The sequence below is a fragment of the Streptomyces griseorubiginosus genome (assembly GCF_001514195.1).
Classification (GTDB): Bacteria; Actinomycetota; Actinomycetes; order Streptomycetales; family Streptomycetaceae; genus Streptomyces; species Streptomyces griseorubiginosus.
Genome location: NZ_KQ948734.1, coordinates 210878 through 267832, shown reverse-complemented (window position 1 = coordinate 267832; position 56955 = coordinate 210878). Strand labels below are relative to the sequence as shown.

Genomic DNA, 56955 nt, shown 5'->3' with positions numbered 1-56955 from the left:
AAGGCGAGCACCACGCCCGAGGCTTTCTCGCTCGGCGACTGGGGACCCGTCGACGTCCCCTCCTCGAAGGGCCCGGGCGCGCGTCCCGGGACGCCCGTGTTCACCGTCGAGGTCGACGACAACCAGCAGAGCTGGGCCTTCCTCGACGGGGTGCAGGTGATGTCCGAGAGCGGGAAGCCCCTGCCCCTGCCCCAGACGCCGGAGGAACGGGCGGCCAAGGGCGCCGCGCGGAACTTCCTCCCGAGTCCGGGGTTCATCAAGAAGTTCAGCCAGAAACGGTCCGAGCAGCTCCAGGCATACGCCCAGGGAATCATCGACACGATCCTGGAGGTGCCCTGACCACACAAGAGGTCACGGAGGCGGCGGGCGGCGGAGCCGGTCGCGCAGGGGGTCCGCCTCCGGCAGGCCCAGCTCGTCGAAGACGGCCAGCGCCCGCGCCCAGGCGCCGCGCGCCGCCTCCGGCTCCCCCGCGGCATCGAGGGTGTCGCCCAGGTAGGCCAGACCGATCGCCTCGCTGCGCCGGTCCCCGGTCTTCCTGAACAGCCGTAGCGCCTGCTCGTAGCAGTCCACCGCCTCCGCGAACCGCCCGAGGAGGCGGTGGACGTAGCCGAGGCTGTCCCAGGTGTGTGCCTCGCCGTTGAGGTCACCGATCTCCTGCACGGCGGCGAGGGCCTGCCGGCAGGAGGCGAGCGCCTCGCGGTGGTCGCCGAGTTTGGCGAGGTACCAGCCGATCTCGTTCAGGGCGATGGCCTGTCCGCCGCGGTCGTGCGCGGCGCGGAAGTGGTCGAGGCTCAGCCGGGCGTGCTCCAGCGCCTCCGCGTGGTCACCCCGCGCCGAGTCCGCGATGGCCAGGTTCTGGCGGATCCGGGCCTGTCCGGCGTCGTTGCCCAGCTCCTCGAACAGGGCGAGACCCAGCAGATAGTGCTCACGGCCGCGGTCGACGTCGCCCAGCCGGTGCCAGGCGAGCCCGAGACCGCGGTGGGCGTTGGCCTGGCCGGCCTTGTCGTGGCCGCGCCGGGCGCTGTCCAGGGCGGTGGTGTGCGCGTCGGCCAGCGCCTGCCAGTGCCCTTGCCGTTCCAGGAAGGTGCCGAGCGTGGTGGCCAGCTGCCAGGTGTGGGCCTCGAAGCCGGGCTGCCCCTGCTGCACCGCGGACAGCAGGACGGAGTACTCGGCGGCGAACCAGTCCAGCGCCTCGTCGGGCCGGGTGGGCCGTCCCGGCAGGGCGCCGGGCAGCGCCGGGGCGAGCGTCATCGGGTCCCGCCGCCGGGTCAGCAGCGCGTCGGCGGCGTAGGCGGTGTGCAGGTAGTGGTCGAGCAGCCGGTGGACGGCGGTGCGCCGGGTGTCGTCGCTGTCGTGTACGGCGGTCAGCTCGGCGGCGTACGCGCGCAGCAGGTCGTGGAAGGTGTACCGGCCGGGCCGGTGCTCGGTGAGCAGCTGCGCCTCGGTGAGTTCGGCGAGCAGGGTCCGCGCCTCGGGGGCGGTGACCCCGGCCAGGGCCGCCGCGGCCGGTACGGCGGTGTCGGGTCCGGGGTGCAGGCCCAGCAGCCGGAAGAGCCGGGCGGCCGCCGGGCTCAGCAGCCGGTACGACCACTGGAACACAGACCGCACTCCGGTGAGCGAGTCGCCGCCGTCCAGCGGGTCCAGTCGGCGGTCGGCCGTCCGCAGCTCCTCGGCGAGCCCGGCGAGCGGCAGTCCGGGCCGGCCGGAGGCACGGGCGGCCACGACGGCCAGGGCCAACGGCAGCCCGGCGCACCGCACGACGATCTCGTCCACCGCCCCGGGCTCGGCGGCCATCCGCACGGCCCCGAGCCGCCCCGCCAGCAGTTCGCGGGCCTCGGCCGGGGCGAGCAGGTCGACGGGGAGCAGATGGGCGCCTTCGGTGACCGCCAGTCCGGTGAGCCGGTTGCGGCTGGTGACGAGCGCCAGACAGCCGGGCGCCCCGGGCAGCAGTGGGCGCACCTGGTCCGCGTCCCGCGCGTTGTCGAGCACGATCAGTACCCGCCGGCCGGCCAGCAGACTGCGGTAGAGCGCCGCCTGGGCGTCGAGGCCACGCGGCACCCGGTTCGCGGGCACCCCGAAGGCGTCGAGGAACCCGCGGATCGCCTCGGCGGCACCCACCGCGGCGCCGCCCGGGTCGAAGCCCCGCAGGTTCACGTACACCTGTCCGTCCGGAAACTCCGTCCGCACCTGTCGCGCCCAGTGCACGGCGAGCGCGGTCTTGCCCACGCCGGCGGTGCCGGAGAGGGCCGAGACGACAACGGCCGTCGGCTGCCGCTCGACCTCGGCCAGGAGATCGTGGAGCCGGGCGAGCTCTTCGACACGACCGGTGAAGCCCCCCGCGCTCATGGGAAGTTGAGCCGGGATGTCGAGCGAGGGCCGCGGCGGCGCCCCGGTGCCGGAACGCCTGTCGCCGGACGCCGCGGGGGCGGCCGGGGCCGGGGGCCGGACGGCGGCAACCTCGTCCGGTGGGGCGGCAGCGGGCGCAACCGGCGGCGCGGAGGGAGCGACGCGTGTCGTCCGAACGGGGGCGGCCGAGGACGGCAGGGCGGGTTCCGTCGCAGGCGGCGCACCGACCGGGCTCCGCGCCCCACCGGTGACATACGTCCCGGACGGGCCGACGTCCGCTCCGAGACGCCGCCCGTCCGAGACCGGCCGCCCTGCCCCCACGTGATCCCCGGTGGATGTCGTGCGCCCGCCCCCGCCGAATCTCCGACCCCGCAGGATCGCCGCGTGCGTCCCGCCGAGCCGTTCTCCCGGGTCCGCCCCCAGCTCCTCCGCCAGCCGGTGCCTGATCTCCGCGAAGCAGCGCAGCGCCCCCGCGCTGTCCCCCACGGCGTGCAGTGCCCTCATCAGCACCTCGGCCAGGGGCTCCGCCAGGGGGTACTCCCCCAGCAGTTCGGTCAGCGGCTGCACGACGGCGGCGGGGTCGCCCTCGCGGAGTTCTCCCTCGGCGAGCAGAACGGCCGCGTCGACACGTCGGCGGTGCCATGCCTGCCGTACCCGCCCGGCCCACGGACCGTCCAGCCCGGTCAGCGGCTCGCCGCGCCACAGGGCGAGCGCCTCCCGCAGCAGCGACACCTGTGTACCGGCGGGCTGTCCGGGCCGACGGGCCAGCTCGTCCAGCCGGCGGAACCGGTGCAGGTCAACCTGGTCCTGGCCCGCCTCCAGCTGATACCCACCGGAACGCCGCAGCAGCCGTAACGGCTCCTCGCCGGCGTCGCCCGTCCGCTCGCAGACCCGCCGGATCCTGGCGATGTGGGCGTACAGAGCCCGCCGCGCACCGGACGGCGGATCGGCACCCCAGATCCTCTCGGTCAGTACGTCGACCGGGACCGGGCGACCGGCGTCCACCGCGAGAGCGGCCACCACGGTACGGCGCTGCGGCGGCCCGAGTTCCTCGACCCGTCCCCGGAGCTCCAGCTCGACCGGTCCCAACAGCCGTAACTGAACCAAGAGTTCCACCCCCCAGGCACATTTTGTTCACAGAATGCCCGCGGGAGAACGCGGCGCGACAACCTTTCGGCAACCTCCCGCCCCAGACCCGCCCCCCACCCTGGTCGAGCGCCTCCCGCCACGGGGGAGCGGGAGGCGCTCGACCACGGAGAAAACGGGGGATCCGCCGATGAACCAGGCGACATCGGTGTCCACACCCGCGCCCATGACCGGGGCCGGCGGGCGTGGCGTGCTGGAGGGCGCGTTCGCGCTGCTGAGAGCGGTGGAGCGGGCCGAGGGGGCGAGGCTGACCAGGCTGGCGGCGGAGTGCGGGCTGCCCAAGACGACCGCGTACCGGCTGCTGGAGCAGCTGATCGAGCTCGGTGCGGTGCAGCGCAGCGGCGTCGGCTACGGGATCGGCCCGCGCGTGTACCAGCTGGGGCGGCGCTGGCAGCCGCTGCCCGGCCTGCGGACGGCCGCGCGCGAACCGGCGAGACGGCTGGCCGCCGCCACCGGCATGGCGGTCGGCCTCAGTGTTCTCTGGCAGGGCCAGACCCTGGTCCTGGACTGGACGCCCGGCCCGTCCTCGTCCATCGGCGCGCCGGACACCGAGGCGACCTGGCCCTGGTACACGGCGGCCGGAAAGGTCCTGCTCGCCGGAGCCCGTCCCGGACTTCCGCTGGGCCCGCTGCCCGCCGTCTGGCAGCGCGAGGCGGAGGCGATACGGGACCTGGGCGTCGCCTTCGACCGCGAGCGGGTACTGGAGGGAGTGTGCTGTGCGGCCGTGCCGCTGTACGGCACGGACCGTGCGCCGATAGCGGCGCTGAGCGTGCTGACCGACCCGTCGCACCACCTGGAACGGCTCGCCGACGCGGCACGGCGCGCGGGGGCGGCGATCAGCGGGGCACTGGGCCACCGCTGAACACCGCCCCTCCTAGTGGACTCCTCCTACTGGGTGTGCCAGCGGTCGTACTGGTCGGAAGGATCACAGGGGGTCGTCTGAAGGAGCGTGCCGTTGGCCACGCTCGGCGTCGACAGACAGAACCCGCTCGACACGTTCTGCCAGACGTCGTACCAGCCCGAGGGCGGACCCTCCGGGTTGTCGGCGAAGTACACCCGCCACTGCTGGTTGGCCGCGGCGGCGTTGCAGAACTGCACGGTGACCGTCCCGGTGCCCGAGGCGGGCGCGGTGATGCACCGTCCCGTGTTCTGGTTGGTGAAGGTGAAGTAGCCGGTCGTGGTGTTGAACCCCTCCAGCCATTTCTGCTCGGGACCGCCGGTGCACTTCCACATGTGGAGCTTCGACGAGTTCTCGGTCGCGTTGTCGAGGCAGTGGCTCGACTTCCAGACGTTGATCGGGGTGAACCCCGCCGCCTGCGCGGGGGTGCTGACCGAGGCGATGGTCAGCATCGCGAACCCGGCGGTGAGAAGCGCCAACAGGCCACGTCGTTTGGACATCCGTCTTCTCCGGCTCTCTCGCTGGACGTTGCGGTACGCAGCCTGCTGCGCTCCGAGCCGGGTGTCGTGTCCTGTTCCACTCAGCGGACCGGCGACCACCGGGAGCTGCACTGCGGCGGTGGAGGCGGCCCAGGCGGAGGGCGGCGTGTGGAAGGCGCGGCCGGTGGCCGGGAGCTTGGGGACGTAGAGGGCAGCCGGGGATGCTGGCGACCGGGCCGATGCGACGACCCCGGCCACCGAAACGGGGTCCGTCACGTGCCGGTGACCCACCGACCGTCCCCACGCGTGATTAAGGCCTTCCAGGAACCCCGGGGCAAACACCGATCCACCTCGCCCCAGCGACCCGCCATGGCGTGACTAGGGCCAGTCCACCAACACCGCGAACACGACGTACACCACCGCCACCAGCACCGGCGCCGCCAGCGCGAACCCCACCCGGCGGGCCGTGCTTCGGCGCTCCCACGGCAGGGCCCAGCTCGCCGCGAGCAGGAACAGCGCGAGGCCCAGTCCCCCGAGCAGCACCGGGAAGGCGACACCGAAGGTCGAGTCGAAGCGGTCGGCTTCGGGGGCCGTGCAGGAGTCGCAGGCCATCGCCGAGAAGCCGCCGATGAAGTAGACGAGCACACACGCGGGCAGGGTCAGAAGCGTCGAGACCAGCGGGGCGACCCAGGCTCCGGTCGCGCGGTCGTCGTGGAGTGTGAGGTCCGGCATGGGTCCATCACAGCGCTCGGACCCATCGGGCCGCATGAGCGTTCGTACTCAGAACAGAGGGCCGTCCTACGGATGTCAGCCACTCGCATTCCGCAACCGCGCGAACGACGTATCCAGCCCCCGCTTCAGCAACCCCGCCACCGGCCGCTCCACGAACCGGTGCACCAGCCAGCTCAGCAGCATGAACCCGGCGATGACGGAGACGACCAGCAGACGGGCGTCCATCGTGTCGCGGAGGCGGTTGATCAGTGTCGTACCGGCCGCGTAGTGCATGAGGTACAGCGGATACGTCAGCGCGCCCGCCGTCACCAGCCACCTGCCGCGGACGCGGTCCGTGGCGCCGAGGGCGATGGCGACCATGGCCAGCAGGAATACCGTGAAGATCAGGACACTCCCCCGCCACCCCGACACGTGCTCGACCTCGTCGATCCTGATGCCCAGTTCGCGCTGGCCCATCAGCCAGGCCATCGCGAGGATGCCCCACAGCAGCAGGTCCTGGCCGAAGCGGTGCATCAGGTACAGGGCGAGGCCGGCGATGAAGTACCAGGCGCCCTCCGGGTTGGCGACCAGTTCGAGCAGGGGGAGCTTCGAGATCGGGGCGAGCATCGCCGCCGCGCCCCAGACACAGCAGAAGACGACGACCTTGCGGTACGTCAGACCCGTCCACACCACGACCAGGAAGAGCAGATAGAAGCGGAGCTCCGACCACAGGGTCCAGTAGACGCCGTCGACGTTCATGACGCCCGAACCGGACTGGAGCATCGTGACGTTGAGGAGGACGTCCCGGGTGCGCAGGCGGTCCCAGACGCCGGGCAGCAGCGTCAGCACGACGGTGGTGAAGGCGACGGCGAACCAGTACGCGGGGTAGAGGCGGATCACCCGGGACACGAAGAACTGGCGCGGACTGCGGCCCCAGCACGACATGCAGATCACGAAGCCGCTGATCACGAAGAAGATCTCGACGCCGATCCAGCCGTAGGAGGCGAACCGGAAGACCGTCGGCATGATGTCGGACACCGGCCGGTCCCAGACGCGGTTGCCGGGCTGGTCCACCCGGTTGGTGCCGGCGTAATGGTGCACGGCGACCATGAGGGCGGCCAGGAGCCGGATGCCGTCGATGGCGTAGAGCCGACGGCTGGCGCGGTCGCGTACGACGGCGGCACGCGGGGTGGCACGGGTGGTGGACCGCACCGACGCGGTGCCCGGCGGAAGCGGCTGGTGCAGGCCGCTCAGGACCCGTCGGGGTATCGACGTTCTGCGCTGCGCATCCTGCATCGACACCTGCGGGTCCGTCCGTCCTCTCGGCCGAGTCCGGGCCGGAGCGGCGACCGGACGCCTCAGGCTACGACCGCCACAACCACCCCACAGTGAGCAGACAGGAACATTCGGGGCACCCTCGGCGGGGAGTTGGCCGAAGCATCCCAGGAACGTCCCGCAGAGTTGGCCGACTCTTCACCCGCTCCGCATGCAACCCCCGGACATGCCGCCGGACAAGCGAAGGGGCCCGTACGACCGAAGTCGTACGGGCCCCTTCAGAGACCGAGGTCTCGGAGACCTGTCAGGTCAAGATCAGGCGGTGATCTTGGTGACCTGGCCGGCGCCGACCGTCCGGCCACCCTCACGGATGGCGAACTTCAGGCCCTCTTCCATGGCGACGGGCTGGATGAGCTCCACCTTCATCTCGGTGTTGTCACCCGGCATGACCATCTCGGTGCCCTCGGGGAGGGTCACCACGCCGGTCACGTCCGTCGTACGGAAGTAGAACTGCGGACGGTAGTTGTTGAAGAACGGCGTGTGGCGGCCACCCTCGTCCTTGGAGAGGATGTAGGCCTGGGCCTCGAACTGGGTGTGCGGCGTGACCGAACCCGGCTTGATGATGACCTGGCCGCGCTCGACGTCCTCGCGCTTGATGCCACGGAGCAGCAGACCGACGTTCTCACCGGCCTGGCCCTCGTCGAGCAGCTTGCGGAACATCTCGATGCCGGTGACCGTGGTGGTGGTCTTCTCGGTCTTGATGCCGATGATGTCGACGGTCTCGTTGACCTTGAGGACACCACGCTCGATACGACCGGTGACGACGGTGCCACGACCGGTGATCGTGAAGACGTCCTCGATCGGCATCAGGAACGGCTTGTCGACGTCACGCTCGGGCTGCGGGATCGCCTCGTCGACGGCGGCCATCAGGTCCAGGACCGACTGGCCCCACTCCTTGTCGCCCTCGAGAGCCTTGAGCGCCGAGACCTTGACGACGGGAACGTCGTCGCCCGGGAACTCGTACTCGGAGAGGAGCTCACGCACCTCGAGCTCGACGAGCTCCAGGATCTCCTCGTCGTCCACCATGTCGGCCTTGTTCAGGGCGACGACGATGTACGGAACGCCGACCTGGCGGGCCAGGAGCACGTGCTCCTTGGTCTGCGGCATCGGGCCGTCGGTGGCGGCGACCACGAGGATGGCGCCGTCCATCTGGGCAGCACCGGTGATCATGTTCTTGATGTAGTCCGCGTGACCGGGGCAGTCGACGTGGGCGTAGTGACGCGTCTCGGTCTGGTACTCGACGTGCGCGATGGAGATGGTGATACCGCGCTGGCGCTCCTCGGGAGCCTTGTCGATCTGGTCGAAGGCCGAGGCCTCGTTCAGGTCCGGGTACGCGTCGTGCAGCACCTTGGTAATGGCGGCCGTGAGGGTCGTCTTACCGTGGTCGATGTGACCGATGGTGCCGATGTTGACGTGGGGCTTAGTCCGCTCGAACTTCGCCTTCGCCACGGGGTCCTCCTGTGGAGTGGTTCTGAACGCCTTGCTTCATCGGCGCCAGGTGATCTTTGCTGGAAAGCCTCGGCCCGGGGGCACTCCCCCACAAATGCGGGTGAATGCCCCTCCGGGCTCCGGAGTCAAGCCTAAAGCGTGCGAACGCGGTGCGTTACTCGCCCTTGGCCTTCGCGATGATCTCCTCGGCGACGTTCCGCGGAACCTCGGCGTAGGAGTCGAACTGCATCGAGTAGCTTGCGCGACCCGACGTCTTGCTGCGGAGGTCTCCGACGTAGCCGAACATCTCCGAGAGGGGCACGAGGCCCTTCACGACGCGGGCACCGGCCCGCTCCTCCATGGCCTGGATCTGACCACGGCGGGAGTTGATGTCGCCGATGACCTCACCCATGTAGTCCTCGGGCGTGGTGACCTCGACGGCCATCATCGGCTCGAGCAGCACGGGGGACGCCTTGCGCGCGGCCTCCTTGAAGGCCTGCGAGCCGGCGATCTTGAACGCGAGCTCGGAGGAGTCGACCTCGTGGTAGGCACCGTCGATGAGCGTGACGCGGACGCCCGTCATCTCGTAGCCCGCCAGGATGCCGAACTGCATGGCCTCCTGCGCACCGGCGTCCACCGAAGGGATGTACTCCTTCGGGATACGGCCACCGGTGACCTTGTTCACGAACTCGTACGAGGCGTCGCCGCCCTCGATGGGCTCGATCGCGATCTGCACCTTGGCGAACTGACCGGTACCACCGGTCTGCTTCTTGTGGGTGTAGTCCACGCGCTCGACGGCCTTGCGGATCGTCTCGCGGTACGCGACCTGCGGCTTGCCTACGTTGGCCTCGACCTTGAACTCACGGCGCATACGGTCGACCAGCACCTCGAGGTGCAGCTCGCCCATACCACCGATGATGGTCTGGCCGGTCTCCTCGTCCGAGTGGACCTGGAAGGAGGGGTCCTCCTCCGCGAGACGCTGGATGGCGACACCCAGCTTCTCCTGGTCACCCTTGGACTTGGGCTCGATGGCGACCTGGATGACCGGCGCCGGGAAGTCCATGGACTCCAGGATCACCGGGTTCTTGTCGTCGGACAGCGTCTCACCGGTGGTGGTCTGCTTCAGGCCCATGACGGCGACGATGTCGCCGGCGCCCACCGACTCGATCTCCTCACGCTTGTTCGCGTGCATGCGGTAGATCTTGCCGATGCGCTCCTTCTTGCCCTTGACGGAGTTCAGCACGGCGGAGCCGGACTCCAGGCGACCGGAGTAGATCCGGACGAAGGTGAGCTTGCCGAGGTGCGGGTCGCTCATGATCTTGAACGCCAGCGCGGACAGCGGCTCGTCGTCGGACGGCTTGCGCTTGACGACGACCTCGGGGTCCTTGACGTCGTGGCCCTCGATGGCCTCGACGTCGAGCGGGGTCGGCAGGTAGCGCACGACCGCGTCGAGCAGGGGCTGGACGCCCTTGTTCTTGAACGCGGTGCCACAGAACACCGGGGTGACGGTGACGCCGTCGGACTTGCCGGACGCGATGGTGATGCGACGGATCGCGGCGTACAGCTGCTCCTCGGTGGGCTCCTGGCCCTCCAGGAACAGCTCCATGATCTCGTCGTCGTTCTCGGCGACGGCCTCGACCAGCTTGCCGCGGTACTCCTCGGCGGCCTCGGTGTGCGTGGCCGGGATGTCGACGACGTCGTACATCTCGCCCTTCGCCGCCTCGGCGGACCACACGAGCGCCTTCATGCGGACCAGGTCCACAACGCCCTTGAAGTCCATCTCGGCGCCGATCGGCAGCTGCATGACGAGCGGGACGGCACCCAGACGGTCCGAGATCATGTCCACGCAGCGGTGGAACTCGGCGCCGGTACGGTCCAGCTTGTTCACGAAGCAGATGCGCGGCACACCGTAACGGTCGGCCTGACGCCACACCGTCTCGGACTGCGGCTCCACACCCGCGACACCGTCGAACACCGTGACGGCACCGTCGAGGACGCGGAGCGAACGCTCCACCTCGACCGTGAAGTCGACGTGCCCGGGGGTGTCGATGATGTTGATCGTGTAGTCGTTGTCCTCGAGCGGCCAGTGACAGGTGGTGGCAGCAGAGGTGATCGTGATGCCACGCTCCTGCTCCTGCTCCATCCAGTCCATGGTGGCGGCGCCGTCGTGGACCTCACCGATCTTGTAGCTGACGCCGGTGTAGAAGAGGATCCGCTCGGTGGTGGTCGTCTTGCCCGCGTCGATGTGGGCCATGATCCCGATGTTGCGGACCTTGGCCAGGTCAAGTGAAGTGGTAGCCATAAGGCTTCGGTCTTCTCTCGGTCTCGATGGGGTCTGCGACTACCAGCGGTAGTGCGCGAAGGCCTTGTTGGACTCGGCCATCTTGTGGGTGTCCTCGCGCTTCTTGACGGCCGCACCGAGGCCGTTCGAAGCGTCGAGAAGCTCGTTGAGCAGACGCTCGGTCATGGTCTTCTCGCGACGGGCGCGGGAGTAACCGACCAGCCAGCGCAGCGCCAGGGTGTTGGCGCGGCCGGGCTTGACCTCGACCGGCACCTGGTAGGTGGCGCCACCGACACGGCGGGACTTGACCTCAAGCGTGGGCTTGATGTTCTCCAGCGCGCGCTTCAGCGTGATGACCGGGTCGTTGCTGGTCTTCTCGCGCAGGCCCTCCATGGCGCCGTACACGATGCGCTCGGCGGTGGAGCGCTTGCCGTTCAGCAGCACCTTGTTGATGAGCGACGTGACAAGAGGAGAACCGTAGACCGGGTCGATGATGACCGGGCGCTTCGGGGCGGGGCCCTTACGAGGCATTCTTACTTCTCCTTCTTGGCGCCGTAGCGGCTGCGGGCCTGCTTGCGGTTCTTGACACCCTGGGTGTCAAGGGAGCCGCGGATGATCTTGTAGCGAACACCGGGCAGGTCCTTCACACGGCCGCCGCGCACGAGCACGATGGAGTGCTCCTGCAGGTTGTGTCCCTCACCCGGAATGTAAGCGGTGACCTCGATCCCGCTGGTCAGACGCACACGCGCGACCTTACGCAGGGCCGAGTTCGGCTTCTTCGGGGTGGTCGTGAACACACGCGTGCAGACGCCGCGACGCTGAGGGGAACCCTCGAGTGCGGGCGTCTTGTTCTTCTCGACCTTGTCCTGCCGGCCCTTGCGGACCAGCTGCTGGATCGTAGGCACTACTTCTCCGGTTTCTGTGTGCCGAATGGTGAAGCTAACCTGGAACGTCGCCGACCCACGCGGTCGGGTGTGTCGAATCCGGCGGACTCCCGCCGCAAGGCGAAAAGAGCACAGATTACGGTGGCCGCTCACAGCTCGCGATGCGGTTGAAGGCACGCACGAGAGCCAGGGCACACCCCAGGCACAAGGTCTGAGCGTACCTAGCTCATTCGCTGCGGTCAAAACAAATGGGGTCGGGCCGCATCGTTATGCACTCCATGTCAAGCCCCTACGCCGCGGACGATCTTCGATTTCACAATCCGCACATGTGAAGGCACAGCCCGGCATGCCTCACCCGGGGGCGAGACCAGCCCCCGCCAAGCCCACCCGGAGGCGAGACCGGTCCCCCGCCAGACCCCCACCCACAGCCGAGCCGACCGCTCCCGCGGGGGCCGCCGGGGCCGCCGGGGCCGCCGGGGCCGCCGGGGCCGCCGGGGCCGCCGGGACGGAGCTACCGCCACCGCCAGGACCGCACGAGCAAGCCTCGGCGGGGGCGGTGGTGTCGACTGCGGGTGAGCTACCCCCATGGCCAGGACCCGGGAGGCAAGGCCACGGTCCCCCTGAGGACCACTCGCAAGCAAACCGCCGCCCGGCCCCACCCGCAGGCGCCATCACCACCAGGTCCCCGGCACCGCCCCCACCCAAACCACCCGCAGGCGAGCCCCACCGCCCACGCCAAGGTCGCTCACCCGGAGGCAAGCCCCACCGCCACCATCAGCGTCACCAGCACCGACCACGCGGCGACCGAGAGCCAGCCCAGCACCAGCCCGATCAGCGCGAGCCCGTCGCCGCTCTCCCCCGTCCGCTCCATCTCGGCGCGCGCCGCATGCCCGAGGATCACCGCGGGGATACCGGTGAACCCGATCGTCGGCACGCACAGCAGCCCGCACACCGCGGCTCCGACCGCCTTCCCGTTCGCCCGCGGCCGCGGAGTCGGCATGAACGTCCGGGGTACGGCGGTGAAAGGCGCCGGCTGCGGCACGGGCCCGAGCGGCAGATCGGACACGAGCAGCGCCAGCTCCCCCACGGTCCGCGCCGCGTACGCCCGCTCCACCCGCTTGTCGAACTCGCCCTTCTCCAGCCGCCCCTCGCCGTACCCGGCCCGCAATACGTCCACGGCCCGCTCACGGTCGGCATGGGAGGCGAGCATGGCGGAGGCACCGGGATACGCCGAGGTGCCGGGGTGCGGGGCCGCGTACCCGGGCCAGGGCCTCGCCACAGGGCCGCGCGCACCGGTCCAGGGCCGGGCGGCCGGAACGTCCGCCGGAGCGTCTCTGCCCGGCCCTGACGGCCACTCGTCCTTGTCCTGCCACGACTGCCACGACGGTTGCGACACGGAGCACCCCCTGAGAGGTCGAATGCCTCCATGATGCTCCAACGCTGCGATACCGGGACAGGTTCCGCAGAGACGGCCCCCGTCCACGCCGAAGGGCGGCCACCCCAAAGGGTGACCGCCCTTCAACAAGGGACTCGCTTACTGGTTGTACGGCCCGTAGTCGTAGTCCTCCAGCGGAACAGCCTGGCCGGACCCCGTGCCGAACGGCGAGTAGTCGATGTCGTCGTAGCCGACGGCCGAGTACATCGCGGCCTTGGCCTCCTCGGTCGGCTCCACCCGGATGTTGCGGTAGCGGGACAGACCCGTACCGGCCGGGATGAGCTTACCGATGATGACGTTCTCCTTGAGGCCGATGAGGCTGTCGGACTTGGCGTTGATCGCCGCGTCCGTCAGGACTCGGGTCGTCTCCTGGAAGGAGGCGGCCGACAGCCAGGATTCCGTCGCCAGCGAGGCCTTGGTGATACCCATCAGCTGCGGACGACCGGAGGCCGGGTGACCGCCCTCCTGGACCACACGACGGTTCTCGGTCTCGAACTTCGAGCGCTCGACCAGCTCGCCGGGCAGCAGCTCGGCGTCGCCGGACTCGATGATCGTCACGCGGCGCAGCATCTGCCGGATGATGATCTCGATGTGCTTGTCGTGGATCGACACACCCTGCGAGTTGTAGACCTTCTGGACCTCGCCGACCAGGTGGACCTGGACGGCACGCTGGCCCAGGATGCGCAGCACGTCGTGCGGGTTGGTGGCACCCACGGTGAGCTTCTGGCCCACCTCGACGTGCTCGCCCTCGCTGACCAGAAGACGCGCGCGCTTCGAGATCGGGAACGCCGTCTCGTCGCTGCCGTCGTCCGGCGTGATGACGATCTTCTTGGTCTTCTCGGTCTCCTCGATCCGCACGCGGCCCTGGGCCTCGGAGATCGGGGCGACACCCTTCGGGGTACGGGCCTCGAAGAGCTCGACGACACGCGGCAGACCCTGGGTGATGTCGTCACCGGCCACACCACCGGTGTGGAAGGTACGCATCGTCAGCTGGGTACCGGGCTCACCGATGGACTGGGCGGCGATGATGCCGACCGCCTCACCGATGTCGACCAGCTTGCCGGTGGCCAGCGAGCGGCCGTAGCACATGGCGCAGGTGCCGACGGCGGACTCGCAGGTCAGGACCGAGCGGGTCTTGACCGTGGAGACACCGTGGCGGACCAGCTCGTCGATGAGCACGTCGCCCAGGTCGGTACCGGCCGGGGCCAGCACCTTGCCGTCGACGACGATCTCCTCGGCGAGGCAGCGCGCGTACACGGACGTCTCGACGTCGTCCGCCTTGCGCAGCACGCCGTCCGCGCCGACCTCCGCGATGTTGAGCTTGAGGCCGCGGTCGGTGCCGCAGTCCTCCTCGCGGATGATGACGTCCTGCGAGACGTCCACCAGACGACGGGTCAGGTAACCCGAGTCGGCGGTACGCAGGGCGGTGTCGGCCAGACCCTTACGGGCACCGTGCGTGGAGATGAAGTACTCCAGCACGGACAGGCCCTCACGGAAGGACGCCTTGATGGGACGCGGGATCGTCTCGTTCTTGGCGTTCGACACCAGACCACGCATACCGGCGATCTGCCGCATCTGCATCATGTTTCCTCGGGCACCCGAGTCAACCATCATGAAGATGGGGTTCGTCTTGGGGAAGTTCTCGTTCATCGCCTCGGCGACCTCGTTGGTCGCCTTGGTCCAGATCGCGATGAGCTCCTGAGTGCGCTCTTCCTTGGTGATCAGACCGCGCTCGTACTGCTTCTGGACCTTCTCGTCCTGCGCCTCGTAGCCCTTGACGATCTCCTTCTTCGCCTCGGGAACGACGACGTCGGAGATGGCCACGGTGACACCGGAACGGGTCGCCCAGTAGAAGCCGGCCGCCTTCAGGTTGTCGAGCGTCGCCGCCACGATGACCTTGGGGTAGCGCTCGGCCAGGTCGTTGACGATCTCGGAGAGCTGCTTCTTGCCCACCGAGTAGTCGACGAACGGGTAGTCCTCGGGCAGCAGCTCGTTGAAGAGCGCGCGGCCCAGGGTCGTGCGCAGCCGGAAGCTGTCGCCCGTCTGGTACTCCGGCTCGCCCTCCTCAGCCACCGGCGGCGTCCAGCCACGCGGCGGGATGGTGCCCACCGGGAAGCGGATGTCGACCGGCGACTGGAGCGCCAGCTCACCGGCGTCGAACGCCATGATCGCCTCGGCCGTGGAGCCGAACGCGCGGCCCTCGCCCTTGGTGTCACGCAGCTCGCCGTCGGTGGTGAGGAAGAACAGACCGAGGACCATGTCCTGGGTCGGCATCGTCACCGGACGGCCGTCGGCGGGCTTGAGGATGTTGTTCGAGGACAGCATCAGGATGCGGGCCTCGGCCTGCGCCTCCGCGGACAGCGGCAGGTGCACGGCCATCTGGTCACCGTCGAAGTCCGCGTTGAACGCGGTGCAGACGAGCGGGTGGATCTGGATGGCCTTGCCCTCGACCAGCTGCGGCTCGAAGGCCTGGATGCCGAGGCGGTGCAGGGTGGGAGCACGGTTCAGCAGAACCGGGTGCTCGGCGATGACCTCTTCGAGGACGTCGTACACGACCGTGCGGCCGCGCTCCACCATGCGCTTGGCGCTCTTGATGTTCTGCGCGTGGTTCAGGTCGACCAGGCGCTTCATCACGAACGGCTTGAAGAGCTCCAGCGCCATGGCCTTCGGCAGACCGCACTGGTGCAGCTTCAGCTGCGGACCGACGACGATCACGGAACGCGCGGAGTAGTCCACACGCTTGCCGAGCAGGTTCTGACGGAAGCGGCCCTGCTTGCCCTTGAGCATGTCGGACAGCGACTTCAGCGGACGGTTGCCGGGGCCCGTGACCGGGCGACCACGACGGCCGTTGTCGAAGAGCGCGTCGACGGCCTCCTGGAGCATGCGCTTCTCGTTGTTCACGATGATCTCGGGCGCGCCGAGGTCGAGAAGCCGCTTCAGGCGGTTGTTGCGGTTGATCACACGGCGGTACAGGTCGTTCAGGTCGGAGGTCGCGAAGCGGCCACCGTCCAGCTGCACCATCGGGCGAAGGTCCGGCGGGATGACCGGCACGCAGTCCAGCACCATGCCCTTGGGGCTGTTGCTGGTCTGGAGGAACGCGGAGACGACCTTGAGGCGCTTGAGCGCACGGGTCTTCTTCTGGCCCTTGCCGGTACGGATGATCTCGCGGAGACGCTCGGCCTCCTCGTCGAGGTCGAAGGACTCCAGGCGCTTCTGCAGCGCCGCGGCACCCATCGAACCGTCGAAGTAGGTGCCGAAGCGGTCCCGCAGCTCGCGGTAGAGCAGCTCGTCACCTTCGAGGTCCTGGACCTTGAGGTTCTTGAAGCGGGTCCACACCTCGTCGAGACGGTCGATCTCGCGCTGCGCACGGTCGCGCAGCTGCTTCATCTCACGCTCGGCACCCTCGCGCACCTTGCGGCGCACGTCGGCCTTGGCACCCTCGGCCTCCAGCTCGGCCAGGTCGCTTTCCAGCTTCTTGGCGCGGGCCTCGAGGTCGGCGTCGCGGCGGTTCTCGACCTGCTGGCGCTCCACGGAGACGTGCGCCTCCAGGGAGGGCAGGTCGCGGGTGCGGCGCTCCTCGTCGACGTACGTGATCATGTACGCCGCGAAGTAGATGACCTTCTCCAGGTCCTTCGGAGCGAGGTCGAGCAGGTAGCCCAGGCGCGAGGGAACGCCCTTGAAGTACCAGATGTGGGTGACGGGAGCGGCCAGCTCGATGTGGCCCATCCGCTCACGACGCACCTTGGCGCGAGTGACCTCGACGCCGCAGCGCTCACAGATGATGCCCTTGAAGCGGACGCGCTTGTACTTGCCGCAGTAGCACTCCCAGTCCCGGGTCGGACCGAAGATCTTCTCGCAGAAGAGTCCGTCCTTTTCGGGCTTGAGGGTGCGGTAGTTGATGGTCTCGGGCTTCTTGACCTCGCCGTGGCTCCACTGACGGATGTCGTCAGCGGTGGCCAGGCCGATCCGGAGCTCGTCGAAGAAGTTGACGTCGAGCACTATGCGTCAATCCCTCTCAGGGTTGTAAGTCACGGGGTCTGATACGGGGGTCCTGGGGCCGGCCGGAGGATCCTCACCAGGTCCTCCGGCCGGACTCCCGTCAGACCTCTTCGACGCTGCTCGGCTCGCGCCGGGACAGGTCGATGCCGAGCTCTTCCGCAGCGCGGAAGACGTCCTCGTCGGTGTCGCGCATCTCGATGGACATGCCGTCCGAGGACAGCACCTCCACGTTGAGGCACAGGGACTGCATCTCCTTGATGAGCACCTTGAAGGACTCGGGGATGCCGGGCTCGGGAATGTTCTCGCCCTTGACGATGGCCTCGTAGACCTTCACGCGGCCGGTCACGTCGTCGGACTTGATGGTCAGCAGCTCCTGGAGGGCGTACGCGGCGCCGTAAGCCTCCAGCGCCCACACCTCCATCTCACCGAAGCGCTGGCCACCGAACTGGGCCTTACCACCCAGCGGCTGCTGGGTGATCATCGAGTACGGACCGGTCGAGCGGGCGTGCAGCTTGTCGTCGACCAGGTGGTGCAGCTTGAGGATGTACATGTACCCGATCGAGATCGGGTCCGGGAACGGCTCACCGGAGCGGCCGTCGAACAGCCTCGCCTTGCCGGTGGGCTGCACCATGCGCTCGCCGTCCCGGTTCGGGATGGTGTGCTGGAGCAGACCGGCCAGCTCGTCCTCGCGGGCACCGTCGAAGACCGGGGTCGCGACGTTGGTGCCGGGGGCGACGGAGTCGGCGCCGATCGCCTGGAGGCGCTGCGCCCAGTCCTCGGCGAGGCCGGAGACGTCCCAGCCGCGGCTGGCGAGCCAGCCGAGGTGGATCTCCAGGACCTGTCCCGGGTTCATTCGGGACGGGACACCCAGCGGGTTGAGGATGATGTCGACCGGGGTGCCGTCCTCCAGGAACGGCATGTCCTCGATCGGCAGGATCTTCGAGATGACACCCTTGTTGCCGTGCCGGCCGGCGAGCTTGTCACCGTCGGTGATCTTGCGCTTCTGCGCCACGTACACGCGCACCAGCTGGTTCACACCGGGGGGAAGCTCGTCGCCCTCCTCGCGGTCGAAGACGCGGACGCCGATGACCTTGCCGGTCTCGCCGTGCGGCACCTTCAGCGAGGTGTCACGGACCTCACGGGCCTTCTCACCGAAGATCGCGCGCAGCAGGCGCTCCTCCGGCGTCAGCTCGGTCTCACCCTTGGGCGTGACCTTGCCGACGAGGATGTCACCGGCGATGACCTCGGCACCGATGCGGATGATGCCGCGCTCGTCGAGGTCGGCGAGGACCTCCTCGGAGACGTTCGGGATGTCCCGGGTGATCTCCTCGGGGCCGAGCTTGGTGTCACGGGCGTCGACCTCGTGCTCCTCGATGTGGATCGAGGAGAGGACGTCGTCCTGCACGAGGCGCTGCGACAGGATGATCGCGTCCTCGTAGTTGTGACCCTCCCACGGCATGAACGCCACGAGCAGGTTCTTGCCCAGCGCCATCTCACCGTTCTCGGTGGCCGCGCCGTCGGCGAGGACCTGGCCCTCGATGACGCGGTCGCCCTCGTCGATGATGACCTTCTGGTTGACCGAGGTGCCCTGGTTGGAGCGGGCGAACTTGGCCAGGCGGTACGTGATGTACGTGCCGTCGTCGTTGGCGGTGGTGATGTAGTCCGCGGAGACCTCCTGGACCACACCCGCCTTCTCGGCCTTGACCACGTCGCCGGCGTCGACGGCGGAGCGGTACTCCATGCCGGTGCCGACGAGCGGGGCCTCGCTCTTGATGAGCGGGACGGCCTGACGCATCATGTTCGCGCCCATGAGGGCACGGTTGGCGTCGTCGTGCTCGAGGAACGGGATCATGGCGGTCGCGACCGACACCATCTGGCGCGGCGAGACGTCCATGTAGTCGACGTCGTCACCGGGGACGTAGTCGACCTCTCCGCCACGACGGCGGACCAGGACCCGGGCCTCCTCGAACCGCATGTCGTCGTTGAGCGTGGCGTTGGCCTGCGCGATGACGAAGCGGTCCTCCTCGTCGGCCGTCAGGTAGTCCACCTCGTCGGTGACCTGGCCGTCGACGACCTTGCGGTACGGCGTCTCCACGAAACCGAACGCGTTGACGCGGCCGTAGGAGGCGAGCGAGCCGATCAGACCGATGTTCGGGCCTTCGGGCGTCTCGATCGGGCACATGCGGCCGTAGTGCGAGGGGTGCACGTCACGGACCTCGAAGCCGGCCCGCTCACGGGAGAGACCACCCGGGCCAAGAGCCGACAGACGGCGCTTGTGGGTGAGACCCGACAGCGGGTTGTTCTGGTCCATGAACTGCGACAGCTGGCTGGTGCCGAAGAACTCCTTGATGGAGGCGACGACCGGCCGGATGTTGATCAGGGTCTGCGGCGTGATCGCCTCGACGTCCTGGGTCGTCATGCGCTCACGGACGACGCGCTCCATACGGGCCAGACCCGTGCGGACCTGGTTCTGGATGAGCTCGCCGACGCTGCGCAGACGACGGTTGCCGAAGTGGTCGATGTCGTCGGTCTCGACGACGATGTTCGTGCCGCTGTCGCCGACCGTCTCGGTCTCGCCCGCGTGCAGCTTCACCAGGTACTTGATCGTCGAGATGATGTCCTCGACGGTCAGGATGCCCGCGTCGAGCGGAGCCTCCGCACCCAGCTTCTTGTTGACCTTGTAACGGCCGACCTTGGCGAGGTCGTAGCGCTTCGGGTTGAAGTACAGGTTCTCCAGAAGCGTCTGCGCGGCCTCGCGCGTGGGCGGCTCGCCCGGGCGCAGCTTGCGGTAGATGTCGAGCAGCGCGTCGTCCTGGCCCTGGGTGTGGTCCTTCTCCAGGGTGGCGCGCATCGACTCGTACTCGCCGAACTCCTCGAGGATCTGCTCGGTGGTCCAGCCGAGAGCCTTCAGGAGCACGGTGACGGACTGCTTGCGCTTGCGGTCGATGCGGACACCGACCATGTCGCGCTTGTCGATCTCCATCTCCAGCCAGGCACCCCGGGACGGGATGATCTTGGCCGAGAAGATGTCCTTGTCGGACGTCTTGTCGATGGAGGAGTCGAAGTAGACACCCGGCGAGCGGACCAGCTGCGACACCACGACACGCTCGGTGCCGTTGATGACGAAGGTGCCCTTGTGGGTCATGAGCGGGAAGTCGCCCATGAAGACCGTCTGGGACTTGATCTCGCCGGTCTCGTTGTTGGTGAACTCGGCCGTCACGAAGAGCGGGGCCGCGTACGTGAAGTCGCGGTCCTTGCACTCGTCGATGCTGTTCTTCGGCGGCTCGAAACGGTGGTCGCGGAACGTCAGCGACATCGACCCGGAGAAGTCCTCGATCGGGGAGATCTCCTCGAAGATCTCCTCCAGACCGGACTTGGTGGGGACGTCCTGACCTGACTCCAGAGCCTCCTCGACCCGACTCTGCCAGGCGGTGTTCCCGAGCAGCCAGTCAAAGCTCTCGGTCTGCAGCGCGAGCAGGTTGGGAACCTCGAGAGGCTCCTTGATCTTTGCAAAAGAGATGCGCAGCGGGGCTGTGCTGGCGGCGTTGTTCGTATTCGCGGTCGAGGCAGTGCGCGAGGCGGCCAAGAGGGGGTCCTTCCGAGGGCTCGGACTCACTACGCGCTCCCCGGACCCTCTCCCACGGCACAGAGACAGCTATCGCCGATTTGGCCAGAAGGCCAGGTCAGAGATGGTCTGATCATCGATGCTGGGGCGAGGGCAGACCCCTGGTGACGGGCAGGGGACAGCTAACAGGCAGCGCAAAGGGTCAGTGTAGCCACTTGGCGCACTGATGTCCAGCCCCGCTTTTCTGCCCGGTCTTCAAAAACCCTCGTAGTCCTCAACGCCCTCGGCATGTCGCCCTCAACGCACGTTGATACTGCCCTCTTCGTCGCCGATCCATGCCTCGGATTCGGACCGTTCTGGCGACGCGTCCTGAGAATTGCGCGCTGCGTGCGGTTCGTCAAGGCCTCCCCGCCCGAACCCCGGGTTCGGGAGACACGACGAAGATCACCATACCCCTCGCCCAAGAGGTCGCAAGGCAACCGTGACCGCGCCTCCAGGAACGCCGAAGAGCGACCACCCGGATGGATGATCGCTCCTCGGCGCTTACGCGTTACAGGCCCAGCGGGACCTGTGGGGTGTTACTTGACCTCGACCGAGGCGCCGGCGCCCTTGAGGGACTCGGCAGCCTTCTCGGCGGCCTCCTTGGCGACCTTCTCGAGAACGGGCTTCGGGGCGCCGTCCACGAGGTCCTTGGCCTCCTTCAGACCCAGGGAGGTCAGCTCACGCACGACCTTGATGACCTGGATCTTCTTGTCGCCGGCACCCGTGAGGATGACGTCGAACTCGTCCTGCTCCTCAGCGGCCTCGGCACCACCGGCGGCACCGCCGGCGGCGGGGGCGGCAACGGCGACGGCCGCGGCGGCGGTGACGTCGAACTTCTCCTCGAAGGCCTTCACGAACTCGGAGAGCTCGATGAGGGTCATCTCCTCGAACTGCGCGAGCAGGTCTTCCTGGCTGAGCTTCGCCATGAGGGGCGATCCTTCCACTAATTTCGGCTGGTGCCGGATGTATCGATACGGCGGGCGTACTTACGGCCCGCTACGACCCGCGCCTCGGACGGCGCGGATCAATGCGCGAGCCGAGTTACTCGGCACCGCCCTGCTCGGCCTGCTTGGCACGAAGCGCCTCCGCGGTGCGGACGAACTTCGACGGGAGCGCCTGGAAGACCTGAGCAGCCTGGGTCTGCTTGCCCTTGAAGGCACCCGCCAGCTTGGCGAGCAGAACCTCGCGGGACTCGAGGTCCGCAAGCTTCTTGATCTCGTCGGCGGACAGCGCCTTGCCGTCAAGGACACCGCCCTTGATGACGAGGTTCGGGTTGTCCTTGGCGAAGTCACGAAGACCCTTCGCCGACGTCACCGGGTCACCGGTGATGAAGGCAACCGCCGTCGGACCGTTGAACAGGTCGTCGAGCGTCGAGATCCCGGCCTCGTTGGCCGCGATCTTGGTCAGCGTGTTCTTCACCACGGCGTACTGGGCGTCTTCACCGAGCGAACGACGCAGCGTCTTGAGCTGCGCCACGGTGAGACCCCGGTACTCGGTCAGCACAGCGGCGTTCGAGCTGCGGAACTGGTCCGCGAGCTCGGCTACCGCGGCAGCCTTGTCGGGCCTTGCCATAAGCGTGGCCTCCTTCCGGGTGATGAGGACCGCTCGGAAGGGGCTGAACAAAACGAAACGCCCCGGCGCAGGCGCACGGGGCGTAGCTCGACCGGAACACGCAACCCTGAGGCAGCGAGATCCAGGAGCAACTTCCACAGTCACCTGCGCGGGTCGTCCGCGATTCTCAGCGGATCCTTCGGCCACCGCACCCTCTCGCGAGGACACGACAACGACCAGCGGTCTTTGGCTTCTGGAGGAGCGTACGTGACCGGATCCCTGTCAAGCAAATCCGGTCCTACGACGATCAGCTGCTCTGGAGTTCCTTCATCATCTGGGCCAGGTCCGCCGTCTCGTTGGCGGGCGGGGCCTCGACGGTGACGGGCTTGTTGTAGTCGAGGAAGGTGAAGGTCATGTCGAACTTGCCCTTGGTGGCGTCGCCCTGCATGCGGAACTGCTTGGCGTGCTGCTGGGCGTCGACCCACATGTCCATCGTGAACTTGTCCAGGCCCAGCTTCTCGAGCTGCTCCATGCTCTTCTCGCGCTGCTCACGCACCGACTTGTCGGCGTCCTTGAAGGAGGCCTTGAGCTCGGCCAGCGTGACGTCGCCCGCGTAGTGGGTCGTCTTGACCCCCTCGACCGTCTCGGTGCCGACCTTCTTCACGTCCTTGGCGCCGTTGAGGAAGGAGGACATGGAGGCCGGGTTCTGGTCGGCCTGGCCGGCGCCGGGAGCGGCAGCGCCGAGGCCGCCGTCCTTGCCGAGCGCGGACAGGTCGAACTTCATCCACTTCTTGCCGTCCATCTCCTTGGCCAGCTCGGGGTTGCCCCCGATGTACATGGCCTTGTCGACGAGACGGATCTCCGCGGAGCCCTGACCGGCCGCGTTCATCTTCATGCTCATCGCGAGGTCGGGCTTGGTGCGCATGGCGGCCTCGGCCTGGACCTGCCCGGACTCGGGCATCTCGCCCTTCATGCGGTAGCGGAAGGAGGTGATCTCCTCCGTGTTCTTCGCCGCCTTGGCGACGGCGGCCGCGGGAGACATCTCCGGCGACTCCTCGCTCCCCTTGGAACAGCTCACCGCACCCGAGGCGAGGGCCACGGCGGCAAGGCCGACACCGATGGTCCGACAGCGCGCGGAACGTCGTACAGAGGTACCCATTGATTCCCCCCAAGGAACACATGGTCGATTCACAGCAAGACCGCGAGCCTATCCGAGAGGGACGGGAGGGGTCGGTGAATTCTCCGGCGCTCAGGAGGGGTTGGTGCCTGACTGTGACAGGAGCGCCTTGAAGTCCTGGGTGTCCGCGGCCGGCGGCCTGCGTACGGCGACCTTGACGCCGTAGTCGCTGTAGTGGGCGGACTGGGTGACCTTGCCGCCCGCTGTGCTGCTCTTCTCGACCTTCTTGACCAGGAGGTTCTTCTCGTCGATCCAGATGTCGAGACTCTCGCCGGTGACACCCGCGCTCCGCAGGCGCTGCCGGAGCCCGGCGTCGGTGATGTCACCGACCGCGACGGTGCCGGAGTAGTGGGTGGTGGACCGGCCGTCCACGGTCTCCTCGCCGACCGCGCGGACGTCCTCGGAGTCCAGCAGCAGCCGCACCGACTGATCGGGGGTGGTGGAGCGCATCTGCTCGGCGAGGTCGGCGCCGCCGCCGAGACTCCTCAGGTCCTCGTAGCCGTATCTGAGCCAGTGTCTGCCGCCCGTCTTGGCGGCGAAGGCCTCGCCCATGCGCGCGTAGTAGGCGTCGTGGAGGTAGCGGGCCTGCATGGAGGTGACGCCGAGGCCGCGCATGGTCGTGGCGGCGGTGCCGCCGGTGTAGCGGAGGGTGAGGCTGCCGGAGAGCCCGTCGCGCCAGGCGAGGAGGCCGTCGGCGGTCAGGGAGAGCTGACTGCCCATCACGGTGGTGGACCGCACCCGGGCCGTCCCGGCCTGCTGGGTGGAGCGCTCGGCCGTGCGCAGGGCGGGGAGGGCGGCGGGGGCCGAGGCGGAGTGCCCGGCTTCCGGCCCCTCGGGGGCACCGGAGGACGTGCAGGCGGCCAGTCCCGTCAGCGCGGCGACCGCCGCGACCCGGACCGCAGCCGTCGTCCTGTTCATACGTCCCCCCGGTACAAGTGCCCTGCTCGCACGCTAACTCAGAGCACCGGCCCCGCACACGGGAACGGGCCCCGCACCTCGAAAGGTGCGGGGCCCGTGAGCCGGCCGGTGTCTCAGACCGCGGCCGGGTCCTCCTCGACGAGGAGGTTGCGGGTGCGGTTCGGGTCGACCGGGATGCCGGGGCCCATGGTGGTGGAGACCGCGGCCTTCTTGATGTAGCGGCCCTTGGCGGCGGACGGCTTCAGACGGAGGATCTCCTCCAGCGCCGCGCCGTAGTTCTCCACCAGCTTGTCGTCCTCGAAGGACGTCTTGCCGATGATGAAGTGCAGGTTAGAGTGCTTGTCGACGCGGAACTCGATCTTGCCGCCCTTGATGTCCGTGACAGCCTTCGTCACGTCCGGGGTCACGGTGCCGGTCTTGGGGTTCGGCATGAGACCACGGGGACCGAGCACGCGGCCGAGGCGGCCGACCTTGCCCATGAGGTCCGGGGTGGCGACGACGGCGTCGAAGTCCAGACGGCCCTTCGACACCTCGTCGATGAGCTCGTCGGCGCCGACGATGTCGGCGCCCGCGGCACGAGCGGCCTCGGCACGGTCACCGGTCGCGAAGACCAGGACCCGGGCGGTCTTACCGGTGCCGTGCGGGAGGTTCACGGTGCCACGGACCATCTGGTCGGCCTTGCGCGGGTCGACACCCAGACGGAAGGCGACCTCGACGGTGCCGTCGAACTTGGTCGTGGAGGTCTCCTTGGCGAGACGGACGGCCTCGAGCGGGGCGTACAGCTTCTCCCGGTCGATCTTCTCGTCCGCAGCGCGAAGGGCCTTGCTGCGCTTGCTCACAACTGCTCCTGTGTGTTCTTAGGAGTCGTGGTACGGGCCGAGCCGGCCCTGCCACTTCTGCTTCTGTACGGGGGGTTGGGGCTCAGCCCTCGACGGTGACGCCCATGGAACGCGCGGTACCGGCGATGATCTTCGCGGCGGCGTCCAGGTCGTTGGCGTTGAGGTCGGGGAGCTTGGTGGTGGCGATCTCGCGGACCTGCGCCTCGGTGATCTTGGCGACCTTGGTCTTGTGCGGCTCGCCGGAGCCCTTCTCGATGCCCGCGGCCTTGAGGATCATCTTCGCGGCCGGCGGCGTCTTGGTGATGAAGGTGAAGGAGCGGTCCTCGTAGACCGTGATCTCCACCGGGATCACCCAGCCACGCTGCGACTCGGTCGCGGCGTTGTACGCCTTGCAGAACTCCATGATGTTGACGCCGTGCTGACCCAGCGCGGGGCCGACCGGCGGAGCCGGGTTGGCGGCACCGGCCTGGATCTGGAGCTTGATAAGCCCCGTGACCTTCTTCTTCTTGGGAGGCATGCTCTCTCCGGGTCCTTAGTGAGAGGTTGAGTGCCACCTGCGTGATTCGGATGCGTCAATTGGATGATTCATCCAGCAAATGGCATACCGCACTACGATAGCCGCTCGGCCCTCCGGACATGAAATCCGCTGGTCAACGCGACTGCGAACAGCACAAACGCTCCTCGCGAACCACCGTCGGATCCACCCGCTTCCCGTCGGCGAGGAAGTCGACCCAGCAGCGGTGCCGCCGGCAGCAGAAGGATCGCGGGCAGCCGGAAGCGACGAAGACGCCCCCTGCCGGTCTGCACCGGGGGGACGTCCTCGTCGGTTCTGGCCGGGTCGGCCAGGCGGCTCAGTTCTTCTGGATCTGGTCGAAGGACAGCTCGACCGGAGTCTCGCGACCGAAGATCTCCACCAGGCCCTTGACCTTCTTGGAGTCGGCGTTGATCTCGTTGATCGTGGCCTGGAGGGTGGCGAAGGGGCCGTCGGTGACGGTGACCGAGTCGCCGACCTCGAAGTCCAGGACCTGGACCTCGACCTTGCGGGCCGGAGCCGGCTTGCCCTCGGCCTCGGCGGCCTCGCGGGCGGCCTTCTCCTCGGCCTCCGGGGCGAGCATCTTGACGATCTCGTCCAGGGTCAGCGGGTACGGGTCGTAGGCGTTGCCCACGAAGCCGGTCACGCCGGGGGTGTTGCGGACGACGCCCCAGGACTCGTTCGTCAGGTCCATGCGCACCAGCACATAGCCGGGGAGCTTGTTCTGACGGATCGTCTTGCGGTCGCCGTTCTTGATCTGGACGACCTCTTCCTGCGGCACCTCGGCCTGGAAGATGTAGTCCTCGACGTTCAGCGAGACGGCACGCTGCTCGAGGTTGGTCTTCACGCGGTTCTCGTAACCGGCGTAGGTGTGGATGACGTACCACTCGCCGGGAAGGGTCCGCAGCTCCTCGCGCAGGGCGGCGACGGGGTCGACCGGCTCGGCCGGCTCTTCCTCGATCTCGTCCTCGACGGCCTCGACGTCACCGCCGGACTCCTCCTCGGAGTCGTCCTCGGTGTCGTCCTCGGCGTGGAGAGCGGCTTCCTCTGCGGGCTCGCCCGCCTCGGCGTCGGCAGCCTCGACCTCGTCCAGGTCCTCGTCCGCGCCCTCGACGATGTCGAGCTCGTCGTCGACAGACTCGTCGGGCTCGATGGCGTCGTTCAGGTTCTGGTCAGACACGGTGGCTGCTTCTTCCTGGATACAAGGGGTGGAACATGCGAAAAGGGGCGCCGGTAACCTCGGCGCCCTTCGCTCTGTGCTCAGCCGAATACGTACTTGGCGGCGTGGTTGAGTCCATAGTCAATCACGGTCACCAGACCGATCATGACGAGAACGAAGACGATCACCACGGTCGTGTACGTCGTCAGCTGGTTCCGCGTCGGCCAGACGACCTTGCGGAGTTCTGCGACGATCTGCCGGTAGAAGGTCCCCAGACGCTTCAGCGGGCCCTTCTTGGCACGCTTGCCGCCCTTGCGGGCCTTCTTCTGGGTCTCCGGCGCTTCGTCCTGGGCGCCAGGCGTGTCGATGGAGCCCACGGCGTCCGCCATTCGTCCTCACCTGTTCCCGGGTCGTGGCCGTGCCGCGCCCGGTTGGAGCCGCACGGCGGTGCATTGCTGTACGTACATGCGCACACATCCTGGCGAAGGTGTGTGTGTTGCAGGGCCGGAGGGACTTGAACCCCCAACCGCCGGTTTTGGAGACCGGTGCTCTACCAATTGAGCTACGACCCTTTGTGTGCCCCCCAACGTACCGCATCCAACCAGGTGCTCGGTGTGCACCTGCCGGGGCGGCTGCTGAAGGCCAACGAGGTGAGAGTGTACGTGGTCCGCGGCGCCTCGTCGAACAGAAAGCGCCCGTACGGGCCTTGGGGACGGAAGATCGCCCAGCGTGCGGTCCGAATCCGGACGGTTGTTCAACCGATGTTCAGTCTGTGAAACCCGTGTGCCGGGGGAGTTTCCGGTCTGGAACGATGGGTCCCATGAGCGCTGCAACCCCTCCCACCGAGCGCCGGGTCTCCGCCCGAGTCGGCGCGATCTCCGAGTCCGCCACCCTCGCCGTGGACGCCAAGGCCAAGGCCCTCAAGGCCGCCGGGCGTCCGGTGATCGGCTTCGGCGCCGGTGAGCCGGACTTCCCGACCCCGGACTACATCGTCCAGGCCGCGATCGAGGCCTGCTCGAACCCGAAGTACCACCGCTACACGCCGGCCGGCGGCCTCCCCGAGCTGAAGGCCGCGATCGCCGCGAAGACGCTGCGCGACTCCGGCTACGAGGTCGACCCGTCCCAGATCCTGGTGACCAACGGCGGCAAGCAGGCGATCTACGAGGCCTTCGCCGCGATCCTCGACCCGGGCGACGAGGTCATCGTCCCGGCGCCCTACTGGACGACCTACCCGGAGTCGATCCGGCTGGCCGGCGGTGTCCCGGTGGAGGTGGTCGCCGACGAGACGACCGGCTACCGGGTCTCCGTCGAGCAGCTGGAGGCGGCCCGCACCGAGAAGACCAAGGTCGTCCTCTTCGTCTCCCCCTCCAACCCGACCGGCGCGGTCTACAGCCAGGCCGACGCGGAGGCGATCGGCCGCTGGGCCGTCGAGCACGGCCTGTGGGTGCTGACCGACGAGATCTACGAGCACCTCGTCTACGGCGACGCGAAGTTCACCTCGCTGCCCGCGCTCCTGCCCGAACTGCGCGACAAGTGCATCGTCGTCAACGGTGTCGCGAAGACGTACGCCATGACCGGCTGGCGGGTGGGCTGGATCATCGGCCCGAAGGACGTCGTCAAGGCCGCGACCAACCTCCAGTCGCACGCCACCTCCAACGTGTCGAACGTCGCCCAGGTCGCCGCCCTCGCCGCGGTCTCCGGCAACCTCGACGCGGTGGCCGAGATGCGCACGGCCTTCGACCGCCGGCGCAAGACGATCGTCCGGATGCTCAACGAGATCGACGGCGTCCTGTGCCCCGAGCCCGAGGGCGCCTTCTACGCCTACCCGTCGGTCAAGGAGCTGCTCGGCAAGGAGATCCGGGGCAAGCGCCCGCAGGACTCGGTCGAGCTGGCCGCGCTGATCCTGGAGGAGGCCGAGGTCGCGGTCGTCCCGGGCGAGGCCTTCGGCACGCCGGGCTATCTGCGGCTGTCGTACGCGCTGGGTGACGAGGATCTCGTCGAGGGCGTCAGCCGGATCCAGAAGCTGCTGGCGGAGGCGCAGGACTGAGCTCGCCGCACCAGGGACCAGCTCCTCATGTGAGGAGCTGGTCCCTTTTTTTGTGCGAGCAAGACCACTAAAGGGGAAAGCGGTACCGGGACGCCCGTGACGTACGGCAGGATCGGCGAATGGAGCGTGTACGTGATGTCTCTGAGCTGCCGAAAGCCCATCTGCATCTGCATTTCACCGGCTCGATGCGCCCGGGGACGGTTCTGGAACTGGCCGACAAGTACGGGGTACGACTGCCCGAGGCGCTGGTCGAGGCGCTGACCAGCGGGGAGCCGCCGAGGCTGCGGGCCACCGACGAGCGGGGCTGGTTCCGGTTCCAGCGGCTGTACGACGCCGCCCGCTCGTGCGTCAGGGAGCCCGAGGACATCCGGCGGCTGGTGCGGGAGGCCGCCGAGGAGGACGTGCGCGACGGTTCGGGGTGGCTGGAGATCCAGGTCGACCCCACGTCGTACGCGCCCCGGCTCGGCGGGCTGATCCCGGCGCTGGAGATCATCCTGGACGCGGTGGAGACGACCTCGCGCGAGACCGGGCTCGGAATGCGGGTGCTGGTGGCCGCGAACCGCATGAAGCACCCGCTGGACGCGCGCACACTGGCCCGGCTCGCGGTGCGGTACGCGGACCGGGGCGTGGTCGGCTTCGGCCTGTCGAACGACGAACGCCGGGGCATGGCAAGGGACTTCGACCGCGCCTTCCACATCGCCCGGGAGGGCGGTCTCCTCTCGGCGCCGCACGGCGGTGAGCTGACCGGCCCCTCGTCGGTACGGGACTGCCTGGACGACCTGGAGGCCAACCGGATCGGGCACGGGGTGCGTGCGGCGGAGGACCCGCGGCTGCTGAAGCGGCTGGCGGACCGGCAGGTGACGTGCGAGGTGTGCCCGGCGTCGAACGTGGCGCTCGGCGTCTACGAGAAGCCGGAGGACGTGCCGCTGCGGACGCTGTTCGAGGCCGGGGTGCCGATGGCGCTGGGCGCCGACGACCCCCTGCTGTTCGGCTCACGGCTGGCCGCGCAGTACGAGATCGCCCGGCGGTACCACGGCTTCACGGACCCGGAACTCGCGGAACTGGCCCGCCAGTCGATCCGGGCCTCGGCGGCACCGGAGGACGTGAAGGCGAAGCTGTTGTCGGGCGTGGACGACTGGCTCAGTCACCCGGGCGCTTGAAGTGGGCATAGGGCGGATAGGGCTTGAACGAGACGAGCACCTCGTAGGGGTGACCGCCACCGGGGCCGTCCTTCAGCCGGATTCCGGTCATCAGGGCCGAGCGCCCTTCCGCCACGTGCTTCTGTCGCGGCCCCCAGCCCGCCGCGTACGCACACCCCATGGCCGTCTCGGCGAAGCTGCTCCGGTCGCCGAACAGGAAGAGGGTCCGCGCATGTGTGGCATGCCACAGCTCGTCCCGGTGATCGGCGCGTGCTCGTCGCCGTAGGAAGGCGTCCGCGTCTCTGCGCGTGCGCGCCTCGTCCGTGCGTACGGCCAGGGGGGTACCGGCCTTGAGCGCCCGCCGCAACGCTGGCCACCGGCTGGGTCGCAGCCCGTACGAGTGGTGCGCGAGAACGAGGTCGACGCGCTCGCCCCACCCCTCGTCCGGCGGGACCCCCTCCCGCAGCGGGACGTGGACGACGGTGTGGCGCGAGTACGCGGCGAAGGAGAACAGGCCGGCCAGCTGCTTCAGGCCGTCGTGGTCGCCGAGCAGCAGACCGATCGGTTCGGGTGCGGTCAGTGAGGTGTGGCGCAGGGTGTGCCGGGGCCGGACGACACGGTGTTCGCGGGGGCCGGTGCGGGGTCTGAACTCGGTGAGGTTCAGCCGCATGAGGGGGTCCTGGCCCTGGTCGTCATGGGCCCAGGGTTGCCGTCAGGTGCGGGTACCCGCAACCCGTTTCCGTCCCGCCTTCTACAGGTTGACGCCCACCGTCACGGGCTCGTTGACGAGGGTGATGCCGAAGGTCTCGTGAACGCCCGTCACGACCTCTCGGGCGAGGGCCAGGAGGTCCTCCGTGGTCGCGTCGCCGCGGTTGGTGAGGGCCAGGGTGTGCTTCGTGGAGATACGGGCGGGGCCGTCGCCGTAGCCCTTGGTGAACCCGGCCTTGTCGATCAGCCAGGCCGCGGAGGTCTTGGTGTGGCCGTCGCCCGCGGGGTAGGCGGGGGGTTCGGCGTCCGCGCCCAGGTGCTGCTTCACGCGCGCGTGGAACTCGGCGAACTGGGTGTCCGTGAGGATCGGGTTGGTGAAGAAGGAGCCGGCCGACCAGGTGTCGTGGTCGTCGGGGTCCAGGACCATGCCCTTGCCCGCGCGCAGCTTGAGGACGGTCTCGCGGGCGTCGGCGAGGGGGACGCGGTCGCCGGGTTCCACGCCGAGGGTGCGGGCGGTCTCGGCGTACTTGACGGGCGCGGAGAGACCGTGGGCGTCCTCCAGCTCGAAGCGGACGCGCAGGACGACGTACCGGGTCGGGTCTTCCTTGAAACGGCTGTGGCGGTAGGAGAAGGCGCACTCGTCGTTGGTGAGGGTGACGGTCTCTCCGGTGCGGCGGTCGTAGGCGATGACCTCGGAGATGGTGGAGGAGACCTCCTGGCCGTAGGCGCCGACGTTCTGGATGGGGGTCGCGCCTGCGGAGCCGGGGATGCCGGCGAGGCACTCGATACCGGCGAGTCCGGCGTCGACGGTGCGGGCGACCGCGTCGGTCCACACCTCACCGGCGGCGAGTTCCAGGTGGGTGCCGGAGAGTTCGAAGCCCTGGGTGCCGATGACGAGGGCGGTGCCCTCGAATCCCTTGTCCCCGATGACGAGGTTGGAGCCGCCGCCGATGACGAGGAGGGGGGTGCGGGTGCGGTCGGCCTCACGGACGACTTCGATCACCTCGGCGTCGGTCGTCGCGGTGACGAGGCGGGTGGCGGGGCCGCCCAGGCGGAAGGTGGTGAGGGGGGCGAGGGGGGCGTCGTGTCGTTCCTGCACGCGGTACAGGGTACGGGGGTGGGGGGCGGGGCTTCGTGTGCGGGTTCGGTGGGGGCGGGTCTTTGTCTGCGGGTTCGGTGGGGGCGAGTCTTTGTCTGCGGGTTCGGTGGGGGCGGGCGTTTTGCGCAGTTCCCCGCGCCCCTGGAGGCCTGCGGCGGCCTCTTGCGGTCCGGTGGGGGCGTGCGTAGCGCGTGCGGTTGCGTTGTGGGTCGGTGCCGGGGTGGGGGGTATCCGTCCTCGGTCCGGCGGCTCGGTCTCTCGATCAGTTCTCGGCTCCGGACGCCGGCCGCTGCGGGCGGACACCCCCCACCCCGTCCCCTGCCCGCCGTACGCGGCCAACGGTCCGGGGAGAGCGGGCGCGCGCGGCCAACGGCCCGGGGAGAGCGGGCGCGCACGGCCAACGGTCCGGGGAGAGCGGCGCGCGCGGCTGACGGTCGGGTGGGGCGGCGGAGGCTGACGGTCCCGTCACGGCGCAGGTGGACTGCAACTCCCCAGGGGCGCGGGGAACTGCGCGACCAGCCACGACGGACCCGCACCCGCCGAACACCCGACCCCGGCACCCCTCTAGGCGCCCGGCCCAAGCCCAGCGCAGCGGGGGCGCGGGGAACTGCGCGACCAGCCACAACGCACCCGCAGCCCGCCAAACCACCGAACCCGGCACCCCCATAGGCGCACCGCCCAAGCCCAACACAAGCGAAACGGCCCGCCCTCCCCGGACGGGACCGTCGCGCCACAAAACTCAGCTCACCCTCTCCAACTCCCGCGCCCCCTCAGAAGCCCCCCGCACCACATCCGCCGCAACCGCCCCCCGCGAGGGAATCAGCAGCGCCGCCACCCCCGCGGCGGCCACCACCCCCGCCCCCGTGACCAGCGCCGGCTGGAGGCCGTCCACAAAGGACTGGCCGGTCTCGTAGCCGCCCTGGGCGGAGAAGATCGACGCCATGACGGCGATACCCAGCGCCCCGCCCACCTCACGAAGCGCGTTGTTGGCACCGGACGCGATCCCCTGCTCAGAGGCACGCACGCTCGACATGACCAGGTTGGACGCGGGGGCGAAGAACAGGCCCATGCCGATGCCGCTGAGGATGAGACCGGGCAGCTGCGAGCCGTAGGACGCGTCGACGGTGACCACGGAGGCCAGGTACGCGAGGCCAGCCGCCTGGAAGAAGAGGCCCGTGGCGACGACGGGGCGCCCGCCGATGCGGTCGGAGAGGATCCCGGCGATCGGCGCGACGAGCATCGGCATACCGGTCCAGGGCAGCATCCGCAGCCCCGCCTCGGTGGGCGAGTAGCCGAGGACGCCCTGCATGTACTGGCTGAGCAGGAAGATCGAGCCGAACATGCCGAGGAACATCAGGAGGCTGGCCGCGTTGATGCCGGAGAAGGCCCGGGAGCGGAACAGCCGCATGGGGAGCATGGGGTTCTTGGCCCGCGTGCTGTAGAGGACGAAGGCCACGAGCAGGGCGGCGCCGGCGAACAGGGCGAGCAGGACCAGCCCGTCGGTCCAGCCGTCGGACGGGCCGCGGACCAGGCCGTAGACGACACCGAAGAGACCGCCGCTGGCGAGCAGCGTGCCGGGGATGTCGAGGCGGGCGCCGGTGCCGTGGGACTCGGCGAGGCGGAGGCGGGCCAGGGGCAGCAGGGCGAGGCCGAGCGGGACGTTCAGCCAGAAGATCCACTGCCAGGAGACGTGCTCGGTGAGGCTGCCGCCGATCAGCGGGCCGGAGGCGACGGCGAGTCCGTTGACGGCGCCCCAGATGCCGTACGCCATGCCGCGCCGGGCGGCGGGCACGGCCGCGGTGAGGAGGGTGAGCGTGAGGGGCATCATGATCGCCGCGCCGACGCCCTGGACCGCGCGGGCGGCGATGAGGGAGTCGATGCCGGGGGCCAGGGCCGCGGCGGTCGAGGCCCCGGTGAAGATCGCGAGGCCGATGAGGAAGAGGCGACGGCGGCCGAAGCGGTCGCCGAGTGCCGCGCCGGTCATCAGCAGGACCGCGAAGGTGAGCGTGTAGGCGCTGACGGTCCATTCGAGGTCGTGCAGCGCTCCGCCGAGGTCCTCGCGGATGGAGGGCAGGGCGGTGGTGACGACGAGGTTGTCGAGGGCCGCCATGAATCCGGCGACGCTGGTGATGACGAGGGCCCAGACGGCTCCCCCGCGGCGTGCGGTCGGCAGGGCCTGTTCTCGCTCTTGCTGTGACATCGCTCCTCCAGCGAGCTCCGTTTGATTAGTTATTGATTACTAAGTTTCGCGATCATGAAAAGGCGCCCGTGACGCCTGCTCCACTGAGCTCATTTCTCCAGCCGGCCGGTGATCCGCGCCGACGGGTAGAGCCCTTCCCAGACCCGGTGCTGGGGCGGGAACCCCATCGCCACCAGGCAGTTGATCAGCATCCCGTACGCCAGGAACGTCGTCGTCTCGTCGATGTCCGCGCCGAGCGGCAGGTGGACGGTGTCCCACAGCCGCATCCAGCCGGTCCGCACCGCCTCGCCGAACTCGTGGTCGCCCTCCTGTTCGGCGGAGCTCACCGCGACGTACATCTGCATCTGCATCTGGAGCCGCTCGGGCTGCTCCGTGATGATCCGGGTGTACGCGTCCGCCATGGCGTGCAGGGCCTCTTCGCCCTGAAGACCCTTGGACGCCTCCTCGAAGGTGCGGATGGTGTCCTCCACACAGCGCTCCGCCGCCGCCAGGAAGATCGCCTTCTTGCCCGGGAAGAGCCGGAAGAGATACGGCTGCGAGACCTCGACCCGCTTGGCGATCGCCTCGGTCGAGGTGCCGTGGTAGCCGCCGCGGGCGAACTCGATCATCGCCGCGCGGATGACGCTCTCGCGCCTCTCTTCTGCACTCATCCTGGCCATGCAGCTAAGTTAGTACTCAATCACTAACTTGGCAAGCGCCAGGTCGAGCAGGGGATGTAAGGAGCGCCCCACCATGGAGGGCGCTCCTTACATCAGCACTCTGGAGAGGGCTCGGCCCTCAGGCCAGTCGTACGACCGCTCGCGACATGCCCAGGACCTTCTGCCCGGCGCTGGTCGCGGTGAGGTCCACGCGGACCGTGTTGTCGTCGAGCTTGGCGGCGACCTTGGCGCTGACCTCGATCGTGGCGCCCTGGTCGTCGTTGGGGACGACGACGGGCTTGGTGAAGCGGACGCCGTACTCGACGACCGCGCCCGGGTCGCCGGTCCAGTCGGTCACCACGCGGATCGCCTCGGCCATGGTGAACATGCCGTGCGCGATGACGTCCGGCAGCCCGACCTCCTTGGCGAACTTCTCGTTCCAGTGGATGGGGTTGAAGTCCCCGGAGGCCCCCGCGTACTGGACGAGCGTGGCACGGGTCACGGGAAAGGACTGGGCGGGCAGCTCGGTGCCGACCTCGACGTCGCCGTATGCGATCTTCGCCGTCATGTTCCTCGTCACGCCCCCTCGGCCGCGCGGGCGACCAGCTTGGTCCAGGCGGTCACGACGTGCTCGCCCGCCTCGTCGTGGACCTCGCCGCGGATGTCGATGATGTCGTTGCCCGCCATGGACTTGATCGCCTCGATGGTGGAGGTGACGGTGAGGCGGTCGCCGGCCCTGACCGGGCGGACGTAGGCGAACTTCTGGTCGCCGTGCACCACACGGCTGTAGTCCAGGCCGAGCTGCGGGTCCTGGACGACCTGTCCGGCCGCCCTGAAGGTGATGGAGAAGACGAAGGTCGGCGGGGCGATCACATCGGCGTGGCCGAGCGCCTTGGCGGCTTCCGGGTCCGTGTACGCGGGGTTGGTGTCCCCCACCGCCTCGGCGAACTCGCGGATCTTCTCCCGGCCCACCTCATAGGGGTCGGTGGGCGGGTAGGTCCGCCCCACGAAGGACTGGTCGAGCGCCATGGGCTCGGCACCTCCTGCTTGCTCTACTGGTCGGTACGGGGTCCCTCAACGACGCGAGGCCGCCCCCGATCTCTCGGGGACGGCCTCGCGTACGAGCCTGATTTATCGCGTCTCGCGGTGCGCGGTGTGCGCGTTGCAACGCGGGCAGTGCTTCTTCATCTCCATACGATCCGGGTTGTTACGCCGGTTCTTCTTGGTGATGTAGTTCCGCTCCTTGCACTCCACGCAGGCCAGCGTGATCTTCGGGCGGACGTCGGTGGCAGCCACGTGAGTGCTCCTTGACGAACGGATGGGACGGGTTTAACGCATAGAAGAGTAGCCGATCGAAGGACCGACCCCACAATCGGCTACTGTCTGTAGCGGTGACCGGACTTGAACCGGTGACACAGCGATTATGAGCCGCTTGCTCTACCGACTGAGCTACACCGCTGTGATGCGATCCGTTCCCGCCTCGCGACGGGAACCTCACACACCAGAGCCCCAATACGGAATCGAACCGTAGACCTTCTCCTTACCATGGAGACGCTCTGCCGACTGAGCTATTGGGGCGAGCGATGAAGACATTACACGGTCCGCAGCCGTTCGCCCAAATCCGTTTCGTGGCGCCCCGGGTGCCTTGATCCACGGCCTTCCCGGGGGCCTCCGGAGCCTCTACGGCACGGCGGACCACACCGGTACGACTATTGCGCTCCTCCCGATGACGGCGGCGCCGCCGCCCTAGGCTCGACTCACTCTGCGTGATCTTGCGTCCCTTGCGCGGTTCCGGCGGCTCCGGGCAGCGCAGCCCCGAGCCCCTGGAGCGCGATGCCCGACAGCCAGCCGCAGCCGCACCACTCCTCGTCGTCCTGGTCGGGTGCCCCCTCGGCGGGCGGACCGGACGCAGCCGGCCTCCTGTTGTGTGGGGCGCGGCTCACCGACGGCCGGACCGTGGACGTACGGCTGGGCGGCGGGCGCATCGAGGCGGTCGGTACGGCCGGGAGCCTGGCCGCGGGCGGGCCACGCGCGCGTGGGGCGCGTGTGGACCTCACCGGCTATCTGCTGCTGCCGGCCCCCGCCGAACCGCACGCCCACGGCGACACCGCCCTGTCGGCCGACGTCGAGGGACCGCTCTCCTACGACCCCCACGACGTCCAGCGCCGGGCCACCGAGGCCGCCCTGCTCCAGCTCGGACACGGCGCGACCGCGCTCAGGACCCATGTGCGCGTGGGGGACGTCCAGGGGCTGAGCGCGCTGGCGGCCGTACTCCAGGCACGGCGTTCGCTGCGCGGGCTCGCCGAGCTGACGGCGGTGGCGATGCCGCGGGTGCTGACCGGGGCGGCCGGGGCCGAGGGGCTCGCGATGCTGCGGGACGCGCTGAAGATGGGCGCCTCGGTGGTGGGCGGCTGCCCGGACCTCGACCCCGATCCGACGGGTTACGCCGAGGCGGTCCTGGAGCTGGCCTCGGAGTACGGCTGCCCCGTCGACCTGCACACCGACGCCGCCGACCCGGCCCGCCTGGCCCGCCTCGCCGCGATGGCCGGCGGACTGCGGCCCGGTGTGACCCTCGGCCCCTGCGCGGGTCTCGACCGGCTGCCCGCCGAGGTGGTGTCCCGGACCGCCGACCAGCTCGCGGCGGCCGGGGTGGCGGTGGTGTGCCTGCCGCAGGGCGGCTGCGGTGCCGTCGACCGGCGGGACACGACGGCCACCGCGGCCACGGCTCCGGTACGGCTGCTGCGGGCGGCCGGGGTCCGGGTGACGGCCGGAAGCGGTGCGCTGCGGGACGTCTCGAACCCGGTGGGGCGCGGTGACCCCCTGGAGGCCGCGTACCAGCTCGCCTCCCGGCACGGGCTGCGGCCCGAGGACGCCTACGACACGGTGAGCGGCTCCGCGCGGGCCGTCCTCGGGCTGCCCGAGGTGCGCGTGGAGGCGGGATTCCCGGCCGAGTTGCTCGCGGTCCGCGGCGACCGCCTCGCCGGCGCGCTCTCCCTCGCGTACAGCCGGATCGTGGTGCACAGGGGGCGCGTGGTGGCACGCACGAGCGCGGTACGGGAGTACTGCAACTCGGCGGGGACGGCGGAGTCGGGACTGCCTCGGCAGGGACGGCCTCGGCAGGGGCGGGGGGAGGTGTCGTAGCGGTCGCGGGTGAGCCGTTCCCGGACCCGATCGTGGAGACGGAGGCCGCGCCCGGGCGCTGCGAGGTGCCTGAGAGGTCGGCCGTAGCGGGTCCCTGTGCGCCGGACGGCACAGGCGGATGCGGCTGTTGGGGCGTACGGTCGAAGACATGCGCATTGTCATCGCTGGTGGACATGGTCAGATCGCGCTGCGGCTGGAGCGGCTGCTCGCCGCGCGCGGAGACGAGGTCGCGGGGATCATCCGCCGCGCGGAACAGGGCGACGACCTCCGGGACGCCGGCGCCCAACCGGTCGTGCTGGACCTGGAGTCGGCCTCGGTCGAGGAGGTCGCGGCTTCGTTGCAAGGCGCCGACGGGGCGGTCTTCGCGGCGGGCGCGGGCCCTGGCAGCGGCGTGGCTCGCAAGGACACGGTGGACAAGGCCGCAGCGGTGCTGTTCGCGGACGCGGCGGTACGGGCGGGCGTACGGCGCTTTGTGATCGTGTCGTCCATGGGCGCCGACCCGCACCACGAGGGCGACGAGATCTTCGACGTGTACCTGCGCGCCAAGGGCGAGGCGGACGCCTATGTGAGCGGCCTGGACGCCCTGGACTGGACGATCCTGCGCCCGGGCGCCCTCACGGACGACCCCGGCAAGGGCCTCGTACGGCTGGAGGCGCACACCGGGCGGGGCCCGATCCCGCGCGACGACGTGGCCGCCGTACTCGCGGAACTGCTGGACACACCCGCGACGTCCGGGCTGACGCTGGAACTGATCAGCGGTTCCACGCCGGTGTCGGTGGCGGTCAAGTCGGTGGCGGGCAACTGAGGTTGACTGGGGAGGCAGTTCAGAACAGCGGGAGCTGGCCGGGGACCACGGGGACCGTGTACCCGTCCAACGACGGTTGTGCCGCTCCGAGTTCCGCCTGTCTGCGGGAACCCGGGCAGGAGACCAGCTGACCTCTTTCGCGGGCTCCGGGCGGATCGTGCCGTGCGAAGCGACCGGCGACGACCGCGATCTCTCGACGGCACTCGGGGCAGAGCCTGCGACGACTGGACATGCAGTCAGTGTGCCCCGGAGGAGCGGGGATCGTGCGTCTGGGACCGCGGGCGGGTCGGAGGGTCTGGGGCCGTGGGCGGTCGGAGGTCGGGGACCGTGGGCGGCCTGGAACCGTGATGGTGGAGCGTCGGGGACGTGGGCGGTCGCAAGGCCTGGAACCGTGACGGTCGGAGCGTCGGGGACGTGGGCGGTCGCAAGGCCTGGAACCGTGACGGTCGGAGCGTCGGGGACCGTGGGCGGTCGGAGCGTCAGGGACCGTGGGTGGTCGGAGGGTCCGGGGCCGTGCCGACGGACGCGACCTGCACTGCCCCACCCACTCACCCACCCACCCGCTCGCTCCCCTCACCCCAATAGGCCGTTCTCGAAGGGGTATTCGGAAACGACAGCGGTAACCGTCGATTCCGAGGAGGTACGTGCCGTGCGCTCCTTCAAGCGCTGGCTCGACCGCAGTCTGGCCGCACAGGCGGTCTTGATCTTTCTTGTGTGCGTGGGCGTCACCGCCCTGATCCGCTGGGACCGGGACCCGGTCCTGTGGGTGGTGCGGGCGGCGCTCTACACCGCCATCGCCGTGACGATCGTCGCCGTACAGCGCCGCAGGGCCCGCCGCGCGGCAGGCACCGACGCACGCGGACTCGCCGAACTGGGCCGCCGGATCCGCCACCGCGAGGTGCCGACCGACCCCGAGGAACGCGCGGCCATGCGCAAGCTGGTGGACGACCAGCAGCAACGGCTCGAACGCAGCGCCCGCTGGCTGCCGTACTGGCTGGCTCTCATGGGTCTGGCCGCGGCAGCGCTGCTCGCCCTGGGGGTGGCCACCGGCTCGCTGGTCTTCCCGTTCGTCTTCGCCCTGGGCACGGCAGCTTTCTGCCTCTGGATCCTCTGGATGCGCCGCCGCACGAGGGAGCGTTACGGCTATATGCGCTCGGCCTTGCAGGAAGAACACGAACACGTGTCCTGACCCAGGCCGCCCCGTCCCGCCTCGGCACGACCCACCCAGGCCCGGTGAGGCAAATCACCTCTCGCACCCCAGCACACGAAGAAACCCCCTCCGTTCTGCGTTTCCGCAGTTCAGAGGGGGTCTCTTTCTCAGCGTGGCGGCGCCAGGATTCGAACCTGGGAAGGCTGAGCCGGCAGATTTACAGCGGGCCGGGTCTCACGCGCCCCGCCTGGCACGACAGGCAATGGAGCCTCCTGCGGGGGACACGTGGGGGACGACTTCGGTCCGAGGGCGCCTCACGGAACTTCGCTACGCGACCAGGAGACCTCCAGTCGGCGGCTCGGGACCACCCATCCGCGCCAACAGATAAGCGCCATAGACGCTCAGGATGCTGACGAAGTACTCCCCGAGGTCCAGCGGGATCTGGGTGTCGACGATGGCGAAGACGATGGCGACCCCAATGAGCCGGACCGCCACGTCCACCCCCGTCAGTTGCCCCTCGCGGTCGTCGGGCGGCTGATCATCGCCATGGTTGTCGGGCAGGGGTGACTTACTGTCTACTGACATTGGGCCCCTTTCGAGGGTTCTGGGTGGGCCGCGTTTCGGTTTTCGACGACTTGGGGCGCGGCTCCACCAACAACTGCTGACCTACATCGCGACTCCGCGGAGGGTTATGCCCTCGGCGACCGCGGCGGCGTGGACCACGAGAAGCGTCAGGGTTCTCCCGGCCCTCTCGTTTTTAGCCAGGCCATTTTTGCGCACAGAGCCAGGCTCACGAGCGGAGCGTAGTCACACGGGGTGAGGTGCCGCAACTACCCAAGGCCGTAGACCTCCACCCCCGCTCGCGCGTAGCGCAGGAGGACTTCGCCGCCCGGCCCCCGTGCCCCCTCCAGGCGACCCCGTTTCGCAGCGCCACCATTCCGTCATGGAGCGACCTCCACACCATGGCTGAGCTGCAGAGATTCAACATCTGCGACCATCAGGCGGCGCATGACAGTCACCCACGGACACCGGAGTGGTTGCGTAGCAGCACAACGCAAGATTACGCTCGCGACGCGCGCGTGGCGAGCTGGAAAAAAATCGCCAGGCAAAATCTTCGAAGGGCAAGTTGATGACATCCGAGGCGGACATTCAGGCGATGACCGAGGGCGAGGACATGCGCCCGGTCTCGTTCAGGACTCCGGCGTTCCGGACCATGATCGGCGACATGCCGTCGTTCAACTTCGTTCATCCCGTGCCTGCCCTCGTGGAGCTCAGGGCGCGCACCGAGTCGGGCGTGATCGTCCGCAAAGACTTCGATCTTGATGACGAGGAGTACGGCAACCGCCCTATCGACTTCAAGCATGTGGAGAAGATCGCGAACGGGCTCTACGACCGCCCCGACACCCCAATTCAACAGATCCAGCTCGCCATCCCGAAGGACATCGACGGCGAGAAGACCTTCCGCTGGAAGCGCTTCAACTCCATCTCTCCCGGCGTCGAGTTCGGCATGTTCACGGTCTACCAAGGCACACCCATGCACATCGAGAACGGGCAGCACACGCTGGAGGCACTCGCCCGAGTCTGGGATCGGGTCAAGGGCTCCTCCTTCGGCGAGGACCAGAAGAAGGAGGGCGTTCTGAAGGCGAGTGCTGCCCCCGTCCAGGTACTCGTGCAGAGCGATCGGGACGAGGTCACGAGGATGTTCGTGGTGGCGGGGATGACAAAGCCAATCTCCCCAGCACTCATGACGGCTCTTGACCAGAGTTCGTACGCGAATCGGCTCGGTACACAGGTAGGACGCCGTGCACGACTCCTCACCGACGAACCCGCTCGTCTCGTTTACCTGCGCTCCGCCGCACGCGAGGAGTCGCTGTACTCGACCGCTCACATGCGGGGGTTCACCACCGCCACGCTGGTCGGCTTCAGGGACCGCACTCCCGATGCGCGCGAGGCGAACGTGCGCAAGGTACTCGAGGAGCGTGCCGGATCAAGCGGCAACCTCAACGACGAATTGGAGGCGGTCGTCACCGAAACTGTGACCGCTCTCGATTACGCGTATGAAAGGGTTCCCGGCTGGAAGGAGCTTCGCCGTTCCCCGGACGGGGCGGGTCTGTCGCCCAAGCAGTTCCGCGCGGAGTATCTGCACGGATCCCCAGCTGGCCTGTACGTGATTGGTGGCGTCCTTGGAGCTGCACGGTTCTGCGGTGTCCCGCTGAACGACGTCATCGATGCGCTCGCAGAGCTCCCTTGGGGCCGATCCGAAGGCAAGATCCGCAAGGTGGACGGCGTAGAGAGGATGCAGCACCTCCTCTTCGAGGACACCCTCGTCCGCTTCGAGAAGGGAACGGATTCAGGCGGCAACGTCATCTGGTCACCGACTACTGCCGGCGGCGCACGGACCAACTATGAGGCCGCCACGGAGAGGGTGTTGAAGGAGTTGGCGCGTGAAGCCGCCTTCAAGGAGATGTACCACGTGAAGACACTTGTGCACCTAGGCCTGCGGTCGGCGAACCGTCGCGGCCGCCCGCGCAAGGCGGTTGAGAGCTAGCACCGAGCCAGCACAGTCGAGCCGTATCGATCCGCCAACCGCGCTGTCAGTGCTGTGATCTACGGTGTCGCGCATGGCACCTTCTGAGATCACTCGTGCAGGCATCTTGCAGGCAATTGCGGAGCACGACCGGATCGGCCCGGAGGCGTTCCGGGACACCTACGGCTTCCGCGCCTCGGCTACCTATCTCCTGGAGCACGAGGGGAACCTGTACGACTCGAAGGCGATAGCTGGCGTTGCCCACAAGTACGACTTCGGTGTAGCGCTCAAACCCTCCTCTCCGGGGCTCAGCGGGGGCCTCAAGCATGCAGTGGCGTGGCTCCAGAGGGAGGACTTCACCGTGGTGGCACCCCCCAAGACCTTTCACCGGCGCGTGGGAGACGTCCGGCCGACTCGACGTGCGACGGGGCCCGCTCTGCACCGTCCCGTCCTGCTGCTCTGGGCTATCGGCCAGGCTTTGGCCGGAGCACCCCCGCATGCAGACATGGGCAGCCACACGTGATGCCGTCGCACCTCTGCTGGTGAAGTACGGCCAGGTGGAAGACGGTATGGACGGGGCCCGGTACCCGTTCTGGGCCCTTGTTCGCGATGAGCTGTGGACCATCGAGCAGGTGCAGGACCTCACCCTGACCAGCCGCGGGCGACGCCCAACCCTGGAGTCGCTGAATGAGGTCAATCCCCTTGGCGGTCTGCGCGAGGACGACTACAACCTGCTCCGCTCGCACCCGGATGCCGCGGCATCCGCGGCTGCCGGACTGATCCTGCGCTACTTCCATCCGCTTCTAGCGGGCTTGCTCGAAGACTTCGGCCTCCACGAGTTGCTCGCCGGCAGGTGGCCGGATGCTCTGCGCCCGGTGCTTGGGGAAACGTTCAAGGATAGGGATGCCATTTGGCGGGTCTATGGCGGTCAGAAGATGGCAGGGATCGGCTGCCTGGCTGATGGCATCCTGAGCGTCTTCTCGGACGACAAGGGGCCTTACGCCGATGGGCGCATCCCGGACACCAGCTGGATCGCCTACGTAGGCGACGGTCTGTCTGGCGACCAGAAGCTCACTGACGGCAACGAGCTCATGGCCGAACATCAGACGGCTGGTAGCCCGCTGCGCTACTGGCACAAGCCGTACCAGGGACAGTTCAGCTTCGAAACCTGGGCCGTGATCGTGCAGCGCCGACTACGGTGGGGCGTGGGAGAGGACAAGCTGCCCCGTCGCGAATTTCTTTGGGTGCTGGCGCCTGTTCCTTCCCCGGAGCGGGAGACCTGGCCCGCCGAAGTGCTCGAAGCGCTGGACGCCGATACAGGGGAGCTCCACGACGACACTGGTGACTACCGTCCCAGCGACCTCGCCCTTGGAGCCCCCAGTGTCGAAGAGAGCGACCAGGATGCGTATCGGCGTCTGGCGCAGAAGGCTGAGGCGAACGCCGAGCGCCGCCGCGGGATGAAGAAGCCCACGCTGGCCGACAAGTATATCCGTGACCCCAGCGCGCGAGCTGCCGTCATCAAGCGCTGCCGCGGCAGGTGTGAAAGCCCTCAATGCGCAGGCCACCCCACCGAGCTGACCACAGCCGGCCTGCCAATCTTGCAGGTCGACCACGTCAAAGACCTCGCCAAAGAGGGACACGACGTCCCGTGGAACATGATCGCGTTGTGTCCCAACTGCCACGCCCTCAAGACCTACGGCGAAAACAAGGAGAAGCTCCGGCGCTTGCTCACTGTTACAGCCCGACGCCTTCATGAGGCGATGCTGGATTGACTCACCCGTGCCGGCGTCCTCGTAGAGTAAACGCCGGCACGGCAAAACAATGACTGTTAAGGTCGGTGTGGATTGCATTGCAATACAGGATTGCATTGCAATTTTCTCTCATCCAGCAGTGGTGAAGTACCGACCTGGCCGCAGTTTGGTTGCGAGGATTCGAGCTCGGATCGTTCGAGCCAAGAGAAGGAGGCGTGGCGCCTACGTGGCTGCCTTCAACAGAGCAGCTACATGCCTCCGGGCAGGGTCCTCCTTGTGGCATCCAGCCGTAATGGCTGCTGGCAACCACGCTGCCCCCTTGGCCACACCAAGGTTGGGAGCGAATCGCTCCAGTTCACCGACCCTCACAGGGACGATGCCGGCCTCTTCAAGATTACCCAGAAGTCTTTGAGCTGCGACCGGATCACCACGGAAAGCCAACTCCCCGAATTCCTTCAAGGCGGACCAAGGATTCCCCCTACTTCTAAGCTGCGCCATGAACTCTTGACGAACTCCCGCAGTGAATGTTTCCCCTTGCCTAGAGGTGAATACGCCATTCAAAGCAGCAAGAACATTTCCCACGGTGACGACTTCACGCGGCTGTCTAAATTCCGCTGTTGCCCTGTCATAATCCTGCTGAAACTCCGACCAGTCTTTCCCCATGGACTCAACAAGAATTCGAACCTTCCCCCGATCATTCAGGATGTCGAGATCAGGGCTCACTACAACGGGAACACTGACGGAGCGCAGCACTTTCACCAGGCGCGGGAACCCATCCTTCCCTCCACTTGGCACGAATAGAACGTCCCCGGGAAGGATGGAGAGAGAGTCCTTTGGCTCATAATACTCAAGGGCGGAAGCATAGAACGTGCAATCACGTTCCGCCTCCGCCAATACGACCGCCTTATGAAACAGCCCGTCTAGCACATTCGAGTATCGCAGAACCGGATCATTCCAAATTTCTCTCAGGTCACCAACATTCAACTGATGAGCCCGCGTCCCATCGTCACCTCGCCTCTCCAAGCGTACGATCGATACATCCACCTCCGACTGGAGAAGCCCCGAGAGTAGATTCCGGTCATGAGTAGCCAGAACAATTTGGGTATTTTTCACCCTTGCCTGTTCGCCTAGGATCCTCCCCAAAGCAATTGCCTGCGGGGGATGCAGGAATGCCTCAGGCTCGTCGATGAAAACAATTGGGTACGCAGAGGTAACCAACGAGACAAGGAGCCCAATTAGGCTCTTCATCCCATCCCCTTGCTCCATCAACATGGGCAACTTCGACAAGGCATCCCGATATCCGGGATCGATGTTATCTACTGCCGGTGCAGGAATTCCGGGCTCGCCAACCCTCAGATTGACCTGCCTACTTAGCCGGTCAAGGGTGAGCGTCTGACCGAACACCTCCATAGAAATATTGCACAGTTCAGAAAATAGATCACCACGATCCTGCAACACATGAAGAGGCGACACCGCTGGATCATCAAAAATATCCCGCATTTCGACGGAACTCGCACCGTTGATCCGCTGCCATGCATCCCCAAAGAATACAAGCAGGTCATACATCTCTTGGAGTCCATTACTAATGGCAGAATCCGAGAAGCGCCAGTCGATGGAATTTACATGCACCTGTGCGCCAGGTCGGACGAAGTGGCCTTGCCCGCCAGTGTTCACCCTTTTGGCGCTTTGCAAAATCCGTGCTTCAATATCCTCTCTAGTCCCGGACCATTCCAAGGGTACACTTTCGACCACGTGCGAGGTGCCGTGATTGCCAGCGTTAGCCTGACCATACCTGATATGGGTCGACATCTCGCGAATAAATGTCGACTTTCCTGAATTGTTAGGCCCAACGATGGCAGTTACGCCTGCCGCAGGGAGAGTGACTGTATCGCCACTAAAGAGCTTCACGGAAGGCACATTGATCGAGAAATTTTCAGCATTCCCCGCTGGCGCACTATCTGCCATCACGGCTCCTCACGTTTTCGATGTCAGCCCAAGTCAAATTCAGCTTTTTCTAGAGCAGCAATCACAACGGCAGGGTCGCCGTCATACAATAGGTGCGGTGGTTCGTCAGCCTGAGGGGCGATGAATCGAGCACGGTATCGCTGAAGGTCGCTCTCAGAAAAGTAAATCGAGTTTGGGTCGTCTTCATGGAACTCATTGCGCTTGCTGACCCTCGACCAAAGTTGCTCATGGCTGGCCGAAAGGTAGACAAGCACCGGAGTGGCCCCAGCCTGGGTGGCAATGGCTCGCCAGTGAGCACGATCCTTCGGGGTCCAAAAGCCGTGGTCAACGACGACGTCATGCCCGGACTTCAGGTGCTCCGTGAGCTGGACCGCCACGTCCTCCAACACCGGGCGCTCAAGGGTTGGGAAGATCCCTCGAGGAAAGTCGACCCCGTAGACACCGTGCCGGCGGTACATCTCCTCGTCCGGACACAACCGTACGAAGCCGCGCGCGGTGAGAACCCGGGAGAGGGTGGTCTTACCGGACCCTGGGAGCCCGGCCATCAGGACGCAGAACGGTGAACGTGGTGACATCGGTCTCACCATGGTCTGGGAGATGGCGGCCATCTCCGCTTCGGCTTCGGGCGTGATTGTGCCAGCTCTACGGGCGGCGAGCAGGTCCCCCAGTCGATCTTCGAGCACGCTCGCCAGCGTGTCATCTAGGGCCTTCACGGCGAGACCTCTGACTCTGTACGCCATGTACGGCCAGGTCCCCCAAGGTCCACGCCGTACTCCACGATGCTGCCCTCGGTGTCGACGAACTTCGCCGTCATCACGACCACTGGCTCCGACGGCGGGTTTTCGGGGTCCAGCTCCAAGAGGCGGGCGTACTCGGGCGTGAGCAGGCTCGCGGAGGCGGAGTCGATTCGGTGGCTGATCGGGTGGCCTGTCACCTGCGCGATGAGTTGGAGTGATGTCCCTCCGATCAGACGCTCGCTCTCCGCGAGCTGTGGGATGAGCTTCCCGTACCGAATTGGGATCCATGACGTGCTGTGGGCCACGATGCCGTGCCGGTCGCGGTAGACCCGGCTTCGCCGGATCACGTCGGAGCCAGGCTGAATATCCAGCGCTTGGGCCACGTCGGCCGGCGCGGGGACTACGGCCGCCTGATGCGAGTCCGACCTTTCGCCTGCGCCCCAACTAGATCCAGTACGGCGCCCACGGTCCTGGCGCTGAGACCCCGAGGACATCGGAGCGGGCTGGTCCAGGACCTCCGTCCCGATCCCGTGGATCCCCCGCACAAGCCCCTCGTTGCGCAGCTTGCGCAGGGCCTTCTCGGCTGTCGCGGTGCTCACTTTCCACTCTTCCGAGAGGTTCTTGATGCTCGGCAAGAGGGTGCCCGGCTCTAGCTGACCGGACGTAATCAGCTCCGTGTAGTGGGCGGCAATCTTCGCGTACGGCGCCCGATTGTCGGCCTGACCTGCCATGTCCGCCTGCTCCTTTTCGTCACTTCCCTGAGGTTCCCTACCTTACTGCTTGACACCACAGGGAACCCTAGGGAACCTTAGGGATGTGCCCGCCGGTCCCCTCGGGGAGCGGCGGTCGCTGAACCTCGGCACACCTACGGCCAAATCGGGTGGGAACCGAGGGTTGCGTCAACGCCCGGAGGGCTCCGTGAGACGGGCTCGAAGGAAGCGACAGCAGCTTGAGAACTCAAAAGAGAGCTGATGAGGAAGACCGCCCTACCTCTGCGAGCAAGAGGGCGGCGTACGCGGGTCCCGTCCCGACGTACGAGTACAGCGCAATCCGACCTTTCCGCAGCTCAACACCTGCGGCCGGTTGCCTCCGCCGCTCGTCTCGAACGAGCGGCGCCGAGGGGAGCCGGATGTTCCGACTTCAACGGCGCGGTCCCGGGTGGCTAGACCCGGGACCGCTATTCGGGCCGTTCACCCTGTGAGAGGACAACACGACCCAATGAAGGACATCGTCACTGTTCAGGACGCTGTTACCGCCTTCGCCGACTTCATCGAGCCGACGGCCGCGGAGCTAGACGCCATCGAGCAGGAGATGCCGCTGATCCTGGCGGAGGTCGACCTGCTCGACGCACACATCATCACCCTGGACCGCACCCCGACCGAGCTGGACACCCGCCGCATCCGCCGCGCCCGCAACCGCGTGTTGAACGAGCGTCGGACCCTGGCCAACTGCATCGCCAGCGTCACGCTTCCGGAGATCGGCGCATGAGCACCACCGACCCGAAGCTGACGGCCGCGCACGCTGAGGTGAAGGCGGAGATCGCGCGGACCGACAACAAGGTCGCGCTCTTGTTGGCGTTCGTCGGCGCGGTGCTCGCCGGCGCGTGGACGATCGCCCGTGACCTGCCCCTGACCCTGCCCGCCGTGATCGTGGGTGGACTCGGCACGGCCCTGCTGGTCGCGGCGGCCGGCCTGCTGCTGCGCTCGGTGCGCCCCAACCTGTCCGGCCGTCATGGCTTCCCGCTGTGGGCCACCCTGACCCCCGAGCAGATCACCGACGCCGTTACGCGAGATCTGGCCGCCGACGTGGCGGGCCTGTCCCGACTCGCGGTGGTCAAGTTCACCGGACTGCGCCGTGCGGTCGACCTCACCCTGACCGCCGGCGCCCTGCTCATCCTCGCCCTCCTGCTCACCGCGGGGGGTGCGCTGTGAACCGGACCGAGCTGACGCGTATTCAGATCGGTGTGCTGACGGCCGCGTTCGTGCCGATGCTCGCCACGGGCGTGATCGGCGGTATCGGCACCTACAGCAACATCGGCCACGCCTACGGACGCGGCACCGCCCTAGGCGCCCTCGCCGCCGGCGAGGGCGCCACCGCCGTGCTCGCCCTGGTCCTGCTCGGACTGACCATGCTCGGGCAGTCCTCACCGCGCGTCGTACGGATGGGCCTATGGGCGCTGCCCGCCGCCGCATCCGTCATGGGCGCTATGGCCGCACCCGACCCGGCCCGCACCGTCATCTACGCCCTGACCCCGATGGGCATGTCCGTCTCCGCGGAAGGCATGGCCTTTCTCGCCCGCCGGATCGTGGTGCACACCGACGGCCGCGACGCGGAGCACGAGCGGCACACCGCCGACCTCGTACAGGCTCTCGCCTACCACCGCGCCCGCGCCGCTCAACACCCGACCGAGTGGGTCAGGAAGTTCTCGGAGCGCAAGTCGTGGCGCCTTGCCCGCCGGATCGGCGTCGGTGACACCGCCCTGGGATCGAGGCTGCTCGATGTCCAGCGCGATCGGGTCACCGAGGGCGCCGATGCCGCCCTCGCGTCGATGTTCGGCACCTCCACACCCCTCGCGCTCACCACCTCCGCGAATGCGGAGGAATCCACCGAGACTATGAGGAAACGGTCTACGGCTGACCTGGGGGAATCGACCCCCGCCCCGGCCGTGACACTGACCCGGCTCCCGGTACCGGAACCGGTCGCGATCGATGCGGGCAAGTCGATTCTTCCGCTCAAGCCGATGCCCGCCATCCCCGCCCCCACCCCGCCGCCGATCGCGGCGCCGCAGGGGCGGAGCATGGCGGCGGGATCGAGCGCGCCGCGGGGGGTGACCGGCCGGGTTCCCGACGCTGCCCGATCACCCCGACCCCGACGCACCCCTGCTCAGTTGCTCGATCAGGCACGGTCGGCGACGGAAGGTTGGGCGGATGCGAAGGTGACCGCTGAGGGCATCCGCCGCGCAATCCACACCTCGCCGGCCAACGCCCGCAAGCTGCGTGACGCCCTGCTCGCCGAACGCGCCGCCACCGCCGTCACGACGTCCTGATGGGCACGCTCCCGGTGTTCCGGTGGCGCCTGGCCCCGGACGGCTACGCCACCCGCCGCCAACTCCGCGCGCTCAACTTGCGCCCCGGCGGTCAGGACGTGGCCGCCCAGCTCGAACGGCCGCGCCGCCGCCGGGGCCCGCTCATCGCTTACCTCTACCGCATCGACCAGGCCAAACCAGTCCGCCCGATGACCCCGGCACGGTGGGCGGCCCTGGACAAGGCCAACACCGCGCGCCGCACCTGCCCCGAGTGCCGACGGGATGCCGGATACGTCATCCCGCCCACGCTCGGCATGTGCGTGCCCTGCGCCTTCCCCGACAACTCCCCTCCCCTCAGGAGTGCTTGACCATGTCGAAAGCTGAGATCCGCCGCCTGGACAAGGAAATCCGGCGGACCCAGAACAAGCTGGAAGCCGTCCGCAAGGGCGAGTGGTGGCCGCTGACCAGCCGTGAACGCCTGGCCATGTCGCGTGCCATGGCCCGTGGCGCCCGCAGCATCCACCAGGGCCGCAGCACCAGCGGTGCCGAGAACCGGATGGACTCCATCGGCTCCGCCGCTGAGACCCGGCTGAACGCGGAACTGACCGCCCTGCACGGCGAGAAACAGCGCATCCTCACCGAGGACGCCCGCGCCAAGGCCACCAAGAAGTCGTCCGGCTGGTGGTGACCACGCCCACCAGCGCCCTTCCCGCCGCCTGACGAGCGGCGCCTCTCTCTGCTGTCGGGGCGGGCCGTCCCTGCCACGGACCCGGCCCGCCCCGGCACTTCCTTCTTCAACTCCCGCCCTACTCAGGGCAGTCAGGAGCACGTTCAGCATGTCCGAGAACGTCGTCAGCCTCCACAAGAGCCCCGAAACCCCTGATCAGGATGCGTCCGTGACCACCCTGACCGTGGTCCCCGACCCCGCCCCCGCCAAGCCCGTCCCGCTGTGGGTGCGCTCCGGACGCGCGATGCGAACGGCCGTCACCCACGAGACCACCCGCACGACCGCCCGCGCTGTGGTCCGCCACGGCATCTACACAGTCAACGGGGGCCGGATCGTGGCCCGCCGCACCTGGGACGGCAAGACCGGTGCCCGCTACGAACGGATGCTTCGCGCGGCGGAAGCCGCCGGCAACTACGAGGTAGCCGAAGAGTGGGAGGAGCGACTTCAGCGCTTCCGCGAGGCCCGCCACCGCCGCCGCATGGACCTGCTCCACTCCCCGGTCGAGGCCGCCAAGGGCGTTGGGGTCGGCGTCGGCATGAGCATCGGCGTCCTGGTCGCCCTCGGGGTCGTCATGGCCATCAACAACCACGACATCACCGACGTCATCACCCCCCTCGCCGCCACGATCGAGTTCATCGGCCTGCTGATCCAGATCGTGCAAGTCGTGTGGCCCTACGCGATGATCCTCGGGCCGCTGTTCGCCCTGCTGGGCATGTGGGCGGTCGGCAGCAAGCAGCAAGCCGCCCCCGCCTGGGTCATGCCCGCCAACGTCCGCAACAGCGAAGGGGAGCCGATCACCCCGTCCATCGTCGTCAAGGCACTCCGGGACCTCGGCATCCCCGCGATGCGCACCGCCATCAAGGAGATGGGCGACGCCGGCGCGTCCATGCTGGGTCCGATCCGGATCGCCGGATGCGGTGTCGAGGTCGACGTCACCCTGCCCTCCGGCGTGGCCACCAACGAGGTGCAGTCCAAGCGGCGCAAGCTCGCGGAGAACCTGACCCGCCACGAGCACGAAGTGTTCATCACCATCCCACAGGCCGCCCGCACGGTCCGGCTGTGGGTCGCCGACTCCGGCGCCCTGGACGAGCCGATCGGCCCGTCCCCGCTGGTCACCGACGAGACACTGACCGCCGACTACGCCAAGGGCAAGGCCCCGTGGGGTCAGGACCTGCGCGGCGATGCCGCCGCCCTGTCGCTGTATCAGCGCCACCTGCTCATCACCGGTCTGTCCAACCAGGGCAAGACGGCCGCGCTGCGGGCCCTGGCCCTGTGGGCGGTGCTGGACAAGACGGTGGAGTTCCGCATCGCCGACCTCAAGGGCGCAGGCGACTGGGCCATGTTCGAGGGCCTGGCCACCGTCCTCATCCAAGGTCCCACCGATGAGCACGTGATCGAGGCGACCGAGATGATCGAGGGCCTGGTCACGGAGATGGAACGGCGCATGGAACAGCGCCGCCTGGACCCGAGCATTGCCTTCCCGCCCCTGATCGGCCTGGTCGACGAAGCCCAGGTGGCGTTCATGTGCCCGCTCAAGACCACGTGGGTCACCGAGGACGGGAAGGTCAAGGAGGGCGCCCCCTACGGCGGCTCCAAGGCCACCTCCCGGTACTTCATGGCCGTCCGCAAAATCCACAACCAGGGCCGTGTCGTCAACGTCCTGATGTGGCAGGGCACCCAGGACCCCACCGACCAGAACCTTCCCAAGCTGGTCCGCGAGGGCGCCCACACCCGCGCCTCCCTCGCCCTGGGCACCGAGTCGCAGGCCCGCATGGCCCTGGGAGACAAGGCCGTCGACGGCGGCGCCGCCCCCAACCTGCTCCGTCCGGGCCTAGACAAGGGAACGCTGGTAGTCGCCTCCGACGGCATCGCCATCCCGGCCGGCCAGGCATCCATCACGGTCCGCACCCACTTCATCGACGACGAGGCCGCCACCGCCATCACCGACCGCGCCAAGGCCATGCGCGACGGCTTCACCCCCCTGACCCTGGTCGAACAAGGCGAGGACCGCGATGCACTCGCCGACATCGCCACCGCCATCGGCGACTCACCCCGCCCACTGACCACCGACGTCCTCAAGCGGCTCGCAATGCTCGACCAGGACGCCTACGGCCGCTGGACCAACGGCGATCTCAAGCGCGTGCTGGAAGCTGCCGGCGTCGAGTCCTACAAGTCCCACGGACGCATGGTCATCCGCCGCGAAGACGTCCTCACCGCGCTCGCCAACTGCGACGACGAGGATTCCACTTCCGCCTCCTGATCGCGGGGAGGCAGACCCCTCCGCTCCGGGGAGGCGGGGAGAACTCCCCAACCCCCTCCCCGACCCGCCTCCCCCACGTTGATCAGTGAAAACATCGTTTCGGGGAGGCGGGGAGGCACCCCAGGTCAACCCCCTGAAACCCCCTCCACAGCACCCCCGGTGGGGGGCCCTCCTGCCTCCCCGGGCCGCCCTTCGAAGGGATTCCGTATGTACCCCGAATCCATCCGCCACGCCCCCGTCGAGCGGGCCGTGGAAGTCCACCAGCCGACCCCGCTTCCGCCCGCCCTGATGGCACAGGCCCCGGTCGTTCCCGTCCAGCCGGGCACGGTTCCGTCGGTGGCGAGCATCGTCCTGCCCGACGGCCGCGTGGTCACCGGCTATGCGATCAACCCGGTACAGCCCGAACCCCTCGCCGCCAAGCCGGCCGTCTCCAGTGCGGCCGTGAACGTCGCCCTCGGAGGCGTCGGGTTCCTTGCGGTGTGCGGCGGCCTGCTCCTGCTCACCACCTTCATCACGGCGCTTACGGCGCTGATCACTCAGCTCATCACCCTCGCCGCTGTCTGCTTCGGCGGGTTCGTGGCCGTGCAGATCTTCAAGCCGCACGGCCACCAGGGCGGGACCACCGTCAACATCCGCAAAGCGATCTTCAAGCGTAACCACTTCCACGGCTGAAGGAGACCCGCACCGTGTTCGAGATCCGTGTCATCTGCGCTGCTCCGGACGTGCCCCGCGTCGCGCAAGCCGTCCTCGGCTCCGTCGACGCCACCTCCGTGCGTAGCTTCCCGACCCGGGACGGCGCCCGGGTGCGCATGTACATCACCGCCAACCACCGAGGCAGTCACGCCGACTGCACTGTGTGCGACCTCGACGGCATGACCCTCTGGGCCACCCCAGAGGGTCGCGAGGAATGGCGTCCGTGCACCGGCATCGACGACGAAGACATGCTCGCCGCCGGCCTCACCCACGGCGCCCGTCGCCGCGAACCGTGGCAGCGCACCACCCACCGCTAGCTACGCCAAGGGCGGCCCCCGCGTCTCGCCAAAGAACCGGGGCCGCCCTTGTCCAGCCAGTCACCCAACAAGGAACTGGAGACATCCAGCATGACCCATGACCCTCGTTCCGCGCTGCTGCGTGCAGCGCTGGACGCAGCCGAGCGCGGTTGGCACGTCTTCCCCCTCCGCCCCGGCACCAAGCGGCCTGCCCTGCACGGCGAGCAGGCCTGCCCCCGCTCGGGGGAGTGCACCGCGGGGCACCGCAAGTGGGAAGAGCGCGCCACCACCGACCCCGATCGCATCCGTGCGGCCTGGTCCCGCTCGCCGTTCAACGTGGGCATCGCCACCGGCCCCTCCGGGCTGGTCGTCGTCGACCTCGACGTGCCCAAGGACAAGGGCAGTTCGGACGCGCCTAGCGGCGCGGACACCTTCCGAGCGCTCTGCAAGCGCGCCGGACACCCCGTCCCGGACACCTACCGGACCCGGACCGCGAGCGGCGGAGAACACTTTTACCTCGCCGCCCCGGACGGAATCCGCCTGCCCAACACGGCCGGAACCATCGGTGAGTTGGTCGACAGCCGGGCATGGGGCGGCTACGTCGTCGCCGCCGGATCCCGCACCCCCTCCGGGGTCTACGAGGCTCTGTGCGGCGCTGCGGCGACCCCTCTGCCCTCCTGGCTGCAAAGCATCGTCGAACCGGTCCCCAGGGTGCCTCAGGCCCCTTCGGTGGCCGTAGCGGGGCAATCGCGGCGATATGCGGATGTAGCGCTCGACAGTGAGGTGCGATCCGTCGCCGCGGCTCAACTCGGTTCGCGGGAAGCCGCGTTGTTCCGTGCCGCGCGCGCCCTGGGACGGTTCGTCGCGTGGGGCGACCTCCCCCGGCATGTGGTGGAGCAGGCTCTTCAGGAGGCGGGCGAGGCGGCTGGACTCACCGTCGCTGAGTGCCGCTCCACCCTGCGCAGCGCCCTGAACTGGTCTATCGCCCACAACTCCGGCAGGCGGGATGCGGCATGAGCGCCCCTTCCCGTCCCCATCTGAAGAGCATCACCCTTGCCCAGGACGGCCCGGACGCCGCCAAATGGGTCCCGCCCCGCCCGACCGAAGGCGCCCCGAAGGACGCCGCCCGGCAGGGCGTCGTCACTGCTCTGCGCCCTGACCGCTCCCCGGCCCCCGACCAGGACCCCGGACCTGACCCGGACCCCACACCGGAGCAGCCCGGCATCCGCATCTACGCCCCGCCCGTCTACCGCGACCACTACGACGGCGCCCGCTGGTCCAAGCGCTACGGCGACACCCCCACCGCCGCATGGGCCTGCCCGTGTGGCGAGAGTCGCCGCGCCCGCGGACCGCGGACCGTCGCCCAGTTGATCGCGGACTACCAGGACCACAGGGCCGCCTGCACAGGCACGCCGGTCACCCCCCAGGAAGGAAGGGCCGCCGCATGACCCCCACTCCCATCGACGGGGCCGCGCTGCTGGACGAGGTGGAAGCCTTCCACCGCCGCTTCAACGTCTTCCCCCACGAGGCCGCCTACGTGGCCGTGGTCCTGTGGGACGCCCACGCCCACCTGCTCGACTGCTTCGAGTCCACCCCGCGCCTTGCGTTCCTGTCGCCCGAACCGGGGTCCGGGAAGTCCCGTGCGCTGGAGATCGTGGAAACGCTCGTGCCCAACCCCATGGCCGCTGTCGACGCCTCCGCGGCCGCGCTCTTCCGCGCCGTGGCAGGGGTCGACGGCAAACGGCCCACGATCCTCTTCGACGAGATCGACACCATCTTCGGCCCCAAGGCCGGGGAGAACGAGCAGCTCCGGGGCTTCATCAACGCAGGACACCGCCGCAACCGGCCGATGTTCCGCTGCGTGGGAGACGGCGCCAACCAGACCGTGCAGGCCTTCCACTCCTACGCAGCCGTCGCCGTGGCCGGACTCGGCTACCTGCCCGACACCATCCGGGACCGCTCCGTCAACATCCGCATGCGCCGCAGGGCCCGCAACGAGAAGATCGAGCCCTACCGCACCCGCATCCACGAGAAGCAAGGTTTCGCCCTGCGCGACAGGCTCGCCACCTGGGCAGAGCAGGTCAGCGAACGCGTCATGAACGTGTGGCCGACCCTGCCCGAGGGCGTCACGGACCGGCCCGCCGACGTGTGGGAACCGCTACTCGCGATCGCAGACGCCGCAGGCGGCAACTGGCCCGACCGGGCACGGGCGGCCTGCGTCGCCCTGGTCACCGCGTCCAAGGCCAACGACAAAGGCAGTCTCGGAGTCCGGCTGCTGACCGACCTGCGCGATCACGTCATGGTCGGCATCGACCGCCTTCCCACCGTCGCCATCCTGGACCGGCTCAACGCCCTGGACGACGCCCCCTGGGCCGACCTGCACGGCAAGCCGCTCGACAACCGGCGCCTGTCCAAGATGCTCGCGGAGTACATGACGGCCGACAACGAGCCGATCGCCTCCCGCAACATCAAGGCCGCCGGGAGCGTCCTCAAGGGCTACTACGTCGCCGATCTGTGGGACGCATGGGCCCGCTACTGCCCCCCACCCCCGGAAAGTCCGCTACCTCCGCTACCCGGCACCGAAAACGTGGCCTGACCAGCACTAATGCGGTAGCGGCAACTCGCCCCGGTTGCCGCTACCGCCCCGCTACCCATCCGCTACCGCTACCCCTTCCCGCTACCTCCAACAAGCCCCTGACCTGCGAGGTAGCGGAGGTAGCGGAAGTAGCGCCCCTCAGGAGGGGGTCGACGGGCCCCCGCTCCTCATCCCGAGAAGGAGTTGCCGTCTTGGCAGGCACCGAGAAGCTCAAACTCTGCGAAGTCCTCAGTGAGATCAAGATGAGCCGGGCCGCGTTCTACCGCATGCGCGCCCGTGGCAGGGCTCCGAAGCTCATCAAGCTGTCGAACGGGCAACTCCGTTGCCGTCGAAGTGACCTCGACGCCTGGTGGGCGTCCATGGAAGACGCAGCCTGACTACCTTCCCCCGCACTCAAGACACGAGGGGCCCGCTGGAAGCGGGCCCCTTTGGAGTTCATATGGCACTGACCTACGACGTTCGCCTCTACTCCATCGAGGTCCGCAAGGATCGCCCGAAGCCCTACCGCCTGCGCTGGCTGGTCGGGGAGCGCAAGCACTCCAAGAGCTACACCCTCAAGGTGCAGGCGGAAGGCCGCCGTTCGGAACTCATGTCCGCCGTACGACACGGCTACCAGTTCGACGAAGAGACTGGCCTGCCCGTATCCGAACTACGCGCCAAGCAGGGCTCCATCACGTGGTACGAGCACAGTCGCACGTACGTCGACCGCAAGTGGGCGCTGGCCCC

Annotated in this window: 52 protein-coding genes, 3 tRNA genes and 1 pseudogene (2 of these 56 only partly in view); 22 read left to right on the top strand and 34 right to left on the bottom strand. The window is 68.2% G+C overall.

Annotation, left to right across the window (positions count from 1 at the left end; genetic code table 11):
* Positions 1 to 339 carry the 3' end of a M14 family metallopeptidase gene (locus AQJ54_RS01255; RefSeq protein WP_062233016.1) on the top strand. Its footprint begins 855 nt before the window's first position, so 339 of the gene's 1194 nt are visible here — the last part of the coding sequence; its start codon lies off the left edge, out of view; it ends in the stop codon at positions 337 to 339.
* Between the two features lie 12 nt (positions 340 to 351).
* On the opposite strand, the gene AQJ54_RS01250 is transcribed toward AQJ54_RS01255, so the two are convergent.
* The gene (locus AQJ54_RS01250) at positions 352 to 3462 is read right to left on the bottom strand and encodes an AfsR/SARP family transcriptional regulator (protein ID WP_248845277.1); all 3111 of its coding nucleotides are present in this window, start codon (positions 3460 to 3462) and stop codon (positions 352 to 354) included.
* 160 nt (positions 3463 to 3622) lie between these two features.
* On the opposite strand from AQJ54_RS01250, the gene AQJ54_RS01245 reads away from it, so the two are divergent.
* A complete protein-coding gene (locus AQJ54_RS01245) occupies positions 3623 to 4354 on the top strand; it encodes an IclR family transcriptional regulator (protein ID WP_248844877.1) in 732 nt (243 codons plus the stop codon).
* Between the two features lie 26 nt (positions 4355 to 4380).
* On the opposite strand, the gene AQJ54_RS01240 is transcribed toward AQJ54_RS01245, so the two are convergent.
* From AQJ54_RS01240 to AQJ54_RS01150, 19 genes are all read right to left on the bottom strand, one after another.
* Complete coding sequence (locus AQJ54_RS01240; RefSeq protein ID WP_062023375.1) at positions 4381 to 4890, bottom strand: RICIN domain-containing protein; 510 nt, start codon at positions 4888 to 4890, stop codon at positions 4381 to 4383.
* Between the two features lie 357 nt (positions 4891 to 5247).
* Positions 5248 to 5601: a hypothetical protein gene (locus tag AQJ54_RS01235; protein WP_062023374.1), complete on the bottom strand. Its 354-nt coding sequence runs from the start codon at positions 5599 to 5601 to the stop codon at positions 5248 to 5250.
* 75 nt (positions 5602 to 5676) lie between these two features.
* Complete coding sequence (locus tag AQJ54_RS01230) at positions 5677 to 6882, bottom strand: acyltransferase family protein (protein ID WP_107120990.1); 1206 nt, start codon at positions 6880 to 6882, stop codon at positions 5677 to 5679.
* Between the two features lie 288 nt (positions 6883 to 7170).
* Positions 7171 to 8364 carry an elongation factor Tu gene (tuf, locus tag AQJ54_RS01225; protein ID WP_007384061.1) on the bottom strand — a complete coding sequence of 398 codons (1194 nt, stop codon included), beginning with the start codon at positions 8362 to 8364 and terminating at the stop codon, positions 7171 to 7173.
* A gap of 154 nt (positions 8365 to 8518) precedes the next feature.
* The gene (gene fusA / locus AQJ54_RS01220; protein ID WP_030317328.1) at positions 8519 to 10645 is read right to left on the bottom strand and encodes an elongation factor G; all 2127 of its coding nucleotides are present in this window, start codon (positions 10643 to 10645) and stop codon (positions 8519 to 8521) included.
* Between the two features lie 39 nt (positions 10646 to 10684).
* On the bottom strand, positions 10685 to 11155 hold the full coding sequence (gene rpsG, locus AQJ54_RS01215) for a 30S ribosomal protein S7 (protein WP_007384059.1): 471 nt from the start codon (positions 11153 to 11155) through the stop codon (positions 10685 to 10687).
* A 2-nt stretch (positions 11156 to 11157) separates the two neighbouring features.
* Complete coding sequence (rpsL, locus tag AQJ54_RS01210) at positions 11158 to 11529, bottom strand: 30S ribosomal protein S12 (RefSeq protein WP_003948652.1); 372 nt, start codon at positions 11527 to 11529, stop codon at positions 11158 to 11160.
* Positions 11530 to 12253: 724 nt separating this feature from the next.
* Entirely contained in the window at positions 12254 to 12904 is a 651-nt protein-coding gene (locus AQJ54_RS01205; RefSeq protein ID WP_428843769.1) for a DUF1707 and DUF4190 domain-containing protein, read from the bottom strand.
* A 138-nt stretch (positions 12905 to 13042) separates the two neighbouring features.
* Positions 13043 to 16942, bottom strand: a complete 3900-nt coding sequence (locus AQJ54_RS01200) for a DNA-directed RNA polymerase subunit beta' (protein WP_062233013.1) — start codon at positions 16940 to 16942, stop codon at positions 13043 to 13045.
* Positions 16943 to 17042: 100 nt separating this feature from the next.
* Positions 17043 to 20528 carry a DNA-directed RNA polymerase subunit beta gene (rpoB, locus tag AQJ54_RS01195; RefSeq protein ID WP_062023372.1) on the bottom strand — a complete coding sequence of 1162 codons (3486 nt, stop codon included), beginning with the start codon at positions 20526 to 20528 and terminating at the stop codon, positions 17043 to 17045.
* A 557-nt stretch (positions 20529 to 21085) separates the two neighbouring features.
* Entirely contained in the window at positions 21086 to 21475 is a 390-nt protein-coding gene (rplL, locus tag AQJ54_RS01190; protein WP_062023368.1) for a 50S ribosomal protein L7/L12, read from the bottom strand.
* Positions 21476 to 21590: 115 nt separating this feature from the next.
* Positions 21591 to 22121: a 50S ribosomal protein L10 gene (gene rplJ, locus AQJ54_RS01185; RefSeq protein WP_020135822.1), complete on the bottom strand. Its 531-nt coding sequence runs from the start codon at positions 22119 to 22121 to the stop codon at positions 21591 to 21593.
* A gap of 286 nt (positions 22122 to 22407) precedes the next feature.
* Positions 22408 to 23259 carry an SCO4651 family lipoprotein gene (locus AQJ54_RS01180; protein ID WP_062023367.1) on the bottom strand — a complete coding sequence of 284 codons (852 nt, stop codon included), beginning with the start codon at positions 23257 to 23259 and terminating at the stop codon, positions 22408 to 22410.
* A gap of 90 nt (positions 23260 to 23349) precedes the next feature.
* On the bottom strand, positions 23350 to 24195 hold the full coding sequence (locus tag AQJ54_RS01175; RefSeq protein WP_062233010.1) for an SCO4651 family lipoprotein: 846 nt from the start codon (positions 24193 to 24195) through the stop codon (positions 23350 to 23352).
* Between the two features lie 113 nt (positions 24196 to 24308).
* Complete coding sequence (gene rplA, locus AQJ54_RS01170) at positions 24309 to 25034, bottom strand: 50S ribosomal protein L1 (RefSeq protein ID WP_062023363.1); 726 nt, start codon at positions 25032 to 25034, stop codon at positions 24309 to 24311.
* 82 nt (positions 25035 to 25116) lie between these two features.
* Positions 25117 to 25551 (bottom strand): 50S ribosomal protein L11, encoded by a 435-nt coding sequence (rplK, locus tag AQJ54_RS01165; protein ID WP_030317334.1) that lies wholly within the window; start codon positions 25549 to 25551, stop codon positions 25117 to 25119.
* Between the two features lie 334 nt (positions 25552 to 25885).
* The gene (gene nusG, locus AQJ54_RS01160; RefSeq protein WP_030317337.1) at positions 25886 to 26746 is read right to left on the bottom strand and encodes a transcription termination/antitermination protein NusG; all 861 of its coding nucleotides are present in this window, start codon (positions 26744 to 26746) and stop codon (positions 25886 to 25888) included.
* Positions 26747 to 26826: 80 nt separating this feature from the next.
* On the bottom strand, positions 26827 to 27114 hold the full coding sequence (gene secE, locus AQJ54_RS01155) for a preprotein translocase subunit SecE (protein WP_020135829.1): 288 nt from the start codon (positions 27112 to 27114) through the stop codon (positions 26827 to 26829).
* Positions 27115 to 27224: 110 nt separating this feature from the next.
* Positions 27225 to 27297 (bottom strand) — tRNA-Trp (locus AQJ54_RS01150).
* Between the two features lie 248 nt (positions 27298 to 27545).
* On the opposite strand from AQJ54_RS01150, the gene AQJ54_RS01145 reads away from it, so the two are divergent.
* The gene (locus AQJ54_RS01145; RefSeq protein ID WP_062023362.1) at positions 27546 to 28772 is read left to right on the top strand and encodes a pyridoxal phosphate-dependent aminotransferase; all 1227 of its coding nucleotides are present in this window, start codon (positions 27546 to 27548) and stop codon (positions 28770 to 28772) included.
* A gap of 119 nt (positions 28773 to 28891) precedes the next feature.
* Positions 28892 to 29932 (top strand): adenosine deaminase, encoded by a 1041-nt coding sequence (locus AQJ54_RS01140; protein ID WP_062233007.1) that lies wholly within the window; start codon positions 28892 to 28894, stop codon positions 29930 to 29932.
* Here AQJ54_RS01140 and AQJ54_RS01135 read toward each other — a convergent pair.
* From AQJ54_RS01135 to AQJ54_RS01095, 9 genes are all read right to left on the bottom strand, one after another.
* On the bottom strand, positions 29913 to 30581 hold the full coding sequence (locus AQJ54_RS01135; protein WP_062233004.1) for a hypothetical protein: 669 nt from the start codon (positions 30579 to 30581) through the stop codon (positions 29913 to 29915). The genes AQJ54_RS01140 and AQJ54_RS01135 overlap by 20 nt on opposite strands.
* Before the next feature lie 81 nt (positions 30582 to 30662).
* Complete coding sequence (locus AQJ54_RS01130; RefSeq protein ID WP_062233001.1) at positions 30663 to 31718, bottom strand: UDP-N-acetylmuramate dehydrogenase; 1056 nt, start codon at positions 31716 to 31718, stop codon at positions 30663 to 30665.
* A gap of 739 nt (positions 31719 to 32457) precedes the next feature.
* Positions 32458 to 33918, bottom strand: coding sequence for an MFS transporter (locus AQJ54_RS01125; protein WP_062023354.1), 1461 nt, complete (start codon positions 33916 to 33918; stop codon positions 32458 to 32460).
* A gap of 89 nt (positions 33919 to 34007) precedes the next feature.
* The gene (locus AQJ54_RS01120) at positions 34008 to 34577 is read right to left on the bottom strand and encodes a TetR/AcrR family transcriptional regulator (protein WP_207917339.1); all 570 of its coding nucleotides are present in this window, start codon (positions 34575 to 34577) and stop codon (positions 34008 to 34010) included.
* A 118-nt stretch (positions 34578 to 34695) separates the two neighbouring features.
* Positions 34696 to 35124 carry a MaoC family dehydratase gene (locus AQJ54_RS01115; protein ID WP_030317354.1) on the bottom strand — a complete coding sequence of 143 codons (429 nt, stop codon included), beginning with the start codon at positions 35122 to 35124 and terminating at the stop codon, positions 34696 to 34698.
* Positions 35125 to 35132: 8 nt separating this feature from the next.
* Complete coding sequence (locus AQJ54_RS01110; protein ID WP_062232996.1) at positions 35133 to 35585, bottom strand: MaoC family dehydratase N-terminal domain-containing protein; 453 nt, start codon at positions 35583 to 35585, stop codon at positions 35133 to 35135.
* Between the two features lie 102 nt (positions 35586 to 35687).
* On the bottom strand, positions 35688 to 35852 hold the full coding sequence (gene rpmG / locus AQJ54_RS01105) for a 50S ribosomal protein L33 (RefSeq protein WP_018834916.1): 165 nt from the start codon (positions 35850 to 35852) through the stop codon (positions 35688 to 35690).
* A gap of 90 nt (positions 35853 to 35942) precedes the next feature.
* Positions 35943 to 36015, bottom strand: a tRNA-Met gene (locus tag AQJ54_RS01100).
* Between the two features lie 46 nt (positions 36016 to 36061).
* Positions 36062 to 36134, bottom strand: a tRNA-Thr gene (locus AQJ54_RS01095).
* 255 nt (positions 36135 to 36389) lie between these two features.
* Between AQJ54_RS01095 and AQJ54_RS01090 the strand changes: the two genes are divergently transcribed.
* Positions 36390 to 37697: an amidohydrolase family protein gene (locus tag AQJ54_RS01090; RefSeq protein ID WP_062232993.1), complete on the top strand. Its 1308-nt coding sequence runs from the start codon at positions 36390 to 36392 to the stop codon at positions 37695 to 37697.
* A 148-nt stretch (positions 37698 to 37845) separates the two neighbouring features.
* A complete protein-coding gene (locus AQJ54_RS01085; RefSeq protein ID WP_062234787.1) occupies positions 37846 to 38502 on the top strand; it encodes an SDR family oxidoreductase in 657 nt (218 codons plus the stop codon).
* 19 nt (positions 38503 to 38521) lie between these two features.
* On the opposite strand, the gene AQJ54_RS46560 is transcribed toward AQJ54_RS01085, so the two are convergent.
* Positions 38522 to 38734 carry a hypothetical protein gene (locus AQJ54_RS46560; protein WP_078616641.1) on the bottom strand — a complete coding sequence of 71 codons (213 nt, stop codon included), beginning with the start codon at positions 38732 to 38734 and terminating at the stop codon, positions 38522 to 38524.
* Positions 38735 to 39151: 417 nt separating this feature from the next.
* Between AQJ54_RS46560 and AQJ54_RS01080 the strand changes: the two genes are divergently transcribed.
* Positions 39152 to 39691 (top strand): hypothetical protein, encoded by a 540-nt coding sequence (locus AQJ54_RS01080; RefSeq protein WP_062232990.1) that lies wholly within the window; start codon positions 39152 to 39154, stop codon positions 39689 to 39691.
* 288 nt (positions 39692 to 39979) lie between these two features.
* On the opposite strand, the gene AQJ54_RS01075 is transcribed toward AQJ54_RS01080, so the two are convergent.
* On the bottom strand, positions 39980 to 40237 hold the full coding sequence (locus AQJ54_RS01075; protein ID WP_062232987.1) for a hypothetical protein: 258 nt from the start codon (positions 40235 to 40237) through the stop codon (positions 39980 to 39982).
* Positions 40238 to 40808: 571 nt separating this feature from the next.
* Between AQJ54_RS01075 and AQJ54_RS01070 the strand changes: the two genes are divergently transcribed.
* Positions 40809 to 42200, top strand: a complete 1392-nt coding sequence (locus AQJ54_RS01070; RefSeq protein ID WP_159055494.1) for a DNA sulfur modification protein DndB — start codon at positions 40809 to 40811, stop codon at positions 42198 to 42200.
* 73 nt (positions 42201 to 42273) lie between these two features.
* A pseudogene (locus AQJ54_RS01065) lies at positions 42274 to 43951 on the top strand (SRA domain-containing endonuclease).
* Positions 43952 to 44152: 201 nt separating this feature from the next.
* Here the strand turns inward: AQJ54_RS01065 and AQJ54_RS43125 are convergent.
* Genes AQJ54_RS43125 through AQJ54_RS01055 form a run of 3 tightly spaced genes read right to left on the bottom strand, consistent with a single transcriptional unit; the run spans position 44153 to position 47363 of the window.
* The gene (locus AQJ54_RS43125) at positions 44153 to 45895 is read right to left on the bottom strand and encodes an AAA family ATPase (protein WP_079069676.1); all 1743 of its coding nucleotides are present in this window, start codon (positions 45893 to 45895) and stop codon (positions 44153 to 44155) included.
* Between the two features lie 23 nt (positions 45896 to 45918).
* A complete protein-coding gene (locus AQJ54_RS01060; RefSeq protein ID WP_062232976.1) occupies positions 45919 to 46635 on the bottom strand; it encodes a P-loop nucleotide/nucleoside kinase family protein in 717 nt (238 codons plus the stop codon).
* Positions 46605 to 47363 carry a GntR family transcriptional regulator gene (locus AQJ54_RS01055; protein ID WP_062232974.1) on the bottom strand — a complete coding sequence of 253 codons (759 nt, stop codon included), beginning with the start codon at positions 47361 to 47363 and terminating at the stop codon, positions 46605 to 46607. Before AQJ54_RS01055 ends, AQJ54_RS01060 begins: the two co-directional genes overlap by 31 nt.
* A 487-nt stretch (positions 47364 to 47850) precedes the next feature.
* Between AQJ54_RS01055 and AQJ54_RS01050 the strand changes: the two genes are divergently transcribed.
* The 13 genes from AQJ54_RS01050 to AQJ54_RS00990 form a co-directional block, all read left to right on the top strand.
* Entirely contained in the window at positions 47851 to 48120 is a 270-nt protein-coding gene (locus AQJ54_RS01050) for a DUF6284 family protein (RefSeq protein ID WP_062232971.1), read from the top strand.
* Positions 48117 to 48563 carry a Pycsar system effector family protein gene (locus AQJ54_RS01045; RefSeq protein ID WP_062232967.1) on the top strand — a complete coding sequence of 149 codons (447 nt, stop codon included), beginning with the start codon at positions 48117 to 48119 and terminating at the stop codon, positions 48561 to 48563. The genes AQJ54_RS01050 and AQJ54_RS01045 overlap by 4 nt, the downstream gene beginning before the upstream one ends.
* Positions 48564 to 48619: 56 nt before the next feature.
* Positions 48620 to 49678: a conjugal transfer protein gene (locus AQJ54_RS01040; protein ID WP_428843771.1), complete on the top strand. Its 1059-nt coding sequence runs from the start codon at positions 48620 to 48622 to the stop codon at positions 49676 to 49678.
* Entirely contained in the window at positions 49678 to 50025 is a 348-nt protein-coding gene (locus AQJ54_RS01035) for an RRQRL motif-containing zinc-binding protein (RefSeq protein WP_062232960.1), read from the top strand. Before AQJ54_RS01040 ends, AQJ54_RS01035 begins: the two co-directional genes overlap by 1 nt.
* A 2-nt stretch (positions 50026 to 50027) precedes the next feature.
* Positions 50028 to 50345 carry a hypothetical protein gene (locus tag AQJ54_RS01030; protein WP_062232957.1) on the top strand — a complete coding sequence of 106 codons (318 nt, stop codon included), beginning with the start codon at positions 50028 to 50030 and terminating at the stop codon, positions 50343 to 50345.
* Positions 50346 to 50493: 148 nt separating this feature from the next.
* The gene (locus AQJ54_RS01025; RefSeq protein WP_062232954.1) at positions 50494 to 52644 is read left to right on the top strand and encodes an FtsK/SpoIIIE domain-containing protein; all 2151 of its coding nucleotides are present in this window, start codon (positions 50494 to 50496) and stop codon (positions 52642 to 52644) included.
* Positions 52645 to 52851: 207 nt separating this feature from the next.
* Entirely contained in the window at positions 52852 to 53316 is a 465-nt protein-coding gene (locus AQJ54_RS01020; protein WP_062232952.1) for a hypothetical protein, read from the top strand.
* A gap of 14 nt (positions 53317 to 53330) precedes the next feature.
* The gene (locus AQJ54_RS01015; protein WP_062232949.1) at positions 53331 to 53654 is read left to right on the top strand and encodes a hypothetical protein; all 324 of its coding nucleotides are present in this window, start codon (positions 53331 to 53333) and stop codon (positions 53652 to 53654) included.
* Between the two features lie 90 nt (positions 53655 to 53744).
* Positions 53745 to 54650 carry a bifunctional DNA primase/polymerase gene (locus AQJ54_RS01010; RefSeq protein WP_062232946.1) on the top strand — a complete coding sequence of 302 codons (906 nt, stop codon included), beginning with the start codon at positions 53745 to 53747 and terminating at the stop codon, positions 54648 to 54650.
* Positions 54647 to 55081 carry a hypothetical protein gene (locus AQJ54_RS01005; protein WP_211278481.1) on the top strand — a complete coding sequence of 145 codons (435 nt, stop codon included), beginning with the start codon at positions 54647 to 54649 and terminating at the stop codon, positions 55079 to 55081. The genes AQJ54_RS01010 and AQJ54_RS01005 overlap by 4 nt, the downstream gene beginning before the upstream one ends.
* Positions 55078 to 56229: a DUF3631 domain-containing protein gene (locus tag AQJ54_RS01000; protein ID WP_062232944.1), complete on the top strand. Its 1152-nt coding sequence runs from the start codon at positions 55078 to 55080 to the stop codon at positions 56227 to 56229. Before AQJ54_RS01005 ends, AQJ54_RS01000 begins: the two co-directional genes overlap by 4 nt.
* A gap of 191 nt (positions 56230 to 56420) precedes the next feature.
* Positions 56421 to 56606, top strand: a complete 186-nt coding sequence (locus tag AQJ54_RS00995) for a helix-turn-helix transcriptional regulator (protein ID WP_062232941.1) — start codon at positions 56421 to 56423, stop codon at positions 56604 to 56606.
* Positions 56607 to 56668: 62 nt separating this feature from the next.
* Positions 56669 to 56955 carry the 5' portion of a tyrosine-type recombinase/integrase gene (locus AQJ54_RS00990; protein ID WP_062232938.1) on the top strand. It continues 1093 nt past the right edge of the window, so the window shows 287 of its 1380 coding nt (coding positions 1-287); its start codon is at positions 56669 to 56671; its stop codon lies beyond the right edge, outside the window.

Bases quoted from the DNA above. Each gene is read 5' to 3' on its own strand.
- AQJ54_RS01245 (WP_248844877.1), top strand. From the start codon at position 3,623: ATGAACCAGGCGACATCGGTGTCCACACCCGCGCCCATGACCGGGGCC.
- AQJ54_RS01240 (WP_062023375.1), bottom strand. From the start codon at position 4,890: ATGTCCAAACGACGTGGCCTGTTGGCGCTTCTCACCGCCGGGTTCGCG.
- AQJ54_RS01235 (WP_062023374.1), bottom strand. From the start codon at position 5,601: ATGCCGGACCTCACACTCCACGACGACCGCGCGACCGGAGCCTGGGTC.
- fusA (WP_030317328.1), bottom strand. From the start codon at position 10,645: ATGGCTACCACTTCACTTGACCTGGCCAAGGTCCGCAACATCGGGATC.
- rpsG (WP_007384059.1), bottom strand. From the start codon at position 11,155: ATGCCTCGTAAGGGCCCCGCCCCGAAGCGCCCGGTCATCATCGACCCG.
- rplL (WP_062023368.1), bottom strand. From the start codon at position 21,475: ATGGCGAAGCTCAGCCAGGAAGACCTGCTCGCGCAGTTCGAGGAGATG.
- rplJ (WP_020135822.1), bottom strand. From the start codon at position 22,121: ATGGCAAGGCCCGACAAGGCTGCCGCGGTAGCCGAGCTCGCGGACCAG.
- AQJ54_RS01180 (WP_062023367.1), bottom strand. From the start codon at position 23,259: ATGGGTACCTCTGTACGACGTTCCGCGCGCTGTCGGACCATCGGTGTC.
- AQJ54_RS01175 (WP_062233010.1), bottom strand. From the start codon at position 24,195: ATGAACAGGACGACGGCTGCGGTCCGGGTCGCGGCGGTCGCCGCGCTG.
- rplK (WP_030317334.1), bottom strand. From the start codon at position 25,551: ATGCCTCCCAAGAAGAAGAAGGTCACGGGGCTTATCAAGCTCCAGATC.
- secE (WP_020135829.1), bottom strand. From the start codon at position 27,114: ATGGCGGACGCCGTGGGCTCCATCGACACGCCTGGCGCCCAGGACGAA.
- AQJ54_RS01145 (WP_062023362.1), top strand. From the start codon at position 27,546: ATGAGCGCTGCAACCCCTCCCACCGAGCGCCGGGTCTCCGCCCGAGTC.
- AQJ54_RS01140 (WP_062233007.1), top strand. From the start codon at position 28,892: ATGGAGCGTGTACGTGATGTCTCTGAGCTGCCGAAAGCCCATCTGCAT.
- AQJ54_RS01135 (WP_062233004.1), bottom strand. From the start codon at position 30,581: ATGCGGCTGAACCTCACCGAGTTCAGACCCCGCACCGGCCCCCGCGAA.
- AQJ54_RS01125 (WP_062023354.1), bottom strand. From the start codon at position 33,918: ATGTCACAGCAAGAGCGAGAACAGGCCCTGCCGACCGCACGCCGCGGG.
- AQJ54_RS01120 (WP_207917339.1), bottom strand. From the start codon at position 34,577: ATGGCCAGGATGAGTGCAGAAGAGAGGCGCGAGAGCGTCATCCGCGCG.
- AQJ54_RS01115 (WP_030317354.1), bottom strand. From the start codon at position 35,124: ATGACGGCGAAGATCGCATACGGCGACGTCGAGGTCGGCACCGAGCTG.
- AQJ54_RS01110 (WP_062232996.1), bottom strand. From the start codon at position 35,585: ATGGCGCTCGACCAGTCCTTCGTGGGGCGGACCTACCCGCCCACCGAC.
- AQJ54_RS01090 (WP_062232993.1), top strand. From the start codon at position 36,390: ATGCCCGACAGCCAGCCGCAGCCGCACCACTCCTCGTCGTCCTGGTCG.
- AQJ54_RS01085 (WP_062234787.1), top strand. From the start codon at position 37,846: ATGCGCATTGTCATCGCTGGTGGACATGGTCAGATCGCGCTGCGGCTG.
- AQJ54_RS46560 (WP_078616641.1), bottom strand. From the start codon at position 38,734: ATGTCCAGTCGTCGCAGGCTCTGCCCCGAGTGCCGTCGAGAGATCGCG.
- AQJ54_RS01075 (WP_062232987.1), bottom strand. From the start codon at position 40,237: ATGTCAGTAGACAGTAAGTCACCCCTGCCCGACAACCATGGCGATGAT.
- AQJ54_RS01070 (WP_159055494.1), top strand. From the start codon at position 40,809: ATGACCGAGGGCGAGGACATGCGCCCGGTCTCGTTCAGGACTCCGGCG.
- AQJ54_RS43125 (WP_079069676.1), bottom strand. From the start codon at position 45,895: ATGGCAGATAGTGCGCCAGCGGGGAATGCTGAAAATTTCTCGATCAAT.
- AQJ54_RS01060 (WP_062232976.1), bottom strand. From the start codon at position 46,635: ATGGCGTACAGAGTCAGAGGTCTCGCCGTGAAGGCCCTAGATGACACG.
- AQJ54_RS01055 (WP_062232974.1), bottom strand. From the start codon at position 47,363: ATGGCAGGTCAGGCCGACAATCGGGCGCCGTACGCGAAGATTGCCGCC.
- AQJ54_RS01050 (WP_062232971.1), top strand. From the start codon at position 47,851: ATGAAGGACATCGTCACTGTTCAGGACGCTGTTACCGCCTTCGCCGAC.
- AQJ54_RS01045 (WP_062232967.1), top strand. From the start codon at position 48,117: ATGAGCACCACCGACCCGAAGCTGACGGCCGCGCACGCTGAGGTGAAG.
- AQJ54_RS01040 (WP_428843771.1), top strand. From the start codon at position 48,620: ATGCTCGCCACGGGCGTGATCGGCGGTATCGGCACCTACAGCAACATC.
- AQJ54_RS01035 (WP_062232960.1), top strand. From the start codon at position 49,678: ATGGGCACGCTCCCGGTGTTCCGGTGGCGCCTGGCCCCGGACGGCTAC.
- AQJ54_RS01030 (WP_062232957.1), top strand. From the start codon at position 50,028: ATGTCGAAAGCTGAGATCCGCCGCCTGGACAAGGAAATCCGGCGGACC.
- AQJ54_RS01025 (WP_062232954.1), top strand. From the start codon at position 50,494: ATGTCCGAGAACGTCGTCAGCCTCCACAAGAGCCCCGAAACCCCTGAT.
- AQJ54_RS01020 (WP_062232952.1), top strand. From the start codon at position 52,852: ATGTACCCCGAATCCATCCGCCACGCCCCCGTCGAGCGGGCCGTGGAA.
- AQJ54_RS01010 (WP_062232946.1), top strand. From the start codon at position 53,745: ATGACCCATGACCCTCGTTCCGCGCTGCTGCGTGCAGCGCTGGACGCA.
- AQJ54_RS01005 (WP_211278481.1), top strand. From the start codon at position 54,647: ATGAGCGCCCCTTCCCGTCCCCATCTGAAGAGCATCACCCTTGCCCAG.
- AQJ54_RS01000 (WP_062232944.1), top strand. From the start codon at position 55,078: ATGACCCCCACTCCCATCGACGGGGCCGCGCTGCTGGACGAGGTGGAA.